Genomic DNA, 54,199 nt, shown 5'->3' on the forward strand with positions numbered 1-54,199 from the left:
ACTCGCGCATGCACGCGGTCCTACCCGCGGCCGATGGCCGGATCCTGCAGGACGTGATCGATCACCTCGCCGGCATGATCCAGGCCCAGGGCTGGAACCTACCCGCCGGAGACCTACGCGCCTACGCCCTGGGCGACCTCGCCCGCGCCCGCTACGGCCACACACCCCTACCCGGCTGCACCCCCACCGGCCCCAACCAACCAGCCCAACCAGCCCCGCCCGACCGGCAGGCGATGCCCGCCCGACCGGGCGACCCCGTCCGCCCGGGCGAGTCCGGCCGCCCGGGCGAGCCGGGCACGTTCGGTCGTATCTTCCCACCGTCCGATGGCACCGCCGAGCAGGCCGAGCAGGCCGGGGCCGCCGAGCAGGCCGGAACCTCCGAACCATCGAGCACCCCGGGTCATCGGGGCGCGCCGGATACCGGTGGTGCGGGCGTGCCGCGGGGCCGGATCCTGATGTACCTGCACCTCCAGGCCGCCGACCTCTGGCCCGGCGGACTCCCGGCCACCAGCCCGCCACGACCACCCGGCGATCGGGGCGATCCCGGCGATCCGGGTGATCTTTCCGATTCCGGTGATCGTGGTGATCGTGGCGCTTCTCGTGTCGGCGCGCGGGCTGCGGGTGGTGGGTTCGATCGTGAACGGCTGCGCCGGGTCCCGGTCCGGGTCGAGGCCCGCGGCCTACCCCGCGGCGCGGTCATCACCGCCGCCGAACTCGGCTCCCTCTTCCACCGCCCCACCACCCTGCCGCCCGCACCCGCGCCCGCGGCACCGGGCACACCCGCACCCGGCCCTGAGGAGACGGGTGTGCCCGAGGGGCCGTGCCTCAACGGGACAGCTGCGCCCGCATCCCCGGGACAGCCCGGCACCGTACTGCCCAGCACCGGTCTGCCCGGAACCGGTCTGTCCGGCGAGGGCGGGTCCGGATCGTGTTTCGTACCCGAGATCATCGTGCGCCCGGTCCTCGACCTGGACGAGCCCCTCGCGACCGATTCCTACACCCCGACCGAACGGATGCGCACCCAGGCCATCCTGACCACCGACCGATGCGCCTTCCCCTGGTGTACCCGCACCGCCCGCGCCTGCGACCTCGACCACATCGAGGCCTGGCACACCACCACACGCACCAGGCACGACAGACACGCCGCACATCACGGGCACGACGGACACGCCGGGAACGACGCCGGCGAGCACGACGCCGGCGGGAGCGACGCCGGCAGCGGGACCGGCGAGGGCCTGGTCGTGACCGGGGGCGCGACCTGCCCGTGCAACCTCGCCCCGCTCTGCAGGGCGCATCACCGCCTCAAGACCCACGCCCACACCGATTCCGCCTCGCGCGGGCGCCACGCGGCCTGGTCCTACGCCAAACTCGACGCCGGCACCTACCTGTGGACCGGCCCCCACGGCATCCGCCTCCTACGCACCCCCTGGGGCACCCTCGACACCCAGGCCACCACCGGCCCCACCGGCCCCATCGGCCCCATCGAGACCGCCGAGAGCATCGAGACCGCTCAGCACACCGAACCCGCCGGGCGCTGTGGCACGGGCGAGCACCGCGACACGCACGAAAACACCGAGAACGCCGCCACGAGCGGCGGCACCAGCAGCGGCACGGGAGCGATCCAGCCGGCCACCAGCCCGACGACCGGCACCCGAGAGAACACCGCCCTCGGCACCAGCGCGTCCGGCCCGATCGTGAAAGCCCGTGCATCCGGCGCAGCTCATGCCGCGGACACAACTCGTGCCCCGGGCGTGGAGGCCCCGCCCGAGACGACCTCGCCCGCCGCGCCCGCGCCACTGTCCCCACAGCGGGAACGCGCCAACCGGGCCCACTGGTCCCAGGCCACCCCCGACACCCTCGCCATCGTCCACAGCCGAGACACCCGCCTGAGCGACCGCGCCGACACCACCCGCGCAGCCCACCGCGCCGCCGAGGAAGACGACGCCCGCCGCTACCCCGACGAACCACCCTTCTGAGGCAGCGACTCGGTCGGCTCGCGGCCGACAGGTTCGGCCACCGGTGTGCCGACGGCGGGTTGACGAGTGAGCAGCCATGCACGGATCGGCGGACTCACAGCAGGGCGGACGGATGAGCAGCGTGACGGACGGACGGGTGCCCGTCACGCCGTCGGGCTCATCTAGAGTTGGAGTGTGTCCATCCCCGACGTGGAGCTCAACTCCCCGTTCGCCGAGTTCGACCGCGCCACGTGGCGCGCGCTCGCGTCCTCGACCCCGCTTCCGCTGACGCAGGCGGACGTCGAGAACCTGGCCGGGCTGGGCGATCCGATCGACCTGCACGAAGTGGACACCGTCTACCGGCCGCTGTCGCGCCTGCTCAACCTGTACGTGGCCGCCTCACAGCAACTGCGGCAGGCCACCTCGACGTTCCTCGGCGATTGGACCCGGCACACCCCGTTCGTCATCGGGGTCGCCGGCTCCGTGGCCGTCGGCAAGTCGACCACCTCCCGACTGCTGCGGGAACTGCTTCGCCGATGGCCCGAGACGCCGCGGGTGCAGCTCATCACCACCGACGGCTTCCTCTACCCGAACGCCGAGTTGGAGCGGCGCGGGCTGATGGAGCGCAAGGGCTTCCCGGAATCCTTCGACCGGCGCCGCCTCATCGAGTTCCTCGAGGACGTCAAAGGCGGCTCGGAGGCGGTCGCGGCTCCGGTGTACTCGCACCTGGCCTACGACATCATCCCGGACGCGCAGATCGTGGTGCGCAAGCCGGAGGTGCTCATCGTCGAGGGCCTCAACGTGCTCGCGCCGGCACGCGTCCACCCGGACGGCCACGCCGGCCTGGCCGTGAGCGACTTCTTCGACTTCTCCATCTACGTCGACGCCGAAACGGCCCACATACGCCGCTGGTACGTCGAACGTTTCCTACGACTGCGGCGCACCGCCTTCGCCGACCCGGACTCCTATTTCCACCGGTACGCGAGCCTGGACGACGACGCCGCCGTCGCCCGCGCGCAGCAGATCTGGGACGACATCAACGAGCCGAACCTGGTCGAGAACGTGCTGCCCACCCGGGCCCGGGCCACGCTCGTGCTCTCCAAGGACACCGACCACCGGGTCTCCAGGCTCCGACTACGTCAGATCTGACGCGGCCGGCTGGTCCGAGTCGAGCCCGACCCCACGGGCGTGTTCCATCAGGCGCTAGCGACCCGGTACGGCCGGCCGGACGCGCCCGCTCCGCCGGACGCCGAGAACCGGGTCATACTGGTCATGTCGATCGAGCACGTCGGCCATAAATAAATTCGGCGCCGTCGCGCGGCGCGTCCCGACGGCGCGACGAATTACACATTCCGGCCGAACCGCGGGACGGAATATGTCATCACCTGAGATACTCGACGGACCCGCAGCGAACACATAGGGTCTCTTGACAGTATCGACCGATTCGCCGTACGGTCGAAATATGAAAACTCAGATGTTCGCAATCTCCGCATTCATTGCGCTGCTCACCGTGGGAGCAGCGCAAGCGACCGGCGTCTACAGCAGCCCATCACCGGACACCGGTTCACCTGCAGGCGCTCCGCCATCGGCGAGCGGCGCCGCAGTAGCTCCTGGCGACACGCCTCAACTGCAAGCGCTGATCCTGTATTGGGATGCTCCGACGCCTCCCGACGAGCCTCACTATAGCGGCGTTCATCAGATGCACGCGGCTACAGTTCAAGCATCGGTCCTCTCCGCACAGCAGGCAGCCGGCTATGGAACGACGGGCCCAGGCGGGCAAACCTTCTGCTTCGATACCTCACCAACCGGTGGCCAGCTGACATGTTCCGGCCCTTCCAATATCGCTGTCGCCAGATGCTGGTGGTACCACGCAAATCCGTCAGCCAAGGTGGGATTTGCGTGTGGATACAAGTCATGAAGAACCGGGACTCCAATGCGACAATAGCGACACCAACCACACCGGCGTCGGCATGGAATCTCCAAATGAGTGAAGGGGTGCATCCGTCATGAATAGTGGACGAGCCATTCTGGCAGGATTGGGGGCCGTCGGCCTGAGCGTCGTCGGCATCGCGTCCGCCGGCGGAGCCGGACATGGGCCCGGCGCAGCCGAGGCGGAACTGATTCCGGCGTTCGGCGATGCCCAGGCACCCGGTGATCAACTGCCGCGTGATGTCGCCGAGGTCGCGGGCGCCGTGCCGGAGACGGCGAGGCTGCTCGGCACCGCGCGCGGGGTGACGTTCTGGGCCGCGACGACCGCGGGGGGCGACATCTGCCTCGTCGCGGAGCTTCCGAACGGGGTGAACGCCTCGCCTGGGGACGATCCCGTCACGGGCACCGCCTGCACGTCGGCCTCGCTGTTCGCTGCCCGTGGCGCGGCCATCAGCGTCGACGGCCACACCGCCGCCCACGGGATCGTGGCCTACCTCCTTCCCGCCGGCGCTGACGGCGCGGATGTGCGCACGGCCGCCGCCTCCCTCGATTCGGACGTCGTGGTCGAGCGCGGCGCGACCCTGATCGCGGCCGACCCGGCGGATGCCGGGCGGGCCGGCGGAATCGAGATCGGTATCGCCGAGGGCGGGTCCCTGAGCCTGCCGACCCTGGACACCTGCGGGCACGTATGCGACTGACACCCGCCCCGCCGGACATGCCACCCGGATCATCGGGGCGACGCGCCGTCAGTGCCGCCGTGGCGGCCTTCGCCCTGGCATTGGCCCTGACCGGGTGCACGTCGGAGCCGGATGAGTCCGCAGGCGGGCCGGCTATGTATGCATGCGCGCTGGTGGCCGAGATCCGCACCGGAGCTGCACCCGAGTCTTGGGACGTGCAGCCCGGCCCCGACGCGGATCCAGAACTCGTCTCCGCCAGCGCCGCGATCTCGCTCCTGGGCGCGGTGTCCGGGGCTCCTTTGGAGGGACACGATGATCTATTCTCCTCAGCCGTCACCCTCGGCTCCGGCCTGGCCGACGCCGACACCGCGGTCATCCACACCGGCCTGGACGAGCTGGATACGACCTGCGACAGGAGCGGGCTCGCCTGGGACGACGCCGACACCTCGATGGCGGGTCGCCTCGACTACGCCTGCGGCCTGGTCAGCGCCGTCCGCGGGGACGACAGCGCGGTCGAGGACTGGATTGGGGCAGGCGCGACAACGAACGACCGGGAACATCTCATCGCGAACGAGGCCTTCGGCGCGGCGGGTCTCCTCGGGGGAACAGTGGCATGGCAGCTCCCCGATCACGAGGAGTTGTCCGACGCCGCCCAACGACTGTTCACCGGTCTGACCCGTGCCGAACCGGAGAGTATCGAGGGTGCCCTGACCACAATCGACGACCTATGCGCTGACCGCTGACCGACTCGGCGTACTCACCCCACGCAGACCGGCCGCGACAAGGCCGGTGGACCGAGCCGGGCCTCGGGTCAGCTCAGCGCCAGGCGCTGCTCCACGACGTCCGCGAGACCGCGCGCCTCCGCCTGCGCCTGCTCGGCCGTGGCCGCCTCGACCATGACCCGCACGAGCGGCTCCGTGCCCGAGGGCCGCAGCAGCACCCGGCCCGTGTGACCGAGGCGGGCCTCGCTCGCGGCGACCGCCGCGGCGAGGGCCTCGTCCGACCCCGCCCGGGCCTTGTCCACACCGCTCACGTTCAGGAGCACCTGCGGCAGCCGGGTGATCGAGCCGGCCAGCTCGCCGAAGCTGCGACCGGACCGGACCACCTGCGCGGACAGTTGCAGCGCCGTCAGCACGCCGTCGCCCGTCGTGGCGTAGTCCGTGAACACGATGTGCCCGGACTGCTCGCCGCCGAGGTTGTACCCGCCCGCGCGCATCGCCTCGAGCACGTACCGGTCCCCCACCCCGGCCTGCACGGTGCGGATGCCGTCCTCCTCCATCGCGAGCAGCAGCCCGAGGTTGCTCATGACCGTGACCACGAGCGTGTCGTGGGCGAGGGCGCCCTCGGCCTTCTGCGCCCGCGCCAGGATCCCCATGATCTGGTCGCCGTCGACAAGCCGGCCCGCGCCGTCCACGGCGAGGCACCGGTCGGCGTCGCCGTCGAAGGCCACCCCGAAGTGGGCCTCGGAGGCGACCGTCACGGCCTGCAGTTGCTCGGGGTGGGTGGAGCCGCACTGATCGTTGATGTTGCGCCCGTCCGGGGAGGCGTTGATCACCACGACGTCGGCGCCGGCGGCGCGCAGGATCGCCGGACCGACCCGGCTCGCGGCCCCGTTCGCCGCGTCGACGGCGATCCGCAGGCCGCTCAGGTCCACGTCGATCGTGCCGAGCAGGTGGTCCGAGTAGTCCTCGACCGAGGCGCCCCGATCGAAGGAGATCCGCCCGACGTCCGCGCCGGTCGGCCGCGCCCAGTCCCGACGCATGGCCGCCTCGATCGCATCCTCGATCGCGTCCTCGAGCTTGTTGCCGCCGCGGGCGAAGAACTTGATGCCGTTGTCGGGCATCGCGTTGTGGGAGGCGGAGACCATGACCGCCAGGTCCGCCTCGGTCGATCCCGTGAGGAACGCGACCGCCGGCGTGGGGAGCACGCCCAGATCGGTCACGTCGACACCCGCGCTGGTCATCCCGGCCACGAGCGCGGCCGAGAGGAACTCTCCCGAGACTCGCGGGTCGCGTCCGATGATGGCGTGTGGACGGCGCCCGGTGAAGTCTCCCTGCTCGGTCAGGACCCGAGCCGCGGCCGCTCCGAGCGCGAGCGCGAGCTCGGCCGTGATCTCGTGATTCGCCAGCCCGCGCACCCCGTCGGTGCCGAAGAGTCGTGTCATGCTTCCCCATCCTGTTCTCGGCCGCGTGGCCGTGCTGGTCGGCGCGCGTGGCACCCGACTCCGGGTGCTCCGGGTACGCGAACGGCCCCGGCAAGTATATTGCCGGGGCCGTTGTCACGCCTGGAGCCTCGCCACAGCGGGCGAGGGCACACTCAGCGCTTCGAGTACTGCGGCGCCTTGCGGGCCTTCTTCAGACCGGCCTTCTTGCGCTCGATGGCGCGGGCGTCCCGGGTGAGGTAGCCGGCCTTCTTGAGCGCCGGGCGGTTCGCCTCGACGTCGATCTCGTTCAGGGCGCGGGCGATCGCGAGCCGCAACGCACCGGCCTGGCCCGAGGGGCCGCCGCCGTGCAGGAGGCCGATCACGTCGAAGCGGCCCTCGATGTCGAGCAGCGCGAACGGGGAGTTCACGAGCTGCTGGTGCACCTTGTTGGGGAAGTACTCCTCCAGGGTGCGGCCGTTGAGCTTCCAGCTGCCGGTGCCCGGCACGAGGCGGACTCGGGCGACGGCGCGCTTGCGGCGCCCCACGGCGGCGCCGGGTGCGGTGATGGACTCACCCTGACCGGTCGTCGCGGTGGTCTCGGAGGTGTAAGAGCTCGGCGCGTCGGCCTGCTCGTCGATGGTGGTGGTGGTCTCAGCCACAGGTGGTGCTCCTTGGTCCGTTGTCCGCGCGCTTACTGCGCGACCTGGGTGATCTCGAAGGTCTGCGGCAGCTGGGCGCGGTGCGGGTGGTCCGCGCCGCGGTACACCTTGAGCTTGCGCAGCTGGTCACGGCCCAGAGATGTCTTGGGGATCATCCCTCGCACGGCCTTCTCCACCGCACGCTCGGGGTTCTTCTCGAGCATCTCGGCGTAGCTGGTCGCCTTGAGGCCGCCGGGGTAACCCGAGTGGCGGTAGGCGACCTTCTGCTCCTGCTTGGAGCCGGTGAGGGCGACCTTCTCGGCGTTGATGACGATGACGAAGTCACCGCCGTCCACGTGGGGGGCGAAGGTCGGCTTGTGCTTACCGCGAAGCAGCGTGGCGACCTGGGTGGCGAGGCGACCGAGCACCACATCGGTAGCGTCAATGACGTACCAGTTGCGCTCGGTCTCGCCGGCCTTGGGAGTGTACGTACGCACGGGAACCTTCGTTTCTTGTGCTTGCTTGCAGCTGGTCACGGGAGGCCGCGGCTGGAAGCCTCAGCGGCACGGCCATACCGGGACCGGGATTGTCAGTTTCGGTGCCTCGCTCGCTCGCGCGGTGAGTGGGAGACACCAGGATGCGAAACGGACGCACAACGACTCATAAGAGTACCCACACGCGCGGGGTCGGTCAAAGCGGTCCGCGCCGTAGTGAGCGAGCCCACAGGCGCGGGTGGTCGCGTTCACGCCCGCGGCAGGGTACGGATCGCTCGAGCCTGCCGCGCACGGACGGCGAGGCGCGCCTCGGGCGGGTACGCCACCTCGACCATGGCGAGCCCGTGTGCCGGGGCCACCTGTACCAGGGAGCTCCGCTCGTGCCCCGCCGCCACGCCGCGGAGCCAGTCGAGGTCGCGGCGCCCCGACCCCACGGCCAGGCACGCCCCCACGAGGGAGCGGACCATGGAGTGGCAGAAGGCATCGGCCCGCACGTTCGCGACGAGCCGCTCCCCGCGGGCCGCCCAGTCGAACTCCTCGAGGGTCCGGATCGTCGTGGCCCCGGGGCGCTTGCGGCAGAAGGGGGCGAAGTCCCGCTCCCCCACGAGCAGGGCCGCGGCCCGGTCGAGGGCGGCGAGGTCGAGCTCGCCGGGATAGCGGAGCTCCTCGCGCCGCCGGAGGGGGTCCGGCACGGCCGAGCCGGGCAGCACCGTGTAGGCATACCGGCGCCAGATCGCGGAGAACCGGGCGTCGAAGCCCGCGGGTGCGGCCGCGACGGAACGGATGACCACGTCGTCGGCCAGCACCGCGTTGAGGCGCGTCGCGAGCGCCTCGCCCGGGCTCCGGTCGCTGCGGCCGGGCGCGGCGAGCCAGGCCTGTTCGGGCAGGTCGAGGTGGGCGACCTGGGCGTGGGCGTGCACGCCGGCGTCGGTGCGGCCGGCGACGGTCAGTCGTGCGGGATCGTCGAGGCGCAGGACGCGGTCGAGAGCCGCCTCGATGTCCCCCTGGACCGTGCGCAGGCCGGGCTGGCGCGCCCATCCCGAGAAGTCCGTGCCGTCGTAGCCAAGGTCGAGTCGGATGCGCACCCGGCCATCGTATCGAGCTGGGTCGATAGGGTTCCAGCATGGAGAATCCGCTCACGTTGACCGTCGACTGCGGCGGCGGGGGAATCAAGGCCTCGGTGCTCGACGCCGCCGGCACCACGGTGGCCCAGGCGGTCCGCACGGCCACCCCGTACCCGCTGCCCCCGGACCGGCTGGTCGACGTGATCGCGGACCTGGCCACCCGGCTCCCGGCGGCCGACCGGGCCACGGTGGGCATGCCGGGGATGATCCGCCACGGCGTCGTCGTCTCGACCCCGCATTACGTCACCCGCTCCGGGCCGCGCACCCGGGTGCTGCCCGAGCTCGTGGAGCAGTGGACCGACGTCGACCTGCGACGGCGCCTCACGGCCCGGCTCGCCATCCCCACGCTCGTCTACAACGACGCCGAGGTGCACGGCGCCGGGGTGATCGCGGGGGCGGGCCTCGAGCTCATGATCAGCCTCGGCACCGGGCTGGGCAACGCGATCTTCGACGGCGGCAGGCTCGCCCCGCATCTGGAGCTGAGCCGGGCCCCCGTGCGGTGGGGGCTGACCTACGACGAATATCTCGGGGAGCACGAACGCATCCGGCTCGGTGACGCGCACTGGTCGCGGCGCGTGCGCACGGTCGTGGAGGAGCTGCGTCCGGTCTTCCTATGGGATCGGCTCTATCTCGGGGGTGGCAACTCCCGTCGCATCACGGCGACCACGACCGCCAAGCTCGGCGACGACGTCGTCATCGTGCCCAATTCGGCCGGCATCCTCGGCGGCGTCCGGGTCTGGAACCTGCCCCGCTGACGCCCACACCAGCCCCGGCGGGGACGACGAAGGGCCCGTGCGAGGGGTGACCTCGCGCGGGCCCTTCGGACCGGGCTGGGGCGTCAGGTGGTGTCCCGCCCGGCTTCCGAGGAGAATTACTTCTCGTCGGACTCCTCGACCGCGGCCTCGGCTTCTGCGGGCGCCTCCTCGGACTCCGTCACGGGAGCCTCGTCGGCGGCGGGGGCCTCCTCCGCGGCGCTCTCCTTGACGGCGCGCTGAGTGGCCGCCTCGGCCTCCTTCACGGTGGCCTGCTTCGGGCTGTAGGTCTCGAGCACGAGTTCGATCACGGCCATGGGCGCGTTGTCGCCCTTGCGCGGCGCGATCTTGGTGATGCGCGTGTAGCCGCCAGGACGCTCGGCCATCTTCGGCGCGATCTCGGTGAACAGCACGTGCACGACGTCCTTGCGGGACAGCACGGCCAGCACCTGACGGCGGGCCGAGAGGTCGCCGCGCTTGGCCTTGGTGATGAGCCGCTCGGCGAGCGGACGCAGCCGCTTCGCCCGGTTCTCCGTCGTGCGGATGCTGCCGTGCTCGAACAGCGACTGCGCCAGGTTGGCGAGCATCAGTCGTTCGTGCGCCGGTCCACCGCCGAGACGGTGACCCTTGGTAGGTGCAGGCATGGGTTACTCCAGTTCAGAAAAGGACCGGCAGGTCAGTTGTAGACGTCGAAGTCGTTGCCGTCGTCGAACGCCCCGGCCACGAGCGAGGCGTCGAAGTCCGCACCCGAGTCCTTGAGGGAGAGTCCGAGGTCGGCGAGCTTGTCCTTGACCTCGGTGATCGACTTGGCGCCGAAATTGCGGATGTCGAGCAGGTCGGCCTCGGACCGTGCGACCAGTTCGCCCACGACGTGGATGCCCTCACGCTTGAGGCAGTTGTAGGAGCGGATCGTCAGGTCGAGCTGCTCGATGGGCATGGCGAGGTCCTCGGCGAGGGCGGCGTCGGTCGGCGAGGGGCCGATCTCGATGCCCTCGGCCTCGACGTTCAGCTCACGCGCCAGGCCGAACAGCTCCACCAGGGTCTTGCCCGCCGAGGCGAGCGCGTCCCGCGGCGCCATCGACTTCTTGGTCTCGACGTCGACGATGAGCTTGTCGAAGTCCGTGCGCTGTTCCACACGGGTGGCCTCGACCTTGTAGGTCACCTTGAGCACCGGGGAGTAGATCGAATCCACGGGGATCCGGCCGATCTCCGCCTCGTAGGCCTTGTTCTGCGACGCGGAGACGTAGCCCCGGCCGCGCTCGACGGTCAGCTCGATCTCGAGCTTGCCCTTGGCGTTGATGGTGGCCAGGTGCAGGTCCGGGTTGTGGATCTCGACCCCGGCCGGCGGCGTGATGTCACCGGCGGTGACCACACCCGGGCCCGCCTTGCGCAGGTACATGACCACGGGCTCGTCGTTCTCCGAGGACACCACGATGTTCTTGATGTTGAGGATGATCTCGGTGACGTCTTCCTTCACGCCCGAGATCGTCGAGAACTCGTGCAGCACGCTGTCGACGCGGATCGAGGTGACGGCCGCACCGGGGATCGAGGAGAGCAGCGTGCGGCGCAGGGAGTTGCCGAGCGTGTAGCCGAAGCCCGGCTCGAGCGGCTCGATCACGAACCGCGAGCGGAACTCGTCGACGACTTCTTCGGTGAGGATGGGTCGCTGTGCGATGAGCACGGGGATGTCCTTTCAGCCGGCGTCCGCTATATGACGCCACGGCAGGCCCCTCGCCGCTCGGTCCGAGCAAGGGGGTCGTGCAGATGTGCTGAGCTGGGGCTCAGACGCGGCGACGCTTCGGCGGGCGAACGCCGTTGTGGGCCTGCGGGGTCACGTCCGAGATCGAGCCGACCTCGAGGCCGGTGGCCTGGAGCGAGCGGATCGCGGTCTCGCGGCCGGAGCCGGGGCCCTTGACGAACACGTCGACCTTCTTCATCCCGTGCTCCTGCGCCTTGCGCGCGGCGGCCTCGGCGGCCATCTGCGCGGCGTACGGCGTGGACTTGCGCGAGCCCTTGAAGCCGACCTGGCCCGAGGAGGACCAGGAGATCACCGCTCCGGTCGGGTCGGTGATCGAGACGATCGTGTTGTTGAACGTCGAGGTGATGTAGGCGTGGCCCTGGGCCACGTTCTTCTTATCCCGGCGGCGCGGCTTGCGGGCGCCGGAGGCGGTGCGGGTCTTGGGAGGCATGAGCTTCTCTCTTCTGTGCAGGTCGTCGATCCCGGGCGCACTCACGCGGGAGGCGCCTCGGGACTACTGGCGCTGTTAGCGCGCCGCCTTCTTCTTGCCGGCGACGGTGCGCTTGGGGCCCTTGCGCGAGCGGGCGTTGGTCTTGGTGCGCTGCCCGTGCACGGGCAGACCACGACGGTGGCGCAGGCCCTGGTAGCAGCCGATCTCGACCTTGCGGCGGATGTCCGCGGCGATCTCACGCCGAAGGTCACCCTCGAGCTTGTAGCTCGCCTCGAGGAAGTCACGCACAGCGACGAGGTCGTTGTCGCTGAGGTCCTTCACCCGCACGTCGGGCGAGAGCCCGGTGGCGGCGCAGGTCTGGGCGGCGCGGGTGCGTCCCACGCCGAAGATGTAGGTGAGCGCAACCTCGAGCCGCTTTTCGCGGGGGAGGTCCACGCCGACGAGTCGTGCCAACTTAACTCCTGATCGGATCGGAGGTCTTCGCCCATTCCCGTCCCGCTGGGGGCCCCGGCCTCCGACCGGGGGTGTGATGCCGCGTGGGCACCGGGAATACGCTTGGAGGCGGAACGAGTCCGCCGCGGCCGGGGCGGGAGAGCCTCCGGCCGGCCAGTTTCAGCCCTGGCGCTGCTTGTGGCGCAAGTTTTCGCAGATCACGCGCACGGATCCGTCACGACGGATGACCTTGCACTTCGGACAGATCTTCTTGACGCTCGGCTTGACCTTCATATTCGTTTCCTTGATCGTCGAACACACACCGCTTCGCCGGTCGCAGGACCGTCGGCGCCGAGTGGGGACTTACTTGTACCGATAGACGATTCGACCACGAGTCAGGTCGTACGGGCTCAGCTCGACGACGACCCGGTCCTCGGGGAGGATTCGGATGTAGTGCTGGCGCATCTTGCCCGAGATGTGGGCGAGAACCTTGTGTCCGTTCTCGAGTTCCACCCGGAACATCGCATTCGGAAGCGCCTCCACCACGGTCCCTTCGACCTCGATGGCATCACTCTTCTTGCCCATGTACTCCGCTATTCGTCGTCATCGTATGAGCTGGTTGCTCACTGCTCTATCGTTCGTCCGACGTCGCTCCGACGCCATGAGGAGGCGCCGCGTTCCGCTGCCGGCTCTCGCCGTGGGCAGGACGCAGCGCACCCAACGGTCCATGGTACGCCATCGAGCGCCCGGCGGACACCGCCGCCACAGTGGCGCGCGTCACGGGCACCCCGGATTGCTCCACGGGCTCGGCCGGGTCGGCAGGGTCAGTCGAGCGGCACGGGCACGACGCCGAAGGGGGCCAGTCCCCCGGTTCCGCCGTCGGGCGCGGTGAGCACCCAGATCCCGCCGGCGTGGATGGCGACGGTGTGCTCGGAGTGCGCGGCCCGGGAGCCGTCGACGGTGACGACGGTCCACTCGTCCGCCAGCACCCTGGACTCGCCGCTCGCGCGGCTCAGCATGGGTTCGATCGCCAGGCACATGCCCGCCCTGAGCTTCGGACCGCGGGCGTTGGTGCGGTAGTTGACCACCTCGGGCGGCTGGTGCATCGCCGATCCGATCCCGTGCCCGGTGTAGTCGAGCACGATGCCGTAGTCGCCGCTCGCGTCGTCGATCGCGGCCGAGACCTCGCCGAGCCACGTCGCCGTGGCGGTGGCCGCGATGCCGGCCCACATCGCCTGATCGGTGGTCGCGATGAGCGCGGCATCGGCGGGGTCGGGCTCGGCTCCCGGCACGATCGCCGAGAAGGCGGCGTCCCCGTGCCAGCCGTCCACGATCGCCCCGGCGTCGATCGAGACGAGATCGCCGGCCGCGAGCTCACGCCCGCCCGGGATGCCGTGCACGATCTCCTCGTTCACCGACGTGCAGATCACCCCGGGGAAACCGTGGTAGCCGAGGAAGTTCGACGTCGCACCCGCCCGGGTGATGACCTCGGCCGCGATCCGGTCGAGGTCGGCGGTGGTCAGGCCCGGCTCGAGCGCCGAGCGGACCGCGGCGTGGAGGTCTGCGACCACCAGCCCCGCCCGTCGCATGAGGCGGACCTGGTCGTCGGACTTGTACTCGATCCGCTCGCGGCCGAACACCGCTAGGCCCCGACCTCCGCGAGGGCGGCCTGGAGGCGGTCCGTCACCTCGTCGATCTCGCCCATCCCGTCGACCTGCACGAGCAGGCCCCGGCCGGAGTAGATGCCGACGAGGGGCGCGGTCTGCTCCCGGTAGACCTCGAGCCGGCGCCGGATGACCGGCTCGGTGTCGTCGGTGCGGCCCTGCTCCTGCGCGCGACCGAGGAGGCGGCCGACCACCTCGTCGACGTCCGCGGTCAATTCGATCACGGCGTCGAGCGAGACGTCCTGCGCCCCGAGCATGGAATCGAGCTCGCGCACCTGGGGCTCGGTCCGGGGGTACCCGTCGAGCAGGAAACCGGTGCGGGCGTCGTCGCGGGCCAGTCGATCGGCGACCATCGCATTGGTCACCTCGTCCGGAACGTACTCACCGGCGTCCATGTAGCGCTGCGCCGTGCGCCCGAGCTCGGTGCGCTCGGACACGTTCGCCCGGAAGATGTCGCCGGTGGAAATCGCGGGGATACCCAGCCGTTCGGCGATGCGGACGGCCTGGGTTCCCTTGCCCGCCCCCGGCGGACCGAGGAGCACGAGACGCATGGTCATCGCAGGAACCCTTCGTAGTGACGCTGCTGGAGCTGGCTGTTGATCTGCTGAACAGTCTGCAGGCCGACGCCGACGACGATGATGAGCGAGGATCCGCCGAAGGGGATCTGGTTCGCCACGCCCATCGCCTTGAGTGCGAGCGTCGGAATGAGCGCGACGATCGCCAGGTACACGGCCCCGGAGGTGGTGATGCGGTTGAGCACGTAGGTCAGGTACTCCGACGTCGGGCGGCCGGCCCGGATGCCCGGGATGAAGCCCCCGTAGCGCTTCATGTTGTCCGCCACGTCCTCCGGGTTGAACGTGATCGACGTGTAGAAGAACGTGAAGAAGAGGATGAGCACGACGTAGATCGCGATGTGGATCGACGCGGCGGGGTCCATGAGGTTCGTCTGGATCCACAGGATCCAGCCGGCGTCCTGCTCGGAGGAGAACTGGGCCGCGAGGCCCGGCAGCGCGAGCAGCGAGGACGCGAAGATCACGGGGATCACGTTCGCCATGTTGATCTTGATCGGGATGTAGGTGGTCGAGCCGCCGTACATCCGCCGGCCGACCATCCGCTTCGCGTACTGCACGGGGATGCGGCGCTGGGACTGCTCGACGAACACGATGGCGCACGTGAGCACGAGTGCGAGTCCGACGAAGATGAGCACCTTCGTGGTGCCCCCGTCGACGGCGAAGATCTGGCCGATCGCGCCCGGGAAGCTCGCGGCGATCGAGGTGAAGATGAGCAGCGACATCCCGTTGCCGACGCCGTGCTCCGTGATCTGTTCGCCGATCCACATGATCAGGCCGGTCCCGGCCGTCATCGTCAGGATCATGATGAGCAGGTTCGGCCAGGACTGGTCGGGGATGACCTCGACCGAGCAGCCCGGGAAGAGGATCCCGTTGCGGGCCATCGTCACGTAGGTCGTGGCCTGCAGGACGGCGAGGAAGATCGTCAGGTAGCGCGTGTACTGCGTGAGCTTCGCCTGCCCCGTCTGGCCCTCCTTCTGGAGCGCCTCGAACTTGGGGATGACCACGCGGAGCAGCTGCACGATGATGCTCGCGGTGATGTAGGGCATGATGCCGAGCGCGAAGACGCTCAGCTGGAGCAGCGCACCGCCGGAGAACAGGTTGACCAGTCCGAGCAGGTCCTGACCGCCGCCCGCGGGCGTGGCGATACAGGTCTGCACGTTGGTGTAGTCGATCCCGGGCGTCGGTATCAATGAACCGAGCCGGAACAACGCCATGATTCCCAGCGTGAACAGCAGCTTCTTGCGCAGATCCGGGGTACGGAATGCACGCGTGAATGCGCCGAGCAATGGTCCTCCTCGCCAGTGGGGTGCGGATCAGCGAGCGATCCGAGTCGATCCTGGTGGATCGTCAGGTGCGCGGCACCTGAGCACCGCTGGTATGTGTCGGACTGACCCTATCGGTCAATCCTGGTAGGTCGAACCCGCGGGAACGACACACGGCGGCGCAGGAGCGATCCTGCGCCGCCGTTGGTGTCATGCCGTATCGGGCATTGTTTCGGTCAGTGGCCGATGAGTGGTCAGGCGGTGGTCGCCGAGCCACCCGCCGCTTCGAGCTTGCTCTTCGCGGAGTTCGAGAACGAGTCGGCCGTGACGTTCAGCGCGACGGAGATCTCGCCGGTGCCGAGCACCTTGACGAGCTGACCGCCGCGGACCAGTCCGTGACCGACGAGGTCGGCCACCGTGACGTCGCCGCCCTCGGGGAAGGTCTCCCCGAGCTTGCCCAGGTTGACCACCTGATAGGTCGTGCGCAGCGGGTTCTTGAAGCCGCGCGTCTTGGGCAGGCGCATGTGCAGCGGCGTCTGTCCACCCTCGAACCGCTCGGGCACCTGGTAACGAGCCTTCGTTCCCTTGGTACCGCGGCCCGCGGTCTTGCCACCCTTGCCGCCCTCACCGCGACCCACGCGGGTCTTGGCGGTACGGGCGCCCAGGGCGGGACGCAGGTGGTGCAGCCGGAGTGCGGGGCCGCTCGCGCGGTCCTCGGCCTGGTCGGCGTTCTCAGCCATATCAGTCCACCTCCTCGACGGCGACCAGGTGGGCCACCGTTCCGACCATCCCGCGGAACTCGGGACGGTCCTCCTTGACGACCGTGTCGCCGATTCGCTTGAGGCCGAGGGAACGCAGCGTCTCGCGCTGGTTCGGCTTGCAGCCGATCTCGGACTTCGTCTGGGTCACCTCGAGTCGGCTCATGACGCGGCCGCCTCAGGGGTCTTGTCGGCCTTGGAGCCGGCCGCCTGGGCACGGAGCAGGGCCGCGGGGGTGACGTCCTCGAGGGACATGCCCCGTCGGGCCGCGACGGCCTCCGGCTGTTCGAGGCCCTTGAGCGCGGCCACCGTGGCGTGCACGATGTTGATCGCGTTCGAGGAGCCCAGCGACTTGGAGAGGATGTCGTGGATGCCCGCGCAGTCGAGGACCGCGCGCACCGGACCGCCGGCGATGACTCCGGTACCCGGGGTCGCCGGGCGCAGCAGCACCACGCCCGCGGCGGCCTCACCCTGCACGCGGTGCGGGATGGTGTTCTGGATCCGGGGGACGCGGAAGAAGTTCTTCTTCGCCTCCTCGACACCCTTGGCGATCGCCGCGGGCACCTCCTTGGCCTTGCCGTAGCCGACGCCGACGGTGCCGTCGCCGTCACCGACGACGACCAGGGCGGTGAAGCTGAAGCGACGCCCACCCTTGACGACCTTGGAGACGCGGTTGATCGTCACGACGCGCTCGACGTAGTTGTTCTTCTCTGCGTCGTCGCGGCGACGGCCGCCCTGACGCTCGCGGCGATCCGTCCGATCGGACCGTTCGCTCCGCTCACCTGCGGTACCGGCGGAACCGGAAGCGCCGGCTCTGCCACGCTGCGGTGCAGCCATCATGCGTTCCTTTGTTCGTGTGCGTTCTTCTGCAGCTCGGGACTCGTCACAGGGACAGGCCCCCCTCACGAGCGCCGTCGGCCACCGCGGCCACCCGGCCGTGATAGGCGTTCCCGCCGCGGTCGAAGACGACCGACTCGATCCCGGCGGCCTGGGCACGCTCGGCGATCAGGGCGCCGACGCGCTTGGCCTTGGCCGTCTTGTCGCCGGTGTCGGCGCGCAGGTCGGCCTCGAGGGTGGAGGCGGACACGAGCGTGCGCCCGATCGCGTCGTCGACCACCTGCGCCACCATGTGGCGGGCGGAGCGGTTGACGACGAGGCGGGGCCGGCTCGCGGTGCCGCGCAGCTTCTTGCGCAGGCGGATGTGGCGACGCGTCCGCGAGGTGCGCTTGCCGGACCCGGTGCGGGCCTTGACGAAGGAGGACATTACTTACCAGCCTTTCCGACCTTGCGGCGGACCTGTTCACCCGCGTACCGGATGCCCTTGCCCTTATAGGGCTCGGGCTTGCGGAGCTTGCGGATGTTCGCAGCGACCTCGCCGACCTGCTGCTTGTCGATGCCGGCGACCGAGAACTTCGTGGCCGACTCGACCGTGAAGCTGATGCCCTCGGGGGCGACGATGTTCACCGGGTGCGACAGCCCGAGCGTGAACTCGAGCGAGTTGCCCTTGGACACGACGCGGTAACCGGTGCCGACGATCTCGAGCTTCTTCTCGTAGCCCTGGGTCACGCCGACGACCAGGTTGTTCACCAGCGTGCGGCTGAGGCCGTGGAGGGCACGAGAGGTGCGCTCGTCGTTGGGGCGCTCGACCAGGATCTCGCCGGAGTCCTGACGGCTCGCGGTGATCGGATCCGGGAGGGTCTGACTCAGGGTGCCCTTGGGTCCCTTGACGGTGACCTCCGGTCCCGAGATGGTCACATCGACGCCTGCGGGGACGGTGACGGGGAGTTTTCCAATACGCGACATGATTCCTCGCTCACCACACGTAGGCGAGGACTTCCCCACCCACGCCCTTCTTCTCCGCCTGCTTGTCGGTGAGCAGGCCCGAGGACGTGGACAGGATCGCCACGCCCAGGCCGCCGAGCACCTTCGGCAGTTTGGTCGACTTCGCATAGACCCGCAGGCCCGGCTTGGACACGCGGCGCACGCCCGCCAGGGCACGCTCCCGCTGCGGTCCGAACTTCAGGTTGAGGGTCAGGGTCTGGCCCACCTCGGCATCCGCAACCTCGAACCCACTGATGTAGCCCTCGGCCTGGAGCATCTCGGCGATGTGGGCCTTCAGTTTGGAGTACGGCATCGAGACGGCCTCGTGATACGCCGAGTTCGCATTGCGCAAGCGCGTCAGCATATCGGCGATGGGGTCTGTCATTGTCATTGGGCTGTGTGCCCTTCCTCGCCGTGGTTTCCGTCTCCGGACCTACGACGTAGTCGATTTACCAGCTGCTCTTGGTCACGCCGGGGAGCTGACCCGCAAGGGCCATCTCGCGCAGGCAGATGCGGCACAGGCCGAACTTGCGGTACACCGAGTGCGGACGGCCGCACCGGTTGCATCGGGTGTAGCCGCGCACCTTGAACTTCGGCTTGCGATTGGCTTTCTGGATGAGTGCGGTCTTCGCCATCAGTTCTCCTTGAAGGGGAAGCCGAGCCGGCGCAGCAACGAGCGCCCCTCGTCGTCCGTGTCGGCTGTGGTCACGATGGTGATGTCCATGCCCCGGACCCGGTCGATCTTGTCCTGATCGATCTCGTGGAACATCGACTGCTCGTTCAGGCCGAAGGTGTAGTTCCCCTGACCGTCGAACTGCTTGGGCGAGAGTCCGCGGAAGTCGCGGATCCGGGGAAGCGCCAGCGTGAGCAGGCGGTCCAGGAACTCCCACATGCGGTCGCCGCGGAGGGTCACGTGGGTACCGATCGGCTGCCCCTCGCGCAGCTTGAACTGCGCGATCGACTTGCGTGCCTTGGTCGTCACGGGCTTCTGACCGGTGATGATCGTGAGGTCGCGAATCGCGCCCTCGATGAGCTTGGAGTCGCGAGCCGCGTCCCCGACGCCCATGTTGACCACGATCTTGGTCAGGCCCGCCACCTGGTTGACGTTCGCGTGGGCGAACTCCTCGCGCAGGCCGCCGACGATCTCGTCGCGGTACTTGGCCTTGAGGCGCGGCAGCTCGGTCGCTGTAGTGGTGCTCATAGTCCTCAAATGTCCTTACCGGAGCGCTTGGCCACGCGGACCCGGCTGTTGCGGGTGCGGCCGTCGCTCTCGACCTGCTCGATGCGGTACCCGACCCGGGTGCCCTTCTTGGTCTCCGGGTCGACCACCATCACATTGCTGATGTGGATCGGCGCCTCGACCGTCTCGATGCCGCCGGTGCGCGCACCCTGCTGGCCCTGGCCGACCTTCGTGTGGCGCGTGACGCGCTGGACGCCCTCGACCACGACGCGGTCGTGCTTCGTGTCGACGAACAACACGCGACCCTGCTGGCCCTTGTCGCGGCCGCTGATGACGACTACGAGGTCGCCCTTCTTGACCTTTGCCATTGCTCAGATCACCTCCGGTGCGAGCGAGACGATGCGCATGAACCGCTTGTCACGCAGCTCCCGACCGACCGGTCCGAAGATGCGCGTGCCGCGCGGCTCGCCGTCGTTCTTGAGAATGACGGCGGCGTTCTCGTCGAAGCGAATGTAAGAGCCGTCCACACGACGGGTCTCCTTGCTGGCGCGGACGACCACGGCCTTGACCACGTCGCCCTTCTTGACGTTGCCGCCGGGGATCGCGTCCTTGACGGTGGCGACGATGACATCGCCGATGCCGGCGTAGCGACGTCCGGATCCACCGAGAACTCGAACGCACAAGATCTCCTTGGCGCCCGTGTTGTCGGCGACCTTGAGTCGCGACTCCTGCTGGATCATTCGATCTACTCCTGTCGTCGTGCCGGTTCTCGGCTCCTAACCGAGCCTGGCCGAACGGATGGTTGACTGCCCTGCGGGGTTCCGGCCGTGACCGGCGGCCCCGCGAGCGGGTTTACTTGGCCTTCTCGAGGACCTCGACCACACGCCAGCGCTTGGTGGCGGACAGCGGTCGGGTCTCCATGATCCGGACGAGGTCGCCGGTGCCGACCGCGTTGGTCTCGTCGTGCGCCTTGACCTTCGCGGTCCGGCGCAGAACCTTACCGTAGAGCGCGTGCTTGACGCGCTCCTCGACCTCGACCACGACGGTCTTGTCCATCTTGTCGCTCACGACATAGCCGCGCCGGACCTTGCGATACGGACGCTGGACGGAGGTTGCGGTGTCTGCAGACTCGGGTGCCATGGATCCTTCCTCCTTCACTTCGCGTCGCTGCTGGGCGCGCTACGGATGTTGAGCTCGCGTTCCCGAAGGATCGTGTAGATGCGAGCGATGTCGCGACGGACCGCCCGGAGCCGGCCGTGGTCCTCGAGCTGGCCGGTGGCCGAGGAGAAGCGCAGGTTGAAGAGCTCGGTCTTCGCCTTCTTCAGCTCCGCGGCCAGGAGCTCGTCGGTCATCGTGTCGAGCTTGTCGGTCGTCAGGTCCTTCGAACCGATTGCCATCAGATGTCACCACCCTCACGGGAAATGAAGCGGGTCTTCATGGGGAGTTTGTGCTGCGCGCGACGCATCGCCTCGCGGGCCAGGCCCTCGTCGACGCCGGCGAGTTCGAAGACGACCCGGCCCGGCTTGACGTTGGCGACCCACCACTCGGGCGAACCCTTACCGGAACCCATCCGGGTCTCGGCCGGCTTCTTGGTGAGCGGGCGGTCCGGGAAGATGTTGATCCAGACCTTCCCGCCACGCTTGATGTGGCGGGTCATGGCGATACGCGCGGCCTCGATCTGCCGGTTGGTGACGTAGGCGCCCTCGAGGGCCTGAATGCCGAAGTCGCCGAACGCGATCGTGGTGCCGCCCGTGGCCTGACCGGAACGCTTGGGGTGGTGCTGCTTGCGGTGCTTGGTGCGCCGGGGGATGAGCATGGCTCAGGCCTCCGTCTCGGAACCCGACGCAGGCTGCTCGGCCGCGGGGTTCGCTGGGGTGGTTGCGGGTGCGTCGGCTGCAGCGGGCGCCTCGCGCCGGGATTCGGGACGACGCCCGCGCGGGCGCTCGCTCCGGTCACCACGGCCGCGGGGGCGGGGCGCGGCGGCCTGCTCGCGGGCGTACTCCTTCTCGGTGAGGTCGCCCTTGTAGATCCACACCTTGACGCCGATGCGTCCGAAGGTGGTCTTGGCCTCGAACAGGCCGTAGTCGATGTTGGCGCGCAGCGTGTGCAGGGGCACGCGGCCCTCGCGGTAGAACTCGCTGCGGCTCATCTCGGCGCCGCCGAGACGCCCGGAGCACTGCACCTTGATGCCCTTGGCACCCGCGCGCTGGGCGGACTGCATCCCCTTGCGCATGGCGCGGCGGAACGACACGCGCGAGGCGAGCTGCTCCGCGATGCCCTGGGCGACGAGCTGGGCGTCGGTCTCGGGGTTCTTCACCTCGAGGATGTTCAGCTGAACCTGCTTGCCCGTGAGCTTCTCGAGCTCGCTGCGGAGCCGGTCGGCCTCGGCGCCGCGCCGGCCGATGACGATTCCGGGGCGCGCGGTGTGCAGGTCGACGCGGACCCGGTCACGGGTGCGCTCGATCTCGACCTTGGAGATCCCGGCCCGCTCGAGGCCCGTGGCCATGAGCTTGCGGATCTGCACGTCCTCGTTCACGTAGTCGCTGTACCGCTGACCCTCCTTGGTGGAGTCCGCGAACCAGCGCGTGCGATGGTCGGTCGTGATACCGAGACGGTATCCGTGCGGGTGTACCTTCTGGCCCATATCAGCGAGCCCCTCCCTTGGTCTGACGCTCGGAGAGCACCACGGTGATGTGGCTGGTGCGCTTGAGGATCTGGGTCGCGCGGCCCTGCGCCCGGGGGCGGAACCGCTTCATGGTCGGACCCTCGTCCACGTACGCCTCGGCGATGACCAGCTCGGATTCATCGAACCGCTCCGATGCCGCATCGGCCTTCACCCGGGCGTTGGCCACTGCACTGCCGATGACCTTCGAGACGGTCTCGGCGACCGCCTGCGGGGCGTACTTCAGTTGGGCTACGGCCTCATTGGCTCCCTTACCGCGGATGGTGTCCACGACCCGGCGAGCCTTCATGGGCGTCACACGCACGTATCGCGCCTGCGCCTTGGCTTCCATCGTTGTCCTGCCTTCTCGTAACGAAATAGTCGGTGGTCCGCGTCAGCGGCGACGACCCTTGCGGTCGTCCTTCTCGTGTCCGCGGAATGTCCGCGTGGGGGCGAACTCACCGAGCTTGTGGCCGACCATCGACTCGGTGACGAACACCGGGACGTGCTTGCGGCCGTCGTGCACGGCGAAGGTGTGGCCGAGGAAGTCCGGCGTGATGACCGAACGACGCGACCACGTCTTGATGACGTTCTTCGAGCCTGCCTCGTTCGCAACGTCGACCTTCTTCTGAAGGTGGTCGTCGACGAAGGGGCCCTTCTTCAAACTGCGTGGCATAACAGGGTCTCCTTAAGTCTCGTCAGCGCTTCTTGCCGGTGCGCCGACGGCGAACGATGAGCTGGTCGCTGGGCTTGTTGGGGCGGCGGGTGCGGCCCTCGGGCTGACCCCACGGGCTGACGGGGTGACGTCCACCGGAGGTCTTGCCCTCACCACCACCGTGCGGGTGGTCGATCGGGTTCATCGCGACACCACGCACGCTCGGGCGCTTGCCCTGCCACCGCTTGCGGCCGGCCTTACCCCAGGAGATGTTCGCCTGCTCGGCGTTGCCGACCTCGCCGACCGTGGCACGGCAGCGCAGGTCGACGTTGCGGATCTCCCCCGACGGCATGCGCAGCTGCGCGAAGGCGCCGTCCTTGGCCACGAGCTGCACCGAGGCACCGGCGCTGCGGGCGATCTTGCCGCCGCCGCCGGGCTTGAGCTCGATCGCGTGCACGACCGTACCGGTGGGGATGTTGCGCAGCGGGAGAGCATTGCCGGGCTTGATGTCCGCCCCCGGGCCGGCCTCGATGCGGTCGCCCTGCTTGAGCTTGTTCGGCGCGATGATGTAGCGCTTCGTGCCGTCCGCGTAGTGCAGCAGTGCGATCCGGGCCGTGCGGTTCGGGTCGTATTCGATGTGAGCGACCTTCGCGGGCACGCCGTCCTTGTCGGCGCGGCGGAAGTCGATGACCCGGTAGGCGCGCTTGTGTCCGCCGCCGATGTGACGAGCGGTGATGCGCCCGGAGGCGTTGCGGCCACCGCTCTTGGAGAGCGGACGTACCAGCGACTTCTCCGGAGTCGACCGGGTGATCTCGACGAAGTCGGCGACCGAGGAGCCACGTCGGCCCGGCGTCGTCGGCTTGTACTTACGGATTCCCATGAGTTTCGATCCTTAGCGTTGAATCAGGCTCAGCTGGCCGAGCCGAAGATGTCGATGGTGCCTTCGGTCAGGGTCACGATGGCGCGCTTGGTGTCCTTGCGCTTGCCCATCCCGTACCGGGTCCGGCGGCTCTTGCCCTGACGGTTGAACGTGTTGACCGAGGCGACCTTGACACCGAAGATCTGCTGGATCGCGATCTTGATCTGGGTCTTGTTCGCGGCCGGGTCCACGATGAACGTGTACTTGCCCTCGTCGAGAAGGTTGTAGCTCTTCTCCGAGACGACCGGGGCGATGATCACATCGTGCGGGTCGGTGTAATCGATGGCGCTCACTGCTGCTCCTCCTCGACCTCGTCCGAGCTGGCCGTGGCCGTGGCGCTCCTGCCGGTGGCAGGGCCCGCGACGAACAGGTCCAGGGCGGCGGAGGTGAACACGATCTCCTCGTTGGCCAACACGTCGTAGGTGTTGAGCTGGTCGACATACAGCAGGTGCACGGTCGGCACGTTCCGCAGCGACTTCCAGGTGAGCTCGTCCGTGCGGGTGAGCACGACGAGCACGTGGCGGGCGTCGCTCAGCTGGGCGAGCACCTTGGTGGCGCCCGAGGTCGACGGCACGCCGTCGACGCCGAATCCGCTCACGACGTGGACGTGGCCGGCGCGGGCGCGGTCCGAGAGGGCGCCGCGCAGGGCCGCCGTCTTCATCTTCTTGGGGGTGCGCTGGGAGTAGTCGCGCGGCACGGGGCCGTGGACGATTCCGCCGCCGGACCACTGCGGTGCACGGGTCGAGCCCTGCCGCGCGCGGCCGGTGCCCTTCTGGCGCCACGGCTTCTTGCCGCCGCCGCGGACCTCGCCGCGGGTCTTGGCCTTGTGGGTTCCCTGGCGCGCGGCCGCGAGCTGGGCGACCACGACCTGGTGGATGAGCGGCACGTTGACGACGACGTCGAAGAGCTCACCGGGGAGCTCCGCGCTGCCGGCCTTCTTGCCGCTGGCATCCAGGACATCGATGACGCTGGTCATGGTCATGCCCCCTTCGCTGCAGTGCGAACCATGACGACGCCGCCCTTGGGGCCCGGCACCGCGCCGACGAGGAGCACGAGGCCCTTGTCGGCGTCGACGCTGTGGATCGTCAGGTTCTGGGTGGTCTGGCGCACATGGCCCATGCGGCCGGCCATGCGCATGCCCTTGAACACGCGGCCGGGCGTCGACGCCCCGCCGATCGAGCCGGGCTTGCGGTGGTTGCGGTGGGCGCCGTGCGAGGCGCTCGCGCCGCCGAAGCCGTGACGCTTCATGACACCCGCGGTGCCCTTGCCCTTGGTGGTGCCGACGACGTCGACGACCTGGCCGGCCTCGAAGGTCTCCGCGGTGAGCTCCTGGCCGACCTCGTAGGCATCGACGTCACCGGTGCGAACCTCGGCGACGTGACGGCGCGGGGTGATGCCGAGGGCATCGAAGCGCTGCCGCAGCGGCTGGGTCACCTTGCGCGGGTCGATCTGGCCGTAGGCGAGCTGGACCGAGTCGTAGCCCTCCTTGTCCGCCTGACGGAGCTGGGTCACGACGTTGGTGCCGACCTCGATCACGGTGATCGGCAGCTGACGGCCCTGAGCGTCCCACACCTGGGTCATTCCGAGCTTGGTGCCCAGGAGCGCCTTGACGACGCGCGTGGACGTGGGGGGAAGTGATGTCATGACGAAATCCTCTACAGCTTGATCTCGATGTTGACGTCCGCCGGCAGGTCGAGCCGCATGAGCGAGTCGACGGCCTTGGGCGTCGGATCGACGATGTCGATGAGCCGCTTGTGCGTGCGCATCTCGAAGTGATCGCGGCTGTCCTTGTACTTGTGCGGAGAACGGATGACGCAGAACACGTTCTTTTCGGTCGGCAACGGCACCGGGCCCACGACCTGCGCACCAGCGCGAGTCACCGTGTCGACGATCTTGCGCGCCGAGCTATCGATGACCTCGTGGTCGTAGGACTTGAGCCGGATGCGGATTTTCTGTCCCGCCATGGCGTCGTCTGACTCTCTCTCTTCGTACCTCATTGACCGTCCCACGCGCTCGGGCGTGTCGCCTGCTGCGACATGCTCCGCCGCCTCATGCACCGCGGTGCGGGGCCGGAAGATGACTGGGTGGAATATCTGCCCCGCCCGGCTGCGACCTTCACCGCGAGCCGGGGAGCCCGATGCTCCGACTGTTGACGTCCTGGGGCGTGTCCGGGCGACCAGTGAATCACCGGTCCGCACACGGGGGCTCACACCCCAAGGAGGCAACCGGACTAGTCTGCCACAGCTGGGCCGGATTCCCCAACCCCGCAGGCGAACCCGCGCCATGACCTGCGCCACAGTCGCCGCGCGTGCCTCAGATGCCGTAGACGTGGCTTCCATCCTGCAGGTCGAGCGCCATGGCCCGGTGGCGCAGCCGGACGAGCTCGATGGTCACGTACTGCCCCGCGGCCGCGCGCTCGACCAGGTCCGGACCGAAGCCGATCCGCTGAATGCGCGCATGGGCGTAGCCGGCGCGTCCCTCGAGCACGACCTCCTGGCCGAGGCGGAAGCCGCCGGTGAGCACCTTCCCGAAGCAGTAGGTACCGGTTCCGGGCCGCTCGAAGACGTCGCGGATCCGGAACGTCGGCGACTCCTCGGAGACGTCGAGTGGGGGCTGCGCCCACAGCGCCTCCAGTTCGGCCGGGGTGGCCGGGGGAAGCCGCTCGGGCTGGGCGTTCGGGTCGGTCATGGCTCGCCTCGTTCGGTCGGAAGTCGCCGTGGTCATGCCGAGGGGCCCGCCGGCGCTGCTGCGCCGACGGGCCCCTCGGATGATGCTCGTTCAGATCAGCTCGGTCACTTGATGATCTTGGTGACCTTGCCGGAGCCGACGGTGCGGCCACCCTCACGGATGGCGAAGCCGAGGCCCTCTTCCATCGCGATCGGCTGGATGAGCGTGACGCTCATCTCGGTGTTGTCGCCGGGCATGACCATCTCGGTGCCCTCGGGGAGGGTGATGACGCCGGTGACGTCCGTGGTCCGGAAGTAGAACTGCGGACGGTAGTTCGAGTAGAACGGGTTGTGACGGCCGCCCTCGTCCTTGCCCAGGATGTAGACCTGGCCCTCGAACTCGGTGTGCGGGGTGATCGAGCCGGGCTTGATCACGACCTGGCCGCGCTCGACCTCCTCGCGCTTCGTGCCACGCAGGAGCAGGCCGACGTTCTCGCCCGCCTCGGCGGTGTCGAGGAGCTTGCGGAACATCTCGACGCCGGTGACGGTCGTCTTGATCGCCTTCTCCTTGATGCCGACGATCTCGATGTCCTCGTTCACCTTGAGGATCCCGCGCTCGACCCGACCGGTCACGACGGTGCCGCGACCGGTGATCGTGAAGACGTCCTCGATCGGCATGAGGAAGGGCTTGTCGATGTCGCGGACCGGGTCCGGAACGTTGTTGTCGACGGCCTCCATGAGGTCCTCGACGGACTTGACCCACTGCGGGTCGCCCTCGAGGGCCTTGAGACCGGAGACGCGGACGACGGGGGCGTTGTCGCCGTCGAAGCCCTGGCTCGAGAGCAGGTCGCGGACCTCGACCTCGACGAGCTCGAGGATCTCCTCGTCGTCGACCATGTCGCACTTGTTCAGGGCGACGAGCAGGTAGGGCACGCCCACCTGGCGGGCGAGGAGCACGTGCTCACGGGTCTGGGCCATCGGCCCGTCGGTCCCGGCGACCACGAGGATCGCGCCGTCCATCTGGGCGGCACCGGTGATCATGTTCTTCACGTAGTCGGCGTGACCAGGGGCGTCGACGTGCGCGTAGTGGCGCTTGTCGGTCTGGTACTCCACGTGGGAGACGGTGATCGTGATGCCGCGCTGACGCTCTTCGGGGGCGTTGTCGACGTCCTCGAACGGCTTGTACTCGTTGAGGTCGGGGTACTTGTCGGCGAGGACCTTGGTGATCGCCGCCGTCAGGGTCGTCTTGCCGTGGTCGACGTGACCGATGGTCCCGATGTTGACGTGCGGCTTGGTCCGCTCGAACTTGGCCTTAGCCACTGGGTTCCTCCTGGAACTTGGGTAGATGTTCGTCAAGCTGGCGCGAGCTGGATGGCCAGTTCGCTGGGGCTATGAGAATCCTACGGGTCGGTGGTGGTGATGGTGAAACGTGACCTGCGCGATTACTCGCCCCGGGTCTTCTTGATGATCTCCTCGGCAACGTTCCGAGGTGTTTCGGCGTAGTTGCTGAACTGCATCGAGTACACCGCACGACCCTGGGTCTTCGACCGCAGGTCGCCGATGTATCCGAACATCTCGGACAACGGAACCAACGCGCGTACAACCTTAACGCCACTGGCGTCGGTCATCGACTGGATCTGGCCGCGGCGCGAGTTCAGGTCGCCGATGACGTCCCCCATGTACTCCTCGGGGGTCCGCACCTCGACGTCCATGACCGGCTCGAGCAGGATCGGGTCAGCCTTGCGCACGCCCTCCTTGAGGGCCATCGAACCGGCGATCTTGAACGCCATCTCCGAGGAGTCGACGTCGTGGTAGGCACCATCCAGCAGCGTGGCCTTGATCCCGACGAGCGGGTAGCCGGCGAGCACGCCGGTCTGCATGGCGTCCTGGATGCCCGCGTCCACCGACGGGATGTACTCGCGTGGGATCCGGCCACCAGTGACCTTGTTCACGAACTCGTACATCTCGCCGGCCTCGGGGTCCAGCGGTTCGAAACTGAGTTGCACCTTCGCGAACTGACCCGAGCCACCCGTCTGCTTCTTGTGGGTGAAGTCGAGCTTGTCCACCGTGCGGCGGATCGTCTCGCGGTAGGCGACCTGCGGCTTGCCGACGTTCGCCTCGACCCGGAACTCGCGGCGCATGCGGTCCACCAGGATGTCCAGGTGGAGCTCGCCCATGCCGCCGATCTCGGTCTGGCCGGTCTCGTCGTTCAGGGAGACCGTGAAGGTCGGGTCCTCCGCAGAGAGCTTCTGGATGGCCGTGGAGAGCTTCTCCTGGTCGCCCTTGGTCTTCGGCTCGATCGCCACGAAGATGACCGGGTCGGGGAAGCTCATCGACTCGAGCACGACGGGGGCGTCGAGGGCGCACAGCGTGTCGCCGGTCGTCGTGTCCTTGAGTCCGATGACGGCGTAGATGTGGCCGGCGTGGAGCTCCTCGACCGGGTTCTCCTTGTTGGCGTGCATCTGGAAGAGCTTGCCGATGCGCTCCTTCTTGCCCTTCGTCGCGTTGAGCACCTGGGTGCCGGGCGTCGCCGTCCCCGAGTACACGCGGATGAAGGTGAGCTGGCCGAAGAACGGGTGCGCGGCGATCTTGAACGCGAGCGCGGAGAACGGCTCCTTCTCGCTCGGCTTGCGCACGAGCGGGCTCTCCTCGTCGCCGGGCACGTGACCGGTCATGGGCGGCACGTCGAGCGGCGAGGGGAGGTAGGAGACGATGGCGTCGAGCACGGGCTGCACGCCCCGGTTCTTGAAGGCGGAGCCGCAGAACACGGGATAGACCTCGGAGGAGATGGTCAGGGCGCGGACGCCCGCCATGATCTCCTCGTTGGTCAGCTCTTCGCCCTCGAGGTACTTCTCCATGAGCTCCTCGGAGGCCTCCGCGACCTGCTCGACGAGCTTGGCGCGGTACTCCTGGGCCTTCTCCACGAGATCCTCAGGGATCTCCCGGGTCTCGTAGTTCGCCCCGAGCGCGACGTCGCCCTTCGCGTCACCGGGCCACACGAGGGCCTTCATCCAGACGAGGTCGACGACGCCGACGAACTCCGACTCCGCGCCGATCGGCAGCTGCATGACCAGCGGGGTCGCGCCGAGCCGGTCGATGATGGTCTGCACGGTGTAGTAGAAGTCGGCACCGAGCTTGTCCATCTTGTTGACGAAGCAGATGCGCGGCACGACGTACTTGTCGGCCTGGCGCCACACCGTCTCGGACTGGGGCTCGACCCCCTCCTTGCCGTCGAAGACCGCCACGGCGCCGTCGAGCACGCGCAGCGAGCGCTCGACCTCGACCGTGAAGTCGACGTGTCCGGGGGTGTCGATGATGTTGACCTGGTTGCCGTTCCAGAAAGAGGTCACCGCGGCGGAGGTGATGGTGATGCCGCGTTCCTTCTCCTGTTCCATCCAGTCGGTGGTCGAGGCGCCGTCGTGGGTCTCGCCCATCTTGTAGTTGACGCCGGTGTAGAAGAGGATCCGCTCGGTCGTCGTGGTCTTGCCGGCGTCGATGTGCGCCATGATTCCGATGTTGCGGACCTTGGTGAGGTCGGTCAGCACGTCCTGTGCCACAGATTGCTCTTTCTCTCGCGCGGGAGCAGGGGAACTGCACGGCCGGCAGCGCGACGGGCGGGCCCGCCAGCGCCGTGCCGGGTGCGGATGCGACTACCAGCGGTAGTGCGCGAAGGCCTTGTTCGACTCGGCCATCTTGTGAACGTCCTCGCGGCGCTTGACCGCGGCACCGAGGCCGTTCGAGGCGTCGAGGATCTCGTTCATGAGTCGCTCGGTCATCGTCTTCTCACGCCGCACTCGCGCGTAGTCGACGAGCCAGCGCAGGGAGAGAGCGGTCTGCCGCACGGGACGGACCTCGACCGGCACCTGGTAGGTGGCGCCACCGACTCGGCGGGAGCGCACCTCGAGCGTGGGTCGGATGTTCTCGAGGGCGCGCTTGAGCACGACCGACGGGTCCGACTGGGTCTTCTCACGGACGCCTTCCATGGCGCCGTACACGATCGCCTGCGCGGTCGACTTCTTGCCGTCCTGCAGCACGCGGTTGACGAGCTGGGTCACCGTCGGCGAGCCGTACACGGGGTCCGCGACGAGGGGACGCTTCGGGGCTGGGCCCTTACGAGGCATTACTTCTTCTCCTTCTTCGCGCCGTAACGGCTACGAGCCTGCTGGCGGCCCCGGACACCCTGGGTGTCGAGGGCTCCGCGGACGATCTTGTAACGCACACCGGGGAGGTCCTTCACTCGGCCACCGCGCACGAGCACGATCGAGTGCTCCTGCAGGTTGTGTCCGACGCCGGGAATGTAGGCAGTGACCTCGATGCCACTGGACAACCGCACACGGGCGACCTTACGCAGGGCCGAGTTCGGCTTCTTGGGGGTGGTGGTGTACACGCGGGTGCACACGCCGCGGCGCTGGGGGCTGCCCTTGAGGGCCAGCGACTTGGTCTGGCCGACCCTGGCGCTGCGACCCTTGCGGACCAGCTGCTGAATGGTGGGCACTACTTCTCCGTCTCGATTGCTTGACTGCTCTGGTTGTGATCGGGGGGCCGATCGATCCGAGTCACCTCGGTCTTGTCCGCCGGCTCGCCCTACACGAGGAGGCCCGCGTCCGGGCGCGTGGCCCGTGACTCCCGGGCATCTCACACGTCGGTGTTCGATCCCAGGGGACGCCGGGCGCCCGGGCGGCGCAGTTCGATTTCCCGGCATCCTCACGGCGGCCAGCGAGGAGAGGACCTCCGGCAACCGGTGACGCTCGAACGACTCGAGTGCGCACGCGAGAGCCCGCCAGAGCGGGCACTGCCGACTAGGATACTCCGGAGATTGCGGGCAGGTCAAAGGGAGGATGGCGGCGATACGCCCGAAACGCTGTGGCGCTGGCCACTGGAGCCGGATGGGATTCCGGTCGGCCGCGGTCGTTGCCGGTCGGCCCGGGCCACCGATCGTGCCCGCGCCCCCATCCTAACGTCCCGAGCCGCGCGGGGGCGCAGGTCGGTCTCGGCGCGTCGGCGGCGGCGTGCGGGGCGCGTGGGCAGGCCTACCCATTGGCGGACGGCGGTGCGGGTGGTGTGCTGGGGCGACCCCCGACCGAAGGCAGAGATGACCGCGATCGACTTCAGCGCGATGGCCCGTGGGGCCGAGCTGCTCGGGCAGCAGGCCGATCACGGCCGCGCCGTGGAGGACTACCTGCGCCGCGAGGCGGGGCCGGGCGCGGGCGGTGGCGGGCCGCTCCTCGCCGCGGCGCGCGCACGGCTCGGCGCCGCGACGGAGCTCGGCGCCCGAGGGGCGCGGCTGAGCACGATGATCTCGAACGGCACGGCCCTGAGTCTGTCGCAGTCGGTCCGCGAGTACGTACGCGTCGAGCAGGACCTGCACGCCACGCTCAACCGGCTGCTCGCCCGGTTCGATTCGCCCGCGACCCCCTGGGAGGACCCGAGTGCGCCGGCGGCGGCGGGCCCGGCCGTGGTGGCCGCCGCCGATCCCCGTTCCCACCTGACCCCGCCGCACCGCGGCGCTCACGACGGCGATGAGAGTGACGGGACCGACGACCTGCGCCGGGATGCCGCGCGGCTGCTCGGCGGGATCGACTGGGTGGCCCGGGGGGTGCTCGGCTTCTCGATCCTCGAGGACGTCGTCCGCGCGCCCCTGGCGGGCGACTGGAGCGAGGTCGGCGCCGACGTGGCCGCATGGGCCCACGGCGCGGACGCCATGCGTGCGATCGGAGCGAATTACGCGTCCCTGGCCGCGTCGGACCGGTCGTGGGGCGGAGCGGCCGGGCAGGCCTTCCGTGCCCGGGTGAGCACCGCCGGCAGTGCGCACGAGGGGCTGGGCGCGGGCTACGACGCGGTCGCCGGGTACGCGGCGGCCGTATCGATCGCCTGCAGGTACGCCTGCGCCGGAATCGGGCTGCTGCTGACCCGGCTCACGGCCGCCCTCCTCGACCTCGCGATCGAGGCGACCGATCCCGCCGGCTGGAGCGCGCTCGGCCCGAGCGCGCACGAGACGATGAACACGGTGGTCCGGGGCGTCCGCCTCGCCTATGCGCTCATCGACGCTGTGCTCGATGCGATCACCGCGGTCGTCGGGGGCACGGTGCACCTGCACGACGTCGTCGACGCGCTCGAGGGCCTCGCCGAATCGGCCGGCGGCGCCGGCCGGGGCGAGAGCGAATGAGCGCGCTCGACCGGCTCCGGGCCCTCATGGCCGAGGCCGAGGACTACGCCGCCGGCGCCGCACCGGCCGGCGGCGCGCTCGACCGGTTGGCCGCCCGGTCCGCCGATGGATCGCTCGGTCCTCAGTGGGCTCGCCTCGCCCCCCGGCTCGCGCGCGGCGAGACCACGGCCGCGGCCGTCTTCGCCGGCGAGGACGCGAGCCCCGAGGCCGTCACCCTGCGGGCCCGGGCGGGCGTCCAGCTCGGGCGGCTCGATCTGGCCGAGATCCCCCCGGCCGACGAGGAGCTCGAGCGCGAGCTGGCCGAGAACTGGGCCGCGATGGTCGCCGCCCGGAAGGCACTCGAGGGTCGCGCCCACGGCTGAGACCCGCCGCCCTCCGGGACGTCGAACGGCCCGCCTCCCGGAGGGGAGACGGGCCGTTCGTCGTCGGTCGGCTCAGCGGAAGTCCGTGAATCCGCCGAGGTCGAGTTCCTCGAGGGCGATCGGGTCGCCGACGTCGGGCAGCGGCGCGTAGTCGATCTCGTCGTAGCCGAAGCTCGGGTAGAGCTCCGCCTTCGCCTCCTCGGTCGGCTCCACCTTGATGTCCCGGTAGCGGGCGAGGCCCGTGCCGGCGGGGATGAGCTTCCCGAGGATGACGTTCTCCTTGAGGCCGAGCAGGGAGTCCGACCGACCGCTCATCGCGGCCTCGGTCAGCACCTTGGTCGTCTCCTGGAACGACGCGGCCGACAGCCACGAGTCCGTCGCCAGCGAGGCCTTGGTGATTCCCATGAGCTCCGGTCGACCGGAGGCCGGCACGCCCCCTTCGGAGACGACCCGGCGGTTCTCGTCCTCGAACCGGCCACGCTCGGCCAGTTCACCGGGCAGCAGCCGCGACTCGCCCGAGTCGAGCACGGTCACGCGCCGCAGCATCTGCCGCACGATGACCTCGATGTGCTTGTTGTGGATGTCCACACCCTGCGAACCGTAGACCAGCTGCACCTCGTCGACCAGGTGCTTCTGAACGGCCCGCGGGCCGAGGATGCGCAGCACCTTCTTCGGGTCGACCGCGCCGGCCACGAGCTGCTGACCGACCGAGACGTGCTCGCCGTCGCCGACGAGCAGCCGGGCACGCTTGGAGACCTGTTCGACGATCTCCTCGCTGCCGTCGTCCGGGGTGACGATGATCCGGCGGGACCGGTCGGTGTCCTCGATGCCGACCCGGCCGGCCATCTCGGCGATCGGCGCCTCCCCCTTGGGGGTGCGGGCCTCGAAGAGCTCGGTCACACGCGGCAGACCCTGGGTGATGTCCTCCGCCGACGCGACACCACCGGTGTGGAAGGTGCGCATCGTCAGCTGGGTTCCCGGCTCACCGATCGACTGGGCCGCGATGATGCCGACGGCCTCGCCGATGTCCACGAGCTTGCCCGTGGCCAGCGACCGCCCGTAGCACTTGGCGCAGGTACCCACCCGGGACTCGCACGTGAGCACCGAACGGACCTTGATCTCCTCGACGCCGGCCGCGATGAGTCCCTCGATGAGGACGTCTCCGACGTCGTCGCCGTTGGAGCCCAGCACGGTGCCGTCGGCGCCGCTCACCTGCCCCGCGAGGGTCCGCGAGTACACGCTCGTCTCGACCTTCTCGTGACGACGGGCGACACCGTGGTGGTCCTTCTCCACGATCGGCATGACGAGGCCCCGTTCGGTGCCACAGTCGAGCTCGCGGATGATGACGTCCTGGGAGACGTCGACGAGGCGACGCGTGAGGTATCCGGAGTCCGCGGTCCGCAGCGCCGTGTCCGCCAGGCCCTTGCGGGCACCGTGCGTGGCGATGAAGTACTCGAGGACCGACAGTCCCTCACGGTAGTTCGACTTGATCGGGCGGGGGATGATCTCGCCCTTCGGGTTGGCCACGAGGCCGCGCATTCCCGCGATCTGGCGGACCTGCATCCAGTTGCCGCGGGCGCCGGAGCCGACCATCGTGTTGACGGCGTTCTCCTGGGGGAAGTTCGCCCGCATCGCCACGTCGACCTCGTTGGTCGCCTGGGTCCAGATCTCGATGAGCTCGTTGCGACGCTCGTCGTCGGTGGTCAGACCGCGGTCGTACTGGCCCTGGACCTTCGCGGCACGGGCCTCGTAGGCCTCGAGGATTCCCGCCTTGGCATCCGGCGTGACGACGTCGGAGATCGCGATCGTCACCCCCGAACGGGTGGCCCAGCCGAATCCGGCCTCCTTGAGCGCATCGAGGCTCGCGGCGACCTCGACCTTCGGGTAGCGCTCCGCGAGGTCGTTGACGATGCCCGAGAGCTGCTTCTTGTCGACGACCTCGTTGATGTACGGGTAGTCGATCGGCAGCGCCTCGTTGAAGATGGTCCGGCCCAGGGTGGTGGACAGGGTCATCGGCTCAGTCGGGTTCCAGCCCTCGGGAACCTCGACGTCGGCACCCGGCACGAAGTCCGAGACCCGCACGGTGATCTGTGCGTTGAGGTCGAGCTCGCCGGCGTTGAACGCCATCCGCGCCTCGGCCGGGTTCGTGAAGCTCCGGCCCTCGCCGGGTGCGCCGTCCTTGCCCACGGTCAGGTGGTACAGGCCGATGATCATGTCCTGGCTGGGCATGGTCACCGGACGCCCGTCCGAGGGCTTGAGGATGTTGTTGCTCGAGAGCATGAGGATCCGGGCCTCGGCCTGGGCCTCCGTGCTCAACGGCAGGTGCACGGCCATCTGGTCGCCGTCGAAGTCGGCGTTGAACGCGCCGCACACGAGCGGGTGCAGGTGGATGGCCTTGCCCTCGACCAGCTGCGGCTCGAAGGCCTGGATGCCGAGCCGGTGCAGGGTGGGCGCACGGTTGAGGAGCACCGGGTGCTCGGTGATGACCTCCTCGAGGACGTCCCACACGACCGGGCGCGCGCGCTCGACCATCCGCTTGGCCGACTTGATGTTCTGGGCGTGGTTGAGATCGACCAGGCGCTTCATCACGAACGGCTTGAACAGCTCGAGCGCCATCTGCTTGGGCAGACCGCACTGGTGCAGCTTGAGCTGCGGCCCGACGACGATGACGCTTCGACCCGAGTAGTCGACGCGCTTGCCGAGCAGGTTCTGACGGAACCGGCCCTGCTTGCCCTTGAGCATGTCGGAGATCGACTTGAGCGGACGGTTCCCCGGACCGGTCACCGGCCGACCACGGCGGCCGTTGTCGAACAGCGAGTCGACGGCCTCCTGAAGCATGCGCTTCTCGTTGTTGACGATGATCTCCGGCGCGCCCAGGTCGAGGAGCCGCTTGAGGCGGTTGTTCCGGTTGATGACCCGGCGGTAGAGATCGTTCAGGTCGGAGGTGGCGAAGCGGCCACCGTCGAGCTGGACCATCGGGCGCAGGTCCGGCGGGATCACCGGGATCGCGTCGAGCACCATCCCGAGCGGGGAGTTGTTCGTGGTGAGGAACGCGTTGACGACCTTGAGGCGCTTGAGCGCCCGCGTCTTGCGCTGTCCCTTGCCGGACCGGATGGTCTCCCGCAGCGATTCGGCCTCGGCCGCGAGGTCGAAGGTCTCCAGTCGGCGCTGGATCGCCTCCGCCCCCATGGAGCCCCGGAAGTAGTTCCCGTAGCGGTCCTGGAGCTCGCGGTAGAGCATCTCGTCGCCCTCGAGATCGGCGACCTTGAGGTTCGCGAACCGGTCCCAGACCCGCTGGAGCCGGTCGAGCTCGTTCTCCGCGCGCTTACGGATCTGCGCCATCTCACGCTCGGCGGAATCGCGCACCTTGCGGCGGGCGTCGGCCTTCGCGCCCTCGGCCTCGAGCTCGGCCAGGTCGGTCTCGAGCCGCTCACCGCGCTGGGCGATGGCCAGGTCGCGCTGCGACTCGAGCTCGGTGCGCTCGAGGGCGATCTCGTTCTGCAGGCTCGGCAGGTCCTCGTGCCGGCCCTCCTCGTCGACCCACGTGATCATGTAGGCCGCGAAGTAGATGACCTTCTCGAGGTCCTTCGGGGCGAGGTCGAGCAGGTAGCCCAGCCGCGACGGCACGCCCTTGAAGTACCAGATGTGGGTGACGGGCGCGGCGAGCTCGACGTGGCCCATCCGCTCGCGGCGGACCTTCGAGCGGGTGACCTCCACACCACACCGCTCACAGATGATGCCCTTGAACCGGACCCGCTTGTACTTGCCGCAGTAGCATTCCCAGTCACGGGTGGGTCCGAAGATCTTCTCGCAGAACAAGCCGTCCTTCTCGGGCTTGAGCGTGCGGTAGTTGATGGTCTCCGGCTTCTTCACTTCACCGTGGGACCAGGCACGAACTTCGTCCACGGTGGCCAGACCGATACGAAGCTCGTCGAACGCGTTGACGTCGAGCACTATTCCTACTTCCTTCGACTCGCGATAGTCGTATGGAGTTGATTGTGAACCGAGGGCGTCCGCGGCCCGGCCGGACCGGGCCGCGGACCGCCACTCAGATCTCTTCGACGCTGCTCGCGTCGGGGCGACGGGACAGGTCGATACCGAGTTCCTCCGCAGCTCGGTAGACCTCCTCGTCGGTGTCGCGCATCTCGATCTCGGTGCCGTCCGCGGACAGCACTTCGACGTTGAGGCAGAGCGACTGCATCTCCTTGATGAGCACCTTGAAGGACTCGGGGATGCCGGGCTCGGGGATGTTCTCCCCCTTGACGATCGCCTCGTACACCTTGACGCGGCCGGGAACGTCGTCCGACTTGATCGTCAGGAGCTCCTGCAGCGCGTACGCGGCGCCGTAGGCCTCGAGCGCCCACACCTCCATCTCGCCGAATCGCTGGCCACCGAACTGCGCCTTCCCCCCGAGGGGCTGCTGGGTGATCATCGAGTACGGACCCGTGGAACGGGCGTGGATCTTGTCGTCCACGAGGTGGTGCAGCTTGAGGATGTACATGTAGCCCACCGAGACCGGCTTCGGGAACGGCTCCCCGGAGCGACCGTCGAAGAGCATCGCCTTCCCGCTGGAGTCGATGAGCCGCTCGCCGTCGCGGCCGGGCAGCGTGCAGTCGAGCAGGCCGCGCAGCTCGTACTCGCGCAGCCCGTCGAAGACCGGCGTGGCGACCGTGCTGTCGGGCGCGGCCTTGAGGGCCTCGGGCGCGAGGTTCTCGGCCCAGGCCGGCAGCTCTCCGTTCTTGGCCTGCTCGATCCCGGCGTCCCAGCCCTGCTTGGCGACCCACCCGAGGTGGGTCTCGAGCACCTGGCCGACGTTCATGCGGCCCGGCACGCCGAGCGGGTTGAGGATGATGTCCACGGGGGTGCCGTCCTCGAGGAACGGCATGTCCTCGATGGGCAGGATCTTCGAGATGACACCCTTGTTGCCGTGGCGGCCGGCGAGCTTGTCGCCGTCCGTGATCTTCCGGCGCTGCGCGACGTACACGCGCACGAGCTGGTTGACGCCCGGGGGCAGCTCGTCGCCGTCCTCCCGGTTGAACTCCCGGACCGCGATGATGGTCCCGGACTCGCCGTGCGGCACCTTGAGCGAGGTGTCGCGCACCTCACGGGCCTTCTCGCCGAAGATGGCGCGCAGGAGGCGCTCCTCCGGCGTCAGCTCGGTCTCGCCCTTGGGCGTGACCTTGCCGACGAGCACGTCGCCGGCCCCGACCTCGGCACCGATGCGGATGATACCGCGCTCGTCCAGGTCCGCCAGCACCTCGTCGGAGACGTTCGGGATGTCCCGCGTGATCTCCTCCGGGCCCAGCTTCGTGTCGCGGGCGTCGACCTCGTACTCCTCGATGTGGATCGAGGAGAGCACGTCGTCCTGCACGAGCCGCTGGGAGAGGATGATCGCATCCTCGTAGTTGTGCCCTTCCCAGGCCATGAACGCCACGAGCAGGTTCCGTCCGAGCGCGAGTTCGCCCTCGTCCGTGGCGGGACCGTCGGCCAGCACGGAGCCGACCTCGACCCGCTGGCCCTCGTCGACCAGCACGCGCTGGTTGTAGGAGGTCCCCTGGTTCGAGCGGCGGAACTTCGCCACGCGGTAGTTGAACTGGCTGCCGTCGTCCTGGGTGACCACGATGGCGTCGGCCGATACCTCGGTCACGACCCCCGGCTTCGCGGCGACGATGACGTCACCGGCGTCCACGGCGGCCCGGCGCTCCATGCCGGTGCCCACGAGCGGCGACTCGCTGCGCACCAGCGGGACGGCCTGGCGCTGCATGTTGGCGCCCATGAGGGCACGGTTCGCGTCGTCGTGCTCGAGGAAGGGGATCATGGCCGTGGCGACCGAGACCATCTGCCGGGCGGAGACGTCCATGTAGTCCACGTCCTCGGCGGGCACGTCGATCGCCTCCCCGCCGCGGGTCCGCACGAGCACGGTCTCCTCGGCGAAGCGGCCGTCGTCGGTCAGCACGGCGTTCGCCTGGGCGATGACGTAGCGGTCCTCGTCGTCGGCGGTCAGGTACTCGACGTCGTCGGTCACCAGGCCGGAGCGCACCTTGCGGTACGGGGTCTCGACGAAGCCGAACGGGTTGATGCGTCCGTAGGTCGCGAGCGAGCCGATGAGGCCGATGTTCGGGCCCTCCGGGGTCTCGATCGGGCACATGCGGCCGTAGTGCGAGGGGTGCACGTCGCGCACCTCCATGCCGGCCCGGTCACGGCTCAGACCACCGGGGCCGAGCGCGTTGAGGCGGCGCTTGTGGGTCAGGCCCGCGAGCGGGTTGTTCTGATCCATGAACTGCGAGAGCTGCGACGTGCCGAAGAACTCGCGGATCGAGGCGACGACCGGGCGGATGTTGATGAGGGTCTGCGGCGTGATCGCCTCGACGTCCTGGGTGGTCATGCGTTCGCGGACCACGCGCTCCATCCGCGACAGCCCGGTGCGCACCTGGTTCTGGATGAGCTCACCCACGGCGCGGATCCGGCGGTTGCCGAAGTGGTCGATGTCGTCGGTCTCGACGACGACCTCGACCGGCTCGCCGTGCCGGCTGCCGGCCATGGTCGAGGAGTCCTGGTGGAGCGCCGCGATGTACTTGATGGTCGCGACGATGTCGGAGTTCGACAGCACCGAGTCGTCGAGCGGGGCGTCGACGCCGAGCTTCTTGTTCACCTTGTAGCGACCGACCTTCGCGAGGTCGTAGCGCTTGGGGTTGAAGTAGAAGTTCTCGAGCAGCGCGCTGCCGGCCTCGACCGTCGGCGGCTCGCCGGGACGGATCTTGCGGTAGAGGTCGAGCAGGGCCTCGTCCTGGGTGTGGACGACGTCCTTCTCCAGGGTCTCGAGCACCGTGGGGTACTCGGCGAACTCCTCCCGGATCTCCGACTCGGTCAGCCCGAGGGCCTTGAGTAGGACGGTCACGGGCTGCTTGCGCTTGCGGTCGACGCGCACGCCGACGGCGTCCCGCTTGTCGATCTCGAACTCGAGCCACGCACCCCGGGACGGGATGATCTTGGCGGTGAAGACGTCCTTGTCGGAGGTCTTGTCGGGGGTCCGCTCGAAGTAGACGCCCGGGGACCGCACGAGCTGGGAGACGACGACCCGCTCGGTACCGTTGATGATGAACGTGCCGCGCTCGCTCATGAGCGGGAAGTCCCCCATGAACACGGTCTGCGACTTGATCTCGCCGGTCGTGTAGTTGACGAACTCGGCCGTGACGAACAGCGGGGCCGAGTAGGTGAAGTCCTTGTCCTTGGACTCCTGGGAGGAGTACTTCGGCGGCTCGAAGCGGTGGTCGCGGAAGGACAGGGACATCGTCTGACCGAAGTCCTCGATCGGAGAGATCTCCTCAAAGATCTCTTCCAGCCCGGAGACCGAGGGGACCTCGTCTTCTCCGGCGGCGGCGACCCGCGCCTGCCATGCTTCGTTCCCGAGGAGCCAGTCGAAGCTCTCCGTCTGGAGCCCGAGCAGGTCGGGCGCCTGCATCGGCTCGATGATCTTCTGGAACGAGACACGGCGGGATGCCGTCCGGTTTGCAATTGCGTCAGCGTGAGGAGCAGTAGGGGTGCGCGAGGCAGCCAAGAGGGGTTCCTTCCCTACGGAGTGTGTGTGCACACGCGCGTGTTCGTGGTCGAGGTGCGGCCCGGCGAACCCGACGGTTCACCACTCCTGCCCGCCGGTCGCCCGGGCGTATGCTGGGAGTGGATCCACCACCTGAGGTGCGCTGGGAAACATGCCGAGGTCAGAGCACGCGCAAAGCGACAGCATAGCCGCTGCCACGTGGCGAGTCCACCGTGGGAGGCCCGCTGTGACCGACGACACCAACCGCGGCCGACGCATGCCCGACGCATGCCCGAACCGGGCCGACTCCGCCGAGCGCGCGTGAGAATGCCGAGAGCCCGGCCGCGGCGGTCTCCCACCGCGGCCGGGCTCTCGAGATCGCGCCGTCAGCGCGATCGGGTCACTTGATCGTGACGCCGGCTCCGGCGGCCTCGAGGGCCTCCTTGGCCTTCTCGGCCACGTCCTTGGCCACGGCCTCCAGGACGGCCTTCGGTGCGGCGTCCACGAGGTCCTTGGCCTCCTTGAGGCCGAGGGACGTGAGGGCGCGCACCTCCTTGATGACCTGGATCTTCTTGTCGCCGATCGAGTCGAGGACGACGTCGAACTCGGTCTGCTCCTCCTCGGCGGCGGCGTCGCCACCGGCCGGGCCGGCGGCCACGGCCACGGCGGCCGGGGCGGCGGCGGTGACGTCGAAGGTGTCCTCGAACGCCTTGACGAACTCGGAGAGCTCGATGAGGGTCAGGTCCTTGAATGCGTCGATGAGCTCGTCGGTGCTGAGCTTAGCCATGGTGGCTTCCTTCCGTTGTGTCCTGCTTGCGCAAGAAGCGTGTGGGTGAAAGACGCGCGCTCAGGCGGCGGCGTCGGTGGTCGCCTGCTTCTCGCGCAGGGCTTCGATGGTGCGAACGGCCTTGGAGGCCGGCGCGTTGAACAGCTGAGCCGCCTGGTGCAGCTTGGCCTTCATCGCCCCGGCGGCCTTGGCCAGGAGCACCTCGCGGGACTCGAGGTCCGCGAGCTGGGTGACCTGCTCCGCCGAGAGTGCGTTGCCGTCGAGCACCCCGCCCTTGATGACGAGCTGCGGGTTGTCCTTGGCGAAGTCGCGCAGACCCTTCGCGGCCTCGACCACATCGCCCTCGACGAAGGCGACGGCCGAGGGGCCGACGAACTTCCCCTCGAGCGCGTCGAGCCCGGCCTCCCGGGCGGCGATGGCGCTGAGCTTGTTCTTCACCACGGCGTACTGCGTGGAATCACCGAGGGCGGTGCGCAGCCGCTTGAGCTGGGCCACCGTGAGCCCTCGGTACTCGGTCAGCACTGCGGCGTTCGAGCTCCGGAAACGCTCCGTCAGCTCCGCGACCGCGGCTGCCTTATCAGGCCGTGCCATGGGCCCCTCCTTTACGATTCAGGACCATCGGCCCCGGCACGAGAAAAGCCCCGTGCGCAGGGCACGGGGCTCGCATGGTTCCCGTGGGGACGGGGCGGAACTCCTGGCACCTGCGCAGGCTCCGTCGTGACGGACTTGGACCGATCGAGCGTGCAGATCGGTAACCGGCGGTCTTTGGCAGCCTTCATCGTAGCGGTCGCGTACGGACGACGCCAACTCGCCCCGGGTGGTCTGGCTCACGTGGGCGAGTTCCGCCGTCCCGAATCGAGGACGGACGTGCCGCGACGGCGGCGAGCGCCCCACCCGAGGGTGAGGCGCTCGCCGCCGTCGCGTGTGGGTCCCTCAGGCGCCCGCCTCGCCCGTCAGGTCGCTCGTGGCGGCCGGGTCGAGCGGGATGCCCGGGCCCATCGTCGTGGAGACGACGGCCTTGCTGATGTAGCGGCCCTTCGCCGACGACGGCTTGAGCCGCAGGATCTCCTCGAGGGCGGCGGCGTAGTTCTCGACCAGCTGCACGTCGCTGAAGGAGGACTTGCCGACGATGAAGTGGAGGTTGGCGTGCTTGTCGACGCGGAACTCGATCCGGCCGCCCTTGATGTCGTTCACGGCCTTGGTCACGTCCATCGTGACGGTCCCGGTCTTCGGGTTCGGCATGAGGCCGCGGGGGCCCAGGACGCGGCCGAGCCGGCCCACCTTGCCCATGAGGTCCGGGGTCGCCACGGCGACGTCGAAGTCCGTGTATCCGCCGGCGACCTTCTCGATGAGCTCGTCGCCACCGACCTCGTCGGCGCCGGCCGCGATGGCCTGCTCGGCACGCTCACCGGTGGCGAAGACCAGGACCCTGGCGGTCTTGCCGGTGCCGTGCGGCAGGTTCACGGTGCCGCGGACCATCTGGTCGGCCTTGCGGGGGTCGACCCCGAGCCGGAAGGCGACCTCGACGGTGCTGTCGAACTTGGTGGTGGCGGACTTCTTCGCCAGCCGCATGGCCTCCAGCGGGTTGTGCTGGTGGCTGCGGTCGATGAGCTGGGCCGCGTTGCGGTACCCCTTGGAACGCGTGGTCATCTGCTGTTCTCCTAATGATGTGCGAGCAGTCGTGGTGCGGGCCCGCGCGGCCCTGCCACTGGAAAGAGTGTGTGTCGGCCCGATCAGTCGTTGACGGTGACGCCCATGGAGCGGGCGGTGCCGGCGACGATCTTGGCGGCCGCGTCGATGTCGCGGGCGTTGAGGTCGGCCATCTTGGTCTGGGCGATCTCGCGCACCTGGTCACCGCTGATGGAGGCGACCTTGACGGTGTGCGGGGTGGCCGAGCCCTTGCCGACACCGGCGGCCTTCTTGATGAGCTCTGCGGCCGGCGGGGTCTTCGTGATGAACGTGAAGGACCGGTCTTCGTAGACCGTGATCTCCACGGGGATCACGTTGCCGCGCTGCGACTCGGTGGCCGCGTTGTAGGCCTTGCAGAACTCCATGATGTTGACGCCGTGCTGACCGAGCGCGGGCCCGATCGGCGGGGCGGGGTTGGCGGCGCCGGCCTGGATCTGGAGCTTGATCAGCCCGGCGACCTTCTTCTTGGGAGGCATGGGGGTCCTTTTGAATCGTGTTTGAGCTTGGGTTCAGCTCAGATCTTGGCGATCTGGTTGAACGACAGTTCGACCGGGGTCTCCCGGCCGAAGATCGAGACCAGCACGGTCACCTTCTGGTTCTCGGGCGAGATCTCGGAGACCGTGGCGGGGAGCGTGTCGAACGGGCCGTCGGTCACGGTGACGGATTCGCCGATCTCGAACTCGACGTGCACCGGCGTCGCCGCGGCCCCGCCGCCGGCGGCGACCGGAGCGGTCTTCGCCTCGAGGGCCGGGGCGAGCATCGACATGACCTCGTTGAGCGTGAGCGGCACCGGAGAGTGCGTGTTGCCCACGAAGCCGGTGACGCCCGGGGTGTGGCGCACGGCCCCCCAGGACTCGTCGGTCATGTCCATCCGCACGAGCACGTAGGAGGGGATGCGCACCTTCTTCACGAGCTTGCGCACCGAGTTCTTGATCTCGACGACCTCCTCCATGGGGACTTCCACCTGGAAGATGTAGTCCTCCATGTTCAGGGAGGTGGTGCGCGACTCGAGGTTCGCCTTGACCCGGTTCTCGTAGCCGGCGTAGGAGTGGATGACGTACCAGTCGCCGGGCAGGAAACGCAGCTCGCGCTTGAACTCGGCGAGCGGGTCCTCCTCCACGGCCACGCGGGTGCCTGCGACCTCGGGCGTGGCGACAGCGTCCGGCTCGTCGGCCGGAGCCACCGTGTTGTCGGCGTTCTCGACCGTCTCGGCGTCGGAAGGCTGCTCAGACACGGGGGACCTACTCTCTCTCCTGAGGATTCCTCGGGCGACTCGAACGTGGGTGGCGGTCGGGATCAGCGCGCGAATGCCCAGAACATGAGCTTGCCGAACAGGAAGTCCAGCACTCCGACGTACGCCATGACCGCGATGACGAACACGAGCACGACGATGATGTACGTGCCCCACTCGTTCCGACTCGGGGTGACGACCTTCTTCAGCTCGGTGACGACCTGCTTGAAGAAGGTGAGGATCCGCGCGAAGAGGTTCGGCTTGGACGCGGGCTTGCGTGCCTTGGACGAGGGCGTCTTGGCACGTGAGATGCCGTCGGCGCCGCCGTCTGACGCATTCACGGACATACTCATGACCTTCCTCACCGGGTACCTGAACCGAACCGGGCCGAAGTCGACGATCGGATGATGATCGACGCCGGCCCGCTGGCAGGGCAGGAGGGACTCGAACCCACAACCGCCGGTTTTGGAGACCGGTGCGCTACCAATTGCGCCACTGCCCTACGCGGTGACCTCGCCCGCCACGTCTTCCGGACCCGAGGGGCACCGGCATTCGTGGCAGTCGCAGCTACCGTCCACCAGTGTACGGGACATCCGGCCTGAGGTCGAACCAGGGTCTGCCCCGCGGCCTCTAGGGTATCCGGATGGACGTCGTCAGTCAGCGTGATCTCGCTCTCCTGCCCAAGGCGCACCTGCACCTGCACTTCACCGGCTCGATGCGCCCGGCCACGCTCGTCGAGCTCGCCGAGGAGCAGGGAAGGCGACTTCCACCGTCGCTCCGAAGCGCGGCCACGATTCCCGATTCCCTGCGCCTGCCCGCCACCCAGCGCGGCTGGTTCCGGTTCCAGCACCTCTACGACGCGGCCCGGGCGGTGGTCGACTCCGAGGCCGTCATGAGGAGGATCGTGCGCGAGGCCGCGCAGGACGACGCCGCCGAGGGATCCCGGCGGCTCGAACTGCAGGTGGACCCCACCTCGTACGCGAAATTCGTGGGGGGAATCACCCCCGCGCTCGAGATCATCCTCGACGAGGCGCGCGCGGCGAGCGCCGACACCGGCGTCGAGGTGGCGATCATCGTCGCCGCCTCGCGGATCCGCCATCCGCTCGAGGCCCGCACCCTCGCCCGACTCGCCGCCCGGCACGCCGGCCGGGTCATCGGCTTCGGGCTGAGCAACGACGAGCGCCGGGGCGACACGGGCGCGTTCGGGCCGGCGTTCGAGATCGCGCAGCGCGCCGGCCTCGCGCTCGTGCCGCACGGCGGCGAACTCCTCGGCCCGGCCCACGTGCGGGAGGTGGTGGACGCGCTGCACCCCGACCGCATCGGTCACGGGGTGCGCAGCGTCGAGGATCCGGCGCTGCTCGCGCGGCTGGTCGAGGCCGGCGTGAGCCTCGAGCTGTGCCCCGGCTCCAACGTCTCGCTGGGGGTCTACGGGCAGGCCGAGTCGGTGCCGCTGACCCGCCTCATGGCGGCGGGGGCACAGATCGCGCTCGGGGCCGACGACCCGCTCCTGTTCGGGTCCCGACTCGTGGATCAGTACCGGATCGCGCGCGAGGTGCACGGGGTCGACGACACCGGCCTCGCCCGGCTCGCGGCCGGCTCGATCCGGGCGAGTCGGGCCGAGGAGACGACGAAGGCCCGCCTGCTCGCCGGCGTGGACGCGTGGCTGGCGGACGTTCCGGGCGCCGGGCCCGGCATCAGTCGAGGCTGACGCCGACGAGCACCGGTTCGGGCACGAGCGTGATGCCGAAGGCGCCCGCGACCCGGGCCCGCACGGCCCGGGCGAGATCGAGCAGTTCGGCGGCGCTGGCGCCTCCGCGGTTGGTCAGCGCGAGCACGTGCTTGCCGGAGAGGGCGGCGCGCCCGCCGAGGCCGAAGCCCCGCTCGAGCCCGGCCCGCGCGATGAGCCACGCGGCGGAGGTCTTGACCAGGTCCGATCCCGGCACGTCGAAGGCCGGGGCGCCGGCGGGAACGAGCCCGCGGGCGACGATCGGATTCGTGAAGAACGAGCCGGCGCTCCACGTGTCGTGGTCGCCGTCGTCGAGCACCATGCCCTTGCCCGCGCGCAGCGCACGGACGGCGGAGCGCACCCGGGCGGCATCCGTCCGGCCGCCGAGGGGCTCGTCGAGTGCCGCGGCCAGTTCGGCGTAGCGGATCGGCGCCGAGAGGGTCGCGAGCCGGAACTGGAAGCTCACCTCGAGCACGACGTAGCGCGGGGTCACGCCCCAGCGCCCGCCGAGGGAGGACTTGAGCAGGGAGCTGCGGTAGCCGAAGCCGAGCTCACCGGCGGCGAAGGTGCGCACCCGCTGCTCGGCGCGGTCCCAGCAGCGGACCGTCGAGACGACCTCGGCGATCTCCTGGCCGTAGGCGCCGACGTTCTGCACGGGGGTCGCGCCGGTGCTGCCCGGGATCCCGGTGAGGCATTCGATGCCCATCCAGCCCTCGGCGATCGCGGCGTCGACCACGTGCTCCCACGGCGTGCCGGCGCTCACGCGCACGACCGCTCCCCCGCAGGCGTCGGCCGATTCGACGTCGATGGCCGTGCGGCGATCCCGCACGACCGTGCCCGCGAACGGGCCGTCGCCGGCGAGGACGTTCGATCCGCCGCCGAGGACGAGGAGACCGGCGCCGGCCGCCGTGCCCGCGGGTTCGGCGGATCTGGTCGATCCGGCGTCGGCCGCCCGCACGGCGTCGATGAACTCGGCCTCGCTCTCGACGTCGACGAGCGTGGCCACCGGACCGCCGACGCGCAGGGTGGTCAGATCGGCCAGGCGGGTGCTCACTCGGCCACAGTAGCGCCGGTCGCGGTGTCGGCCGAATCCCGCGCGGGCTCGGGCGCCGCCATCGCCCCGGTCACGAGGAGGCCGATGACGAGCGGCACGAGGATCGCGAGGAGGGCGTGCCGGTAGCCCACGTGCGTGGCGAGCAGCCCGAGCAGCGTGGGTCCGACGAGGAAGGCGCTGTAGCCGATGGTGGAGACCACCGAGAGCCGGGCCGCGGCGTGGAGGGGATCGTCCGAGGCCGCGCTCATGCCGACCGGGAATCCGAGCGCCGCGCCGAGGCCCCACAGTACGGCGCCCACGAGCGCGAACGGCAGGCTCGGTGCGAAGCCGAAGACGGCCAGCCCGGCGATCGCGAGGCCGGCGCAGGTGCGCAGGACGGCCACCCTCCCGAAGCGGTCGAGCAGCCACGTGCCGGCGAAGCGCATGACGGTCATCGCGGTCATGAACACGGTGAGCCCGAAGGCGCCCTCGTGCTCCGGCACGTCGAAGCCCTCGGAGATCCCCAGGGCGAGCCAGTCGTTGGCGGCGCCCTCGGTCAGGGCCGCGGCGAGCACCACGAGCCCGATGAGCCAGGTGCGCCCCTCGAGCCAGGCGCGCAGGTACCCGCGACCGGGGGTCGCACGGGTCGCAGGAGTCGCGTGGGCCGCAGTGGCCGCGGGGAGCGGATCGCGGCGGGGAACGCGCGGGAAGCCGCGGACGCCGACGAGCACGACGACGAGCATGACGGCCAGCGCCAGCCAGATGTGCACGGTGATCGCCACCCCGGCACGCGAGAGCAGGGTGCCCATGCCCGCGCCGGCGACCGTTCCGAGCGAGAAGAAGCCGTGGAACCAGGGCATGATCGCGCGGCCGATGGCGCGTTCGACATGGGTGCCCGCGAAGTTCATGCTCACGTCGAGCGCGCCGATGCCGGCCATCGCCACGAGGAGTCCGCCGGCGACCCCGAGCGGGAGTCCCGCCGGAACCGCGGCCACCGCCGCGCCCATCCCCGCGACCGCGACGACTCCGGAGACGACTGCCGCCGTGGCCGATCCGAGGCGTTCGATCACGCGGCCGGCGAGGGGCATGGCGAGCAGGGACCCCAGCGAGCCGACGAGCAGGATGAGGCCGACCTCGTGCGGCTCCAGGTCGAGGGTGTACTTGACCGTCGGGATGCGCGAGGCCCAGTTCGCGAACGCGAACCCGTTCGCGAAGAACACCGCCATGACGGCCGCAGCCGCCCAGCGCGCGGTGGCCCGCTCGGATTGGGTCGAAGCCAAAGACAGTCCTCGGGTCGAAGCTCGAAACGATTCGAACAGCGTACGTTAGGGTGGCGGAGTTTCCCATTCCAGGAGGTAGGTCATGGTGGCGTCGGTCACGCTCACGGAGGTGGCACGCGCCGCCGGGGTGTCGCTCTCGACCGCCTCGCTCGCCTTCTCCGGCGCCGGTCCGATCGCCGCCGCGACGCGCGAGCGCGTGCTCGGGGCGGCCGCCGACCTCGGCTACACCGGGCCCAATCCCATGGCGGCCTCGCTGCGGCGAGGGCGCAGCGGGGTCGTGGGGATCGTCATCGACAACGACCTGCGCTACTCCTTCCGCGACCCGGTCTCGCTGCAGACGCTCGACGGCATCACGGAATCCCTGGGCGAGGCGGGCTACGGGGTGCTGCTCATCCCCCGCGAGGACCCGGCGGGCCGTCCCCATCCCCTCCTGCAGAACGCCGCCATCGACGCGGCCATCCTGTTCTACGCGCTCGCCCCCCGGGATCGGGCCGTGCGCACGCTGCGCGGCCGCGGCGTGGCGATGATCGCACTCAACGGGCGCCCCCGCGGGGCCACGAGCATCACGGTCGAGGACGAACGGGGCATGCGCCTCATCGCCGAACACCTGCGCGCCCGCGGGCACACCCGCGTGGCGCTCGCCACGCTGCCGTACTCACCCGGTCTTCGACGCGGCGAGGTCGATCCCGCCGACGATCCCGTCTACCAGGTGACCGCGCACCGGCTCGCCGGGCTGCGCAGCGGCGGGATCGAACCGGTGGCGATCTGGGAGTGCCGCGGTTCGCTCGTCGACGAGGGCATCACCGCCGGACATGCACTGCTCGCGCACCACCCCACCGCGCTCGTGGGCCAGTCGGATCTCATCGCGGCCGGGATGCTCCTGGCGGTGCGCGAGCGGGAACTCGCGGTCCCCGACGACGTCGCCGTGGCGGGATTCGACGGAGTGGACCTGCCCTGGATCGGGGAGGACCGGCTCACGACGATCGATCAGCCGCGCCGCGACCGCGGCAAGGTCATCGCCGAGGCCGCGATCGAGCTGGCCCACGGGCGACCTGCCCGCGGTCGTGTGCTCGGCGTCGAGCTCCGGCCGGGCTCGACCTCCTGAGCCGGGTCGGCCGCGCGTTGTGGGCGGCGATCAGGTCAGGCGGACGCGCGCCTGCGCCTTGCCGAGCACGGCCTTCCCGGCCAGGGTGACCGCCAGGTCGATCCGGGCGGTCGGCGCGGGTCCCGAGCCGTCCGAATCGGCTGAGCCGGCCGAGTCGGCTGAATCCGCCGAATCGTCGGCCTCGATCGCGCCGATGCGCGCGACGATCGTCAGGGCGACCTCGCCCGGATCGGGCACGGGCACGGGGCGCGTGAAGCGCACGCCGTAACTCAGCAGGTCTGCCGGGTCGCCGAGCCAGTCGGTCAGCGCCGCGCCCGCCAGCCCCATGGTGAGCATGCCGTGGGCGATGACGCCGCCCAGGCCCACCTCGGTGGCCACCCGGTCGCTGTAGTGGATGGGGTTGAAGTCCCCGGAGGCGCCGGCATAACGGACGAGCCGGGCCCGGTCGATCACCCGGGTGACCTCGAACAGAACGGTGCCGATCTGCGCATCGGCGGCGAGCGTCGTCCTCACGCGTCCTCCCCGCGGACGGCGAGCGTGGACTCGACGCTGCCGACCGCCACCCCGGCGGCGTCGGTCAGGTCGACCCGCGTCGTCACCATCGTGATCGAGGCGCGCGTGGCGATCGAGACCACCCGGGTGACCGTGGAGATCTCGTCGCCGGCCACGAGCGGGCGGGCCGGCGTGAAGGTCTCGTTCGCGTGCACGACCCGGCTGAAGTCGATCGCGGCGCCCGGATCCTCGATGTACTCGGCCTCGGCGCGCTGGGCGATGACGACGGCGAAGGTCGGCGGGGCCACGACGTCGGCGTAGCCGCGCGCCCGGGCGGCGGCCGCGTCGCGGTGGATCGGCGAGTCGGCGGCCACGGCGTCGGCGAACTCGGAGATCTTGGCCGCGGACACGACGTAGGGCGGGGTTCCGTGGAACTCCCGCCCTACGTAGTCGGCGTTGACCATCGCTGCGCTCAGCGGGTCTCGCGGTGGTTGGTCTTGGCGTTGCAGCGCGCGCAGAACTTCGCAAGCTCCAGCCGGTCGGGGTTGTTCCGGCGGTTCTTCTTGGTGATGTAGTTGCGGCTCTTGCACACGTCGCAAGCGAGGGTGATCTTCGGGCGGATGTCCGCTGACTTGCTGGCCACTGGTGTTCCTCACGTCGGGTTGCGCGGCGGGCGCTACTAGATGCTACGTCTTCACGGTAGCGGGGGCGGGGATCGAACCCGCGACCTCACGATTATGAGTCGTGCGCTCTTACCGTCTGAGCTACCCCGCCGCGTGCTCCCGGCGTCCCCCCGAGAGGGGCGACGGACCGAGAACCAGAGCCCCGATAGGGAATCGAACCCTAGACCTTCTCCTTACCATGGAGACGCTCTACCGACTGAGCTATCGGGGCAGCGGGAACGAGAGTACATGCTCCGCGGGCGTTCCGCGAATCGTGGACCGGTGTTCCCTCACCGTGACGTGGTCACGGCTTGGTGGCGGGTGAGGGATTCGAACCCCCGAAGCATTCCGCGGCTGATTTACAGTCAGCTCCCTTTGGCCACTTGGGTAACCCGCCTGGGCAGCACGGTCCTGCTCGTGCTGCTGGTCGTGCTGGCGACCCGTCCGGTGGTGGACCGGTGGGCCGGATGGAACAATAGCAAGTTCTGGGCCCGCGTGACCAACCGGGCACTGTGATGTACCCGGCACCTGCAGGAAGGACACACCATGGCAGCGGACTCCTCGTTCGACATCGTCAGCAAAGTGGACCGACAGGAGGTCGACAACGCGCTCAACCAGACCGCCAAGGAGGTCTCCCAGCGCTACGACTTCCGCGGGGTGGGGGCGAGCATCTCGTGGGAGGGCGAGACCGTGCTCATGGTTGCGAACGCGCCCGATCGCGTGCTCGCGATCCTCGACGTCTTCCAGTCCAAGCTCATCCGCCGGGGCGTCTCGCTCAAGGCGATCGACACCGGCGAGAACGAGCCGGTGCCGTCGGGCAGGGAGTACCGCCTCGCCGGCGCCCTCAAGGAGGGGCTGAGCAGCGAGAATGCGAAGAAGATCACAAAGCTCATCCGCGACGAGGGCCCCAAGGGCGTCAAGACCCAGATCACCGGCGACGAGGTGCGCGTGAGCTCGAAGTCGCGCGATCACCTGCAGGGGGTCCAGGAGTTGCTCAAGGACGCGGACATCGACGCCGCGCTGCAGTTCGTCAACTACCGCTGATCGCGGGTCAGCGCCGGCCTCGGGACCGGCGCTGCTCCGTGCGGGCGAACTCGGCGAGCAGGGCCGTCACGCGGGCGTCGATGTCGTCGCGCACGAGGCGCATCCGCTCGATGCCCTCGATGCCTCGGGCGGAGGGCTCGTCGGTGTGCCAGGTCTCGATGGCCCCGGCCATGCCCGGTACCGGCTCGACCTCGGCCTCGTCGCCGAGGATCACGACCCGGTCCACGCGACGCAGGAGTGCCGGGTCGATGGGCTTGGGGCGCCCGCCGGACATGTCCGCGCCGACCTCGGCGATCACCTCGGCGGACAGGGCGTTGATCGTCGCCCCGGGGCGCGTGCCGGCGGAGTGGACCTCGACGCTCCCGGCCGCGTGGTGTTCCATCAGCGCGGCGGCCATCTGGGACTTGCCGCCGTTCTTGACGCAGACGAACAGCACGGCGGGCTGCGGGGTGGGGGCCTGCGGCGTGGGCATCGCTCGGGTCTCCTGTCTCGGGTGAGGGGTCGGGCGCGACGGTGGTGACGCTCGGAAGCCCACCGGCCGCATCGGCCGATGTCGCCGCCGATGCCGTCGTGGACGTGGACACTATCGAGGCGTATCGATCGACGTCAATGTACGGTGGCGGGATGATCCCGCGACCGACGCCGAAGGCGGAGCCGGCCCGTGTCGTCGACGTCCTGGTCATCGGCGGCGGCCAGGCCGGTTTGGCCGCCGGCTTCCACCTGCATCGCCGGGCGCGGGACGCCGCCCGCGGCCGCGGCGGACCGGCCCCCAGCTACGCGATCCTCGACGCCAACGCCCGCCCCGGCGGAGCCTGGCAGCACTACTGGGACACCCTGGAGCTGTTCTCCCCGGCCGCCTACAGCTCCCTGCCCGGATACCGCATGCCCGCCTGGGACGGGCCGGGCAATCCGTCGGCCGGGCACGTGGTGTCGTACCTGGGCGCCTACGAGGACCGGTATGGGCTGCCCGTGCACCGGCCCGTCACCGTCCATGCCGTCGAAGGCCACCCGGGCGGCGGCTACCTCACCCACACCGATCGGGGCACCTGGGTGAGCCGGGTGGTCGTCAACGCCACCGGCTCCTGGCGGCGCCCCTTCATCCCGAGGCTTCCCGGCGCGGACGCCTTCGCCGGCGCCCAGGTGCACACGACCGGCTACCGGAGCCGAGCGGCCTTCGCCGGGGCGCGGGTCGCGGTGATCGGCGGGGGCAACTCCGGCGCACAGATCGCCGCCGATCTGCTCCCGGCCGCCGCATCGGTGACCTGGGTGACCCGCCGGCCCCCGCGCTACCTGCCCGACGACGTCGACGGCCGGGCCCTGTTCGCCCTCGCCACCGACCACGTCCAGTCCCGCGGGCACGACGAGCACGGCAGGATCGGCGGGGTCGGCTCCCTCGGCGACATCGTCGCCGTTCCGGCGGTCCGGCAGGCCCGCGACGCCGGGCGGCTGGAGGCGAGACCGATGTTCTCCGGCTTCACCGCCACGGGAATCCGCTGGGACGACGGCCGCTCCCTGGCGGTCGACACGGTGCTCTGGTGCACCGGCTTCCGCCCCGATCTGGGCCACCTGCGGCCCCTGGGCCTCACGCGCGATGGGCGCAATGGGGCCGTCCCGGCCACCACCGGCGACCCGCCCACCCGATCCCGAGACCGGCCCGGGATGTACTTCCTCGGCTACGGGGACTGGGTCGGCGCCGCCTCGGCCACTCTCATCGGCGTCGGGGCCCCCGCCCGCGCCACCGTCGCCTCGAGCGTGATCACGAGCCTGCGGTCCTCGGGCGCCGCATCCACCCGGATGGGCCCGTAGGAGGAATGGAGCGACCGGCGGTCTACGGTGGGTCGATGCCGACCACTCCCGGGCGGTTCCCGTGGGCGCGCCTCGCGCCGCTGTGCCTCGCGGTCATGCTCACGGTGAGCGCAGAGACCCTCCCGGCGGGCGTCATGCCCGCCATGGCCGCCGATCTCGGCGTGCCCGAGACGGCGATCGGCACCCTCGTCGCCGTGTGGGGCCTCACGGTCATCCTCACCTCGATCCCGCTCGTGCGCCTCCTCGCCCGGGCCGACCGCCGGGCCGTCGTGGGCATTGCGCTCACGGGAATGGCCGCGGGGAACCTGGCCACCGCCCTCGCCCCGGACTACGCCGCGGCGTTCGCCTCGCGTCTCGTGGGGGCGACGTTCCACGGAGTGTTCTGGGCAATGGTCGTCGTGTACGCCAGTTCCCTGCTGCGTCCGGCCCACCTGGCCGCGGGCATCGCGATCGTCACGGGTGGATCCCAGCTGGCGGCCGCCCTCGCCATCCCGGCGGCGGCCGCGGCGGTCGAGGTGGTGAGCTGGCGCTGGATCTGCGCCGCCGTGAGCATCGCGGCACTCGGGATCGCCGCCGTCATCCTGCGGGCCCTCCCGTCCGACCCGGCCGACCCACCCGCGGCCGCGGACGTGCGGGCGGCGCGGCCCGCGCCGGGCCGCCGGGCCGCGGGCCGGCTCGCCACCCCGCTCCTGCTCAGCGCGGCGGCCCTCCTGTTCGTCTTCGGTCACTTCGTGGTCTACACCTACATCACCCGGTTCCTGACCCAGGTCTCCGGCGTCGACGACGC

65 protein-coding genes, 4 tRNA genes and 1 pseudogene (1 of these 70 cut by a window edge) are annotated in these 54,199 nt (G+C 69.6%); 13 read left to right on the top strand and 57 right to left on the bottom strand.

All coding sequences use genetic code 11. The features are described from left to right. The 4 genes and pseudogenes from GCG21_RS16340 to GCG21_RS13020 form a co-directional block, all read left to right on the top strand. Positions 1-1,976: pseudogene (locus GCG21_RS16340) on the top strand (hypothetical protein); the annotation flags it as partial. A gap of 180 nt (positions 1,977-2,156) precedes the next feature. Continuing rightward, positions 2,157-3,104, top strand: a complete 948-nt coding sequence (coaA, locus tag GCG21_RS13010; RefSeq protein WP_194928894.1) for a type I pantothenate kinase — start codon at positions 2,157-2,159, stop codon at positions 3,102-3,104. A gap of 887 nt (positions 3,105-3,991) precedes the next feature. After that, entirely contained in the window at positions 3,992-4,582 is a 591-nt protein-coding gene (locus GCG21_RS13015) for a hypothetical protein (protein ID WP_152910122.1), read from the top strand. 59 nt (positions 4,583-4,641) lie between these two features. Continuing rightward, positions 4,642-5,304 (top strand): hypothetical protein, encoded by a 663-nt coding sequence (locus GCG21_RS13020; protein WP_152910123.1) that lies wholly within the window; start codon positions 4,642-4,644, stop codon positions 5,302-5,304. A 68-nt stretch (positions 5,305-5,372) separates the two neighbouring features. On the opposite strand, the gene glmM is transcribed toward GCG21_RS13020, so the two are convergent. The 4 genes from glmM to truA all read right to left on the bottom strand — a co-directional run bounded on the left by glmM (position 5,373) and on the right by truA (position 8,921). Further along, the gene (glmM, locus tag GCG21_RS13025; protein ID WP_152910124.1) at positions 5,373-6,725 is read right to left on the bottom strand and encodes a phosphoglucosamine mutase; all 1,353 of its coding nucleotides are present in this window, start codon (positions 6,723-6,725) and stop codon (positions 5,373-5,375) included. 152 nt (positions 6,726-6,877) lie between these two features. Next, positions 6,878-7,363, bottom strand: a complete 486-nt coding sequence (gene rpsI, locus GCG21_RS13030; protein WP_153878763.1) for a 30S ribosomal protein S9 — start codon at positions 7,361-7,363, stop codon at positions 6,878-6,880. Positions 7,364-7,395: 32 nt separating this feature from the next. After that, complete coding sequence (gene rplM / locus GCG21_RS13035) at positions 7,396-7,839, bottom strand: 50S ribosomal protein L13 (RefSeq protein ID WP_153878764.1); 444 nt, start codon at positions 7,837-7,839, stop codon at positions 7,396-7,398. A gap of 245 nt (positions 7,840-8,084) precedes the next feature. Continuing rightward, entirely contained in the window at positions 8,085-8,921 is an 837-nt protein-coding gene (gene truA / locus GCG21_RS13040; protein ID WP_370517515.1) for a tRNA pseudouridine(38-40) synthase TruA, read from the bottom strand. A gap of 38 nt (positions 8,922-8,959) precedes the next feature. On the opposite strand from truA, the gene GCG21_RS13045 reads away from it, so the two are divergent. After that, positions 8,960-9,715, top strand: a complete 756-nt coding sequence (locus GCG21_RS13045; protein ID WP_152910125.1) for an ROK family protein — start codon at positions 8,960-8,962, stop codon at positions 9,713-9,715. A gap of 116 nt (positions 9,716-9,831) precedes the next feature. Here the strand turns inward: GCG21_RS13045 and rplQ are convergent, their stop codons facing one another. From rplQ to rpsL, 35 genes are all read right to left on the bottom strand, one after another. Further along, positions 9,832-10,356 carry a 50S ribosomal protein L17 gene (gene rplQ / locus GCG21_RS13050; protein ID WP_152910126.1) on the bottom strand — a complete coding sequence of 175 codons (525 nt, stop codon included), beginning with the start codon at positions 10,354-10,356 and terminating at the stop codon, positions 9,832-9,834. Positions 10,357-10,388: 32 nt separating this feature from the next. Continuing rightward, the gene (locus tag GCG21_RS13055; RefSeq protein WP_153878766.1) at positions 10,389-11,393 is read right to left on the bottom strand and encodes a DNA-directed RNA polymerase subunit alpha; all 1,005 of its coding nucleotides are present in this window, start codon (positions 11,391-11,393) and stop codon (positions 10,389-10,391) included. Between the two features lie 100 nt (positions 11,394-11,493). Then, complete coding sequence (gene rpsK, locus GCG21_RS13060) at positions 11,494-11,901, bottom strand: 30S ribosomal protein S11 (RefSeq protein ID WP_152910174.1); 408 nt, start codon at positions 11,899-11,901, stop codon at positions 11,494-11,496. 75 nt (positions 11,902-11,976) lie between these two features. After that, entirely contained in the window at positions 11,977-12,354 is a 378-nt protein-coding gene (gene rpsM, locus GCG21_RS13065; protein WP_152910127.1) for a 30S ribosomal protein S13, read from the bottom strand. Between the two features lie 159 nt (positions 12,355-12,513). After that, positions 12,514-12,627, bottom strand: coding sequence for a 50S ribosomal protein L36 (gene rpmJ, locus GCG21_RS13070; protein ID WP_152910128.1), 114 nt, complete (start codon positions 12,625-12,627; stop codon positions 12,514-12,516). Positions 12,628-12,696: 69 nt separating this feature from the next. After that, positions 12,697-12,918 (bottom strand): translation initiation factor IF-1, encoded by a 222-nt coding sequence (infA, locus tag GCG21_RS13075; protein ID WP_152910129.1) that lies wholly within the window; start codon positions 12,916-12,918, stop codon positions 12,697-12,699. Between the two features lie 239 nt (positions 12,919-13,157). After that, positions 13,158-13,973: a type I methionyl aminopeptidase gene (map, locus tag GCG21_RS13080; RefSeq protein ID WP_370517516.1), complete on the bottom strand. Its 816-nt coding sequence runs from the start codon at positions 13,971-13,973 to the stop codon at positions 13,158-13,160. Positions 13,974-13,975: 2 nt separating this feature from the next. Continuing rightward, positions 13,976-14,554, bottom strand: coding sequence for an adenylate kinase (locus tag GCG21_RS13085; protein WP_152910130.1), 579 nt, complete (start codon positions 14,552-14,554; stop codon positions 13,976-13,978). Beyond that, the gene (secY, locus tag GCG21_RS13090) at positions 14,551-15,855 is read right to left on the bottom strand and encodes a preprotein translocase subunit SecY (protein ID WP_152910131.1); all 1,305 of its coding nucleotides are present in this window, start codon (positions 15,853-15,855) and stop codon (positions 14,551-14,553) included. Before secY ends, GCG21_RS13085 begins: the two co-directional genes overlap by 4 nt. A gap of 230 nt (positions 15,856-16,085) precedes the next feature. After that, the gene (rplO, locus tag GCG21_RS13095) at positions 16,086-16,571 is read right to left on the bottom strand and encodes a 50S ribosomal protein L15 (RefSeq protein WP_152910132.1); all 486 of its coding nucleotides are present in this window, start codon (positions 16,569-16,571) and stop codon (positions 16,086-16,088) included. Between the two features lies 1 nt (position 16,572). Next, positions 16,573-16,755 carry a 50S ribosomal protein L30 gene (gene rpmD / locus GCG21_RS13100; protein ID WP_152910133.1) on the bottom strand — a complete coding sequence of 61 codons (183 nt, stop codon included), beginning with the start codon at positions 16,753-16,755 and terminating at the stop codon, positions 16,573-16,575. Next, positions 16,752-17,426: a 30S ribosomal protein S5 gene (gene rpsE / locus GCG21_RS13105; protein WP_152910134.1), complete on the bottom strand. Its 675-nt coding sequence runs from the start codon at positions 17,424-17,426 to the stop codon at positions 16,752-16,754. Before rpsE ends, rpmD begins: the two co-directional genes overlap by 4 nt. A gap of 46 nt (positions 17,427-17,472) precedes the next feature. Next, the gene (gene rplR / locus GCG21_RS13110) at positions 17,473-17,853 is read right to left on the bottom strand and encodes a 50S ribosomal protein L18 (RefSeq protein WP_152910135.1); all 381 of its coding nucleotides are present in this window, start codon (positions 17,851-17,853) and stop codon (positions 17,473-17,475) included. Continuing rightward, positions 17,853-18,392: a 50S ribosomal protein L6 gene (rplF, locus tag GCG21_RS13115; protein ID WP_152910136.1), complete on the bottom strand. Its 540-nt coding sequence runs from the start codon at positions 18,390-18,392 to the stop codon at positions 17,853-17,855. The genes rplR and rplF overlap by 1 nt, the downstream gene beginning before the upstream one ends. A gap of 10 nt (positions 18,393-18,402) precedes the next feature. Next, positions 18,403-18,801, bottom strand: a complete 399-nt coding sequence (rpsH, locus tag GCG21_RS13120; RefSeq protein WP_152910137.1) for a 30S ribosomal protein S8 — start codon at positions 18,799-18,801, stop codon at positions 18,403-18,405. A gap of 58 nt (positions 18,802-18,859) precedes the next feature. Further along, on the bottom strand, positions 18,860-19,045 hold the full coding sequence (locus GCG21_RS13125) for a type Z 30S ribosomal protein S14 (protein WP_152910138.1): 186 nt from the start codon (positions 19,043-19,045) through the stop codon (positions 18,860-18,862). Then, positions 19,045-19,611: a 50S ribosomal protein L5 gene (rplE, locus tag GCG21_RS13130; protein WP_152910139.1), complete on the bottom strand. Its 567-nt coding sequence runs from the start codon at positions 19,609-19,611 to the stop codon at positions 19,045-19,047. The genes GCG21_RS13125 and rplE overlap by 1 nt, the downstream gene beginning before the upstream one ends. A gap of 5 nt (positions 19,612-19,616) precedes the next feature. Next, a complete protein-coding gene (gene rplX, locus GCG21_RS13135; RefSeq protein ID WP_152910140.1) occupies positions 19,617-19,958 on the bottom strand; it encodes a 50S ribosomal protein L24 in 342 nt (113 codons plus the stop codon). Positions 19,959-19,961: 3 nt separating this feature from the next. Further along, positions 19,962-20,330 carry a 50S ribosomal protein L14 gene (gene rplN / locus GCG21_RS13140; protein WP_152910141.1) on the bottom strand — a complete coding sequence of 123 codons (369 nt, stop codon included), beginning with the start codon at positions 20,328-20,330 and terminating at the stop codon, positions 19,962-19,964. A gap of 112 nt (positions 20,331-20,442) precedes the next feature. Beyond that, the gene (gene rpsQ, locus GCG21_RS13145) at positions 20,443-20,730 is read right to left on the bottom strand and encodes a 30S ribosomal protein S17 (protein ID WP_152910142.1); all 288 of its coding nucleotides are present in this window, start codon (positions 20,728-20,730) and stop codon (positions 20,443-20,445) included. A 14-nt stretch (positions 20,731-20,744) separates the two neighbouring features. Further along, positions 20,745-20,987: a 50S ribosomal protein L29 gene (gene rpmC, locus GCG21_RS13150; RefSeq protein ID WP_152910143.1), complete on the bottom strand. Its 243-nt coding sequence runs from the start codon at positions 20,985-20,987 to the stop codon at positions 20,745-20,747. After that, a complete protein-coding gene (gene rplP / locus GCG21_RS13155; RefSeq protein ID WP_152910144.1) occupies positions 20,987-21,406 on the bottom strand; it encodes a 50S ribosomal protein L16 in 420 nt (139 codons plus the stop codon). Before rplP ends, rpmC begins: the two co-directional genes overlap by 1 nt. A 3-nt stretch (positions 21,407-21,409) precedes the next feature. Beyond that, positions 21,410-22,234 (bottom strand): 30S ribosomal protein S3, encoded by an 825-nt coding sequence (rpsC, locus tag GCG21_RS13160; protein ID WP_152910145.1) that lies wholly within the window; start codon positions 22,232-22,234, stop codon positions 21,410-21,412. Position 22,235: 1 nt separating this feature from the next. After that, complete coding sequence (rplV, locus tag GCG21_RS13165) at positions 22,236-22,604, bottom strand: 50S ribosomal protein L22 (RefSeq protein ID WP_152910146.1); 369 nt, start codon at positions 22,602-22,604, stop codon at positions 22,236-22,238. A gap of 42 nt (positions 22,605-22,646) precedes the next feature. Further along, positions 22,647-22,928 (bottom strand): 30S ribosomal protein S19, encoded by a 282-nt coding sequence (gene rpsS, locus GCG21_RS13170; RefSeq protein WP_152910147.1) that lies wholly within the window; start codon positions 22,926-22,928, stop codon positions 22,647-22,649. Between the two features lie 22 nt (positions 22,929-22,950). Further along, complete coding sequence (gene rplB / locus GCG21_RS13175) at positions 22,951-23,787, bottom strand: 50S ribosomal protein L2 (RefSeq protein ID WP_152910148.1); 837 nt, start codon at positions 23,785-23,787, stop codon at positions 22,951-22,953. Positions 23,788-23,816: 29 nt separating this feature from the next. Further along, the gene (rplW, locus tag GCG21_RS13180) at positions 23,817-24,119 is read right to left on the bottom strand and encodes a 50S ribosomal protein L23 (protein ID WP_194928717.1); all 303 of its coding nucleotides are present in this window, start codon (positions 24,117-24,119) and stop codon (positions 23,817-23,819) included. Then, the gene (gene rplD / locus GCG21_RS13185; protein ID WP_305071541.1) at positions 24,116-24,802 is read right to left on the bottom strand and encodes a 50S ribosomal protein L4; all 687 of its coding nucleotides are present in this window, start codon (positions 24,800-24,802) and stop codon (positions 24,116-24,118) included. The genes rplW and rplD overlap by 4 nt, the downstream gene beginning before the upstream one ends. 2 nt (positions 24,803-24,804) lie before the next feature. After that, positions 24,805-25,470 (bottom strand): 50S ribosomal protein L3, encoded by a 666-nt coding sequence (rplC, locus tag GCG21_RS13190; RefSeq protein ID WP_152910150.1) that lies wholly within the window; start codon positions 25,468-25,470, stop codon positions 24,805-24,807. A gap of 11 nt (positions 25,471-25,481) precedes the next feature. Next, the gene (gene rpsJ, locus GCG21_RS13195) at positions 25,482-25,790 is read right to left on the bottom strand and encodes a 30S ribosomal protein S10 (protein WP_152910176.1); all 309 of its coding nucleotides are present in this window, start codon (positions 25,788-25,790) and stop codon (positions 25,482-25,484) included. 349 nt (positions 25,791-26,139) lie between these two features. After that, complete coding sequence (locus GCG21_RS13200) at positions 26,140-26,514, bottom strand: hypothetical protein (protein ID WP_152910151.1); 375 nt, start codon at positions 26,512-26,514, stop codon at positions 26,140-26,142. A gap of 104 nt (positions 26,515-26,618) precedes the next feature. Next, entirely contained in the window at positions 26,619-27,812 is a 1,194-nt protein-coding gene (gene tuf / locus GCG21_RS13205; protein WP_153878774.1) for an elongation factor Tu, read from the bottom strand. A gap of 122 nt (positions 27,813-27,934) precedes the next feature. After that, on the bottom strand, positions 27,935-30,049 hold the full coding sequence (gene fusA / locus GCG21_RS13210; protein WP_153878775.1) for an elongation factor G: 2,115 nt from the start codon (positions 30,047-30,049) through the stop codon (positions 27,935-27,937). A gap of 93 nt (positions 30,050-30,142) precedes the next feature. Further along, positions 30,143-30,613, bottom strand: a complete 471-nt coding sequence (rpsG, locus tag GCG21_RS13215; RefSeq protein WP_152910153.1) for a 30S ribosomal protein S7 — start codon at positions 30,611-30,613, stop codon at positions 30,143-30,145. Then, on the bottom strand, positions 30,613-30,987 hold the full coding sequence (gene rpsL / locus GCG21_RS13220; RefSeq protein ID WP_153878776.1) for a 30S ribosomal protein S12: 375 nt from the start codon (positions 30,985-30,987) through the stop codon (positions 30,613-30,615). The genes rpsG and rpsL overlap by 1 nt, the downstream gene beginning before the upstream one ends. Before the next feature lie 597 nt (positions 30,988-31,584). Between rpsL and GCG21_RS13225 the strand changes: the two genes are divergently transcribed. Together GCG21_RS13225 and GCG21_RS13230 are read left to right on the top strand one after the other, a co-directional pair. Further along, entirely contained in the window at positions 31,585-32,658 is a 1,074-nt protein-coding gene (locus GCG21_RS13225) for a hypothetical protein (protein ID WP_152910154.1), read from the top strand. Then, positions 32,655-33,020: a hypothetical protein gene (locus GCG21_RS13230; protein WP_152910155.1), complete on the top strand. Its 366-nt coding sequence runs from the start codon at positions 32,655-32,657 to the stop codon at positions 33,018-33,020. The genes GCG21_RS13225 and GCG21_RS13230 overlap by 4 nt, the downstream gene beginning before the upstream one ends. Before the next feature lie 72 nt (positions 33,021-33,092). Here GCG21_RS13230 and GCG21_RS13235 read toward each other — a convergent pair whose 3' ends face one another. The 9 genes from GCG21_RS13235 to GCG21_RS13275 all read right to left on the bottom strand — a co-directional run bounded on the left by GCG21_RS13235 (position 33,093) and on the right by GCG21_RS13275 (position 44,766). Continuing rightward, entirely contained in the window at positions 33,093-36,974 is a 3,882-nt protein-coding gene (locus GCG21_RS13235; protein ID WP_370517517.1) for a DNA-directed RNA polymerase subunit beta', read from the bottom strand. Positions 36,975-37,068: 94 nt separating this feature from the next. Continuing rightward, on the bottom strand, positions 37,069-40,578 hold the full coding sequence (gene rpoB, locus GCG21_RS13240; protein WP_152910157.1) for a DNA-directed RNA polymerase subunit beta: 3,510 nt from the start codon (positions 40,576-40,578) through the stop codon (positions 37,069-37,071). 379 nt (positions 40,579-40,957) lie between these two features. Beyond that, complete coding sequence (rplL, locus tag GCG21_RS13245) at positions 40,958-41,344, bottom strand: 50S ribosomal protein L7/L12 (RefSeq protein ID WP_152910158.1); 387 nt, start codon at positions 41,342-41,344, stop codon at positions 40,958-40,960. Between the two features lie 60 nt (positions 41,345-41,404). Then, positions 41,405-41,935: a 50S ribosomal protein L10 gene (gene rplJ / locus GCG21_RS13250; protein WP_152910159.1), complete on the bottom strand. Its 531-nt coding sequence runs from the start codon at positions 41,933-41,935 to the stop codon at positions 41,405-41,407. 342 nt (positions 41,936-42,277) lie between these two features. After that, positions 42,278-42,994, bottom strand: a complete 717-nt coding sequence (rplA, locus tag GCG21_RS13255; protein WP_152910160.1) for a 50S ribosomal protein L1 — start codon at positions 42,992-42,994, stop codon at positions 42,278-42,280. Positions 42,995-43,077: 83 nt separating this feature from the next. Next, complete coding sequence (gene rplK, locus GCG21_RS13260; RefSeq protein ID WP_152910161.1) at positions 43,078-43,509, bottom strand: 50S ribosomal protein L11; 432 nt, start codon at positions 43,507-43,509, stop codon at positions 43,078-43,080. 38 nt (positions 43,510-43,547) lie between these two features. Then, positions 43,548-44,267 (bottom strand): transcription termination/antitermination protein NusG, encoded by a 720-nt coding sequence (gene nusG / locus GCG21_RS13265; protein WP_153878779.1) that lies wholly within the window; start codon positions 44,265-44,267, stop codon positions 43,548-43,550. Between the two features lie 62 nt (positions 44,268-44,329). Continuing rightward, positions 44,330-44,617 (bottom strand): preprotein translocase subunit SecE, encoded by a 288-nt coding sequence (gene secE, locus GCG21_RS13270; protein ID WP_152910162.1) that lies wholly within the window; start codon positions 44,615-44,617, stop codon positions 44,330-44,332. 73 nt (positions 44,618-44,690) lie between these two features. Further along, positions 44,691-44,766: transfer RNA gene (locus tag GCG21_RS13275), tRNA-Trp, on the bottom strand. Between the two features lie 141 nt (positions 44,767-44,907). On the opposite strand from GCG21_RS13275, the gene GCG21_RS13280 reads away from it, so the two are divergent. Further along, positions 44,908-45,972, top strand: coding sequence for an adenosine deaminase (locus tag GCG21_RS13280; RefSeq protein WP_152910163.1), 1,065 nt, complete (start codon positions 44,908-44,910; stop codon positions 45,970-45,972). Here GCG21_RS13280 and GCG21_RS13285 read toward each other — a convergent pair. Together GCG21_RS13285 and GCG21_RS13290 are read right to left on the bottom strand one after the other, a co-directional pair. Continuing rightward, positions 45,959-47,044, bottom strand: coding sequence for a UDP-N-acetylmuramate dehydrogenase (locus GCG21_RS13285; RefSeq protein ID WP_370517518.1), 1,086 nt, complete (start codon positions 47,042-47,044; stop codon positions 45,959-45,961). The two genes, GCG21_RS13280 and GCG21_RS13285, sit on opposite strands and share 14 nt — an antisense overlap. Next, positions 47,041-48,303 (bottom strand): MFS transporter, encoded by a 1,263-nt coding sequence (locus tag GCG21_RS13290; protein ID WP_227993805.1) that lies wholly within the window; start codon positions 48,301-48,303, stop codon positions 47,041-47,043. The genes GCG21_RS13285 and GCG21_RS13290 overlap by 4 nt, the downstream gene beginning before the upstream one ends. A gap of 82 nt (positions 48,304-48,385) precedes the next feature. Between GCG21_RS13290 and GCG21_RS13295 the strand changes: the two genes are divergently transcribed. After that, positions 48,386-49,408, top strand: a complete 1,023-nt coding sequence (locus GCG21_RS13295) for a LacI family DNA-binding transcriptional regulator (protein ID WP_152910164.1) — start codon at positions 48,386-48,388, stop codon at positions 49,406-49,408. A gap of 30 nt (positions 49,409-49,438) precedes the next feature. Here the strand turns inward: GCG21_RS13295 and GCG21_RS13300 are convergent, their stop codons facing one another. The 6 genes from GCG21_RS13300 to GCG21_RS13325 all read right to left on the bottom strand — a co-directional run bounded on the left by GCG21_RS13300 (position 49,439) and on the right by GCG21_RS13325 (position 50,959). Continuing rightward, positions 49,439-49,921, bottom strand: coding sequence for a MaoC/PaaZ C-terminal domain-containing protein (locus tag GCG21_RS13300; RefSeq protein WP_370517519.1), 483 nt, complete (start codon positions 49,919-49,921; stop codon positions 49,439-49,441). Next, the gene (locus GCG21_RS13305) at positions 49,918-50,364 is read right to left on the bottom strand and encodes a MaoC family dehydratase N-terminal domain-containing protein (RefSeq protein ID WP_152910165.1); all 447 of its coding nucleotides are present in this window, start codon (positions 50,362-50,364) and stop codon (positions 49,918-49,920) included. Before GCG21_RS13305 ends, GCG21_RS13300 begins: the two co-directional genes overlap by 4 nt. A gap of 8 nt (positions 50,365-50,372) precedes the next feature. Continuing rightward, on the bottom strand, positions 50,373-50,543 hold the full coding sequence (gene rpmG / locus GCG21_RS13310) for a 50S ribosomal protein L33 (RefSeq protein ID WP_153878783.1): 171 nt from the start codon (positions 50,541-50,543) through the stop codon (positions 50,373-50,375). A gap of 57 nt (positions 50,544-50,600) precedes the next feature. Beyond that, positions 50,601-50,674 (bottom strand) — tRNA-Met (locus GCG21_RS13315). 47 nt (positions 50,675-50,721) lie between these two features. Beyond that, positions 50,722-50,794, bottom strand: a tRNA-Thr gene (locus GCG21_RS13320). Between the two features lie 80 nt (positions 50,795-50,874). Beyond that, positions 50,875-50,959, bottom strand: a tRNA-Tyr gene (locus GCG21_RS13325). On the opposite strand from GCG21_RS13325, the gene GCG21_RS16345 reads away from it, so the two are divergent. After that, positions 50,938-51,078, top strand: coding sequence for a hypothetical protein (locus tag GCG21_RS16345; protein WP_194165091.1), 141 nt, complete (start codon positions 50,938-50,940; stop codon positions 51,076-51,078). The genes GCG21_RS13325 and GCG21_RS16345 overlap by 22 nt on opposite strands. Positions 51,079-51,108: 30 nt before the next feature. Beyond that, positions 51,109-51,606 carry a YajQ family cyclic di-GMP-binding protein gene (locus GCG21_RS13330; protein ID WP_152910166.1) on the top strand — a complete coding sequence of 166 codons (498 nt, stop codon included), beginning with the start codon at positions 51,109-51,111 and terminating at the stop codon, positions 51,604-51,606. Between the two features lie 7 nt (positions 51,607-51,613). Here the strand turns inward: GCG21_RS13330 and GCG21_RS13335 are convergent, their stop codons facing one another. After that, on the bottom strand, positions 51,614-52,078 hold the full coding sequence (locus tag GCG21_RS13335) for a low molecular weight phosphatase family protein (protein ID WP_152910167.1): 465 nt from the start codon (positions 52,076-52,078) through the stop codon (positions 51,614-51,616). A 152-nt stretch (positions 52,079-52,230) separates the two neighbouring features. Here GCG21_RS13335 and GCG21_RS13340 point away from each other — a divergent pair, with 152 nt between their 5' ends. Further along, positions 52,231-53,412 (top strand): ArsO family NAD(P)H-dependent flavin-containing monooxygenase, encoded by a 1,182-nt coding sequence (locus GCG21_RS13340; protein WP_152910168.1) that lies wholly within the window; start codon positions 52,231-52,233, stop codon positions 53,410-53,412. 35 nt (positions 53,413-53,447) lie between these two features. After that, positions 53,448-54,199: the 5' portion of an MFS transporter gene (locus GCG21_RS13345; RefSeq protein WP_194165092.1), read on the top strand. 448 nt of this gene lie beyond the right edge of the window; the window shows 752 of its 1,200 coding nt (coding positions 1-752); the start codon lies at positions 53,448-53,450; its stop codon lies off the right edge, out of view.

Origin of the sequence: Pseudactinotalea sp. HY160, from assembly GCF_009372055.1 — a bacterium.
GTDB lineage: Bacteria > Actinomycetota > Actinomycetes > Actinomycetales > Beutenbergiaceae > HY158.

Coding starts and splice junctions, on each gene's coding strand:
- glmM (WP_152910124.1), bottom strand. CDS start 6,725: ATGACACGACTCTTCGGCACCGACGGGGTGCGCGGGCTGGCGAATCAC.
- GCG21_RS13045 (WP_152910125.1), top strand. CDS start 8,960: ATGGAGAATCCGCTCACGTTGACCGTCGACTGCGGCGGCGGGGGAATC.
- rplQ (WP_152910126.1), bottom strand. CDS start 10,356: ATGCCTGCACCTACCAAGGGTCACCGTCTCGGCGGTGGACCGGCGCAC.
- rpsK (WP_152910174.1), bottom strand. CDS start 11,901: ATGCCTCCCAAGACCCGCACCGCCTCCGGCGCCCGCAAGCCGCGCCGC.
- rpmJ (WP_152910128.1), bottom strand. CDS start 12,627: ATGAAGGTCAAGCCGAGCGTCAAGAAGATCTGTCCGAAGTGCAAGGTC.
- infA (WP_152910129.1), bottom strand. CDS start 12,918: ATGGGCAAGAAGAGTGATGCCATCGAGGTCGAAGGGACCGTGGTGGAG.
- GCG21_RS13085 (WP_152910130.1), bottom strand. CDS start 14,554: ATGACCATGCGTCTCGTGCTCCTCGGTCCGCCGGGGGCGGGCAAGGGA.
- rplO (WP_152910132.1), bottom strand. CDS start 16,571: ATGGCTGAGAACGCCGACCAGGCCGAGGACCGCGCGAGCGGCCCCGCA.
- rpmD (WP_152910133.1), bottom strand. CDS start 16,755: ATGAGCCGACTCGAGGTGACCCAGACGAAGTCCGAGATCGGCTGCAAG.
- rpsE (WP_152910134.1), bottom strand. CDS start 17,426: ATGGCTGCACCGCAGCGTGGCAGAGCCGGCGCTTCCGGTTCCGCCGGT.
- rplR (WP_152910135.1), bottom strand. CDS start 17,853: ATGTCCTCCTTCGTCAAGGCCCGCACCGGGTCCGGCAAGCGCACCTCG.
- rplF (WP_152910136.1), bottom strand. CDS start 18,392: ATGTCGCGTATTGGAAAACTCCCCGTCACCGTCCCCGCAGGCGTCGAT.
- rpsH (WP_152910137.1), bottom strand. CDS start 18,801: ATGACAATGACAGACCCCATCGCCGATATGCTGACGCGCTTGCGCAAT.
- GCG21_RS13125 (WP_152910138.1), bottom strand. CDS start 19,045: ATGGCGAAGACCGCACTCATCCAGAAAGCCAATCGCAAGCCGAAGTTC.
- rplE (WP_152910139.1), bottom strand. CDS start 19,611: ATGAGCACCACTACAGCGACCGAGCTGCCGCGCCTCAAGGCCAAGTAC.
- rplX (WP_152910140.1), bottom strand. CDS start 19,958: ATGGCAAAGGTCAAGAAGGGCGACCTCGTAGTCGTCATCAGCGGCCGC.
- rplN (WP_152910141.1), bottom strand. CDS start 20,330: ATGATCCAGCAGGAGTCGCGACTCAAGGTCGCCGACAACACGGGCGCC.
- rpsQ (WP_152910142.1), bottom strand. CDS start 20,730: ATGGCACCCGAGTCTGCAGACACCGCAACCTCCGTCCAGCGTCCGTAT.
- rpmC (WP_152910143.1), bottom strand. CDS start 20,987: ATGGCAATCGGTTCGAAGGACCTGACGACCGACAAGCTCGACACGATG.
- rplP (WP_152910144.1), bottom strand. CDS start 21,406: ATGCTCATCCCCCGGCGCACCAAGCACCGCAAGCAGCACCACCCCAAG.
- rpsC (WP_152910145.1), bottom strand. CDS start 22,234: ATGGGCCAGAAGGTACACCCGCACGGATACCGTCTCGGTATCACGACC.
- rplV (WP_152910146.1), bottom strand. CDS start 22,604: ATGGAAGCCAAGGCGCAGGCGCGATACGTGCGTGTGACGCCCATGAAG.
- rpsS (WP_152910147.1), bottom strand. CDS start 22,928: ATGCCACGCAGTTTGAAGAAGGGCCCCTTCGTCGACGACCACCTTCAG.
- rplB (WP_152910148.1), bottom strand. CDS start 23,787: ATGGGAATCCGTAAGTACAAGCCGACGACGCCGGGCCGACGTGGCTCC.
- rplD (WP_305071541.1), bottom strand. CDS start 24,802: ATGACCAGCGTCATCGATGTCCTGGATGCCAGCGGCAAGAAGGCCGGC.
- rplC (WP_152910150.1), bottom strand. CDS start 25,470: ATGACATCACTTCCCCCCACGTCCACGCGCGTCGTCAAGGCGCTCCTG.
- rpsJ (WP_152910176.1), bottom strand. CDS start 25,790: ATGGCGGGACAGAAAATCCGCATCCGGCTCAAGTCCTACGACCACGAG.
- GCG21_RS13200 (WP_152910151.1), bottom strand. CDS start 26,514: ATGACCGACCCGAACGCCCAGCCCGAGCGGCTTCCCCCGGCCACCCCG.
- rpsG (WP_152910153.1), bottom strand. CDS start 30,613: ATGCCTCGTAAGGGCCCAGCCCCGAAGCGTCCCCTCGTCGCGGACCCC.
- GCG21_RS13225 (WP_152910154.1), top strand. CDS start 31,585: ATGACCGCGATCGACTTCAGCGCGATGGCCCGTGGGGCCGAGCTGCTC.
- GCG21_RS13230 (WP_152910155.1), top strand. CDS start 32,655: ATGAGCGCGCTCGACCGGCTCCGGGCCCTCATGGCCGAGGCCGAGGAC.
- rplL (WP_152910158.1), bottom strand. CDS start 41,344: ATGGCTAAGCTCAGCACCGACGAGCTCATCGACGCATTCAAGGACCTG.
- rplJ (WP_152910159.1), bottom strand. CDS start 41,935: ATGGCACGGCCTGATAAGGCAGCCGCGGTCGCGGAGCTGACGGAGCGT.
- rplA (WP_152910160.1), bottom strand. CDS start 42,994: ATGACCACGCGTTCCAAGGGGTACCGCAACGCGGCCCAGCTCATCGAC.
- rplK (WP_152910161.1), bottom strand. CDS start 43,509: ATGCCTCCCAAGAAGAAGGTCGCCGGGCTGATCAAGCTCCAGATCCAG.
- secE (WP_152910162.1), bottom strand. CDS start 44,617: ATGAGTATGTCCGTGAATGCGTCAGACGGCGGCGCCGACGGCATCTCA.
- GCG21_RS13280 (WP_152910163.1), top strand. CDS start 44,908: ATGGACGTCGTCAGTCAGCGTGATCTCGCTCTCCTGCCCAAGGCGCAC.
- GCG21_RS13295 (WP_152910164.1), top strand. CDS start 48,386: ATGGTGGCGTCGGTCACGCTCACGGAGGTGGCACGCGCCGCCGGGGTG.
- GCG21_RS13305 (WP_152910165.1), bottom strand. CDS start 50,364: ATGGTCAACGCCGACTACGTAGGGCGGGAGTTCCACGGAACCCCGCCC.
- GCG21_RS13330 (WP_152910166.1), top strand. CDS start 51,109: ATGGCAGCGGACTCCTCGTTCGACATCGTCAGCAAAGTGGACCGACAG.
- GCG21_RS13335 (WP_152910167.1), bottom strand. CDS start 52,078: ATGCCCACGCCGCAGGCCCCCACCCCGCAGCCCGCCGTGCTGTTCGTC.
- GCG21_RS13340 (WP_152910168.1), top strand. CDS start 52,231: ATGATCCCGCGACCGACGCCGAAGGCGGAGCCGGCCCGTGTCGTCGAC.